Here is a 57671-nt window from a genome sequence, read left to right on the forward strand (position 1 = left end):
CACTTTTGAAGAAAAACCAACATTTTTTCAAATTTCTTGTAAAATTGTAACCTTTTTATATGTAAAGATATGCTAAAATGATACGAGCTATATGCTAAATAACGATGCGAAGGTGATAATCTATATGAAAAAAATCTTGTCTATTTTACTATTGCTTGTATTGTCAATTTCTTCCTTAGGAGTAACAACATCCCATGCGGAAGAAAAAATACATATTGAGGCGGCTGCTGCACTTTTATTTGATGCAGATACAGGAAAAATACTTCACGAGCAAAATCCAGATGAATTGCTAGCTATTGCTAGTATGTCAAAATTAATTGTTGTTTACGCTGTTTTAGAAGCAATTAAAGAAGGAAAAATCACATGGGATACGAAAGTAAATATTTCTGATTACGCTTATGAAGTCTCTCGTAATAATGAATTCTCTAATGTACCGTTCGAAAAAGGACGTCAATATACTGTAAAAGAATTATATCATTCTATTGTTATATTCTCTGCAAATGGATCTAGTATTGCTTTAGCAGAACTTCTTGCAGGAAGTGAGAAAAACTTCTTAAATCTTGCAAATGAACATGCTAAAAAGCTAGGATTAAAGAAATATAAATTTGTAAACGCTACTGGCTTAAATAACGCTGACTTAAAAGGAAAACATCCTGAGGGTACTGATCCAAATGCAGAAAACTCTATGTCAGCTCGTGATATGGGTATGCTTTCAAAAGCAATGATTACAAAGTATCCAGAAATGCTAGAGGATACAAAACAAAGATTTAGAAACTTCCCAGACAATCACCCAAAACCAATTCGTATGGAAAACTGGAATTGGATGTTACCAGGAGCTGCTTTCGCTTATGAAGGTACTGATGGTTTAAAAACCGGAAGTTCTGATACAGCTGGATACGGATTTACCATTACTGCTAAACGTGGTGATGTACGTCTTATCTCGGTTATTATTAAAACAAAATCAATGGATGAACGTTTCACGGAATCTCGTGAATTAATCGAATATGGATTTAATAACTTTGAAAAACAAAAACTAAAAGTTAATAAAAACAATACAATCTCTGTAGTAAAAGGGAAAGAAGACCAAGTAACTGTTGCACCCGAAAAAGAAATAACAGTAATTGCGAAAAAAGGTAGCAAAGAGCCTTATAAAATTGGAACTGAATTAGATAAATCTCTTTCTGAAGATGGACATTTAGTTGCACCTATTAAGAAAGATACCAAAGTAGGCTCAATTACTTTAGAATCAACTGATAAATATGGTTTCTTAGACGGTAGTAAAAGTATGAAAGTTACTGCAAAAACGACAGAGGAAGTTGAAAAAGCAAATTGGTTTGTGTTAACAATGCGCTCTATTGGTGATTTCTTCTCAAACTTATGGTCTAGAGTTTTTTAATAAAAAAGCTGGCTCACGCTAGCTTTTTTTATTTTCCACTCTCAATGTAAAACTTTGTTTGGTTGTCATATCTGAGTCCTTTTCCTCATACGTATGAACTAGTAATTGTTACACACTTCATCTAGAGATAAAGTAAAACTTTAATCAGTGGGGGAATCCCCCGCTGATTATTAGTTGAACCAATCGGGCGTTTACGGGCAGTTTGATCTCCCATCTAATTTCTTTACTTCAACCAAATTTTAGGGCAGGAGTCTTACTGCCCGTTAATGCGGGATAAACCTCTTTCCAAAAGGTATTACAAAAAGAGAGGTGACACATAATGGGCGTTATTGCTTATAACGAAGAAGATGTAAAGTTGTTGGCTAGACTGATGCGTGCTGAAGCCGAAGGAGAAGGGCAACAAGGAATGTTAATGGTCGGAAACGTTGGGGTAAATCGTGTCCGCGGAAATTGTTTAGACTTTAAAAGCATTCGTAATTTACGTCAAATGGTTTATCAAAACCCCGGCGGTTTTGAAGCAACGCAAAAAGGATATTTTTATCAACGGGCACGCGAACAAGATATTGCCCTAGCGAGACGGACCATTCAAGGGCAACGTTTTTGGCCTGCCAACTTTGCCTTATGGTTCTTTAGACCTGAAGGTCCTTGTCCACCAACTTGGTATAACCAACAAAACTCTGGTCGCTTTAAAAAGCACTGCTTCTTCCAGCCATCTGCTGGAGACTGCCCTAGCGTATATTAAGGAATAAAAATGAGGAGGGATTTTTGAATGGCACAGCAACAAAATCCATACTATGGAACAGGTTTTTATCAACCATCTGGAACTTATGTACAACCGCAACAAATGACTCAACAACAGCAGCAAGCGATGCAACAACAAACAGCTCAAGCTGCGCAAGCTCAATATGCAATTTCTCAAGGCATGTTACCTCTAGAGCAATCCTATATTGAAAATATCCTTCGTTTAAACAAAGGTAAGCAAGCTACGGTTGTAATGACCTATGAACGTGGCAGTTCCCTTGGCACACAATCTTATACAGGTATTATTGAAGCAGCTGGCCGTGACCATATCGTTATTAGTGAACCGCAATCAGGAAAACGCTATTTACTACTAATGATCTACTTAGATTACGTAGAATTTCCAGAAGAAATTACGTATTTACCTAGTCAACAAGCAACTTATACTCCAAGACCATAAAAAAAGCTGGCAAATGCCAGCTTTTGTTTTTTTATAATCCTTTTACAACTGCAGTCCCTACTAGGATCCACGCCACAATAAACGCTACACCACCAAGAGGTGTAATTGGACCAAAGAACTTAATACCTGTCGTACTTAATGCATACAAACTACCTGAGAACATAATAATTCCAGCTACCATTAGCCAACCAGCAGTAGTTAAAAGTGATGATTGAACCTTATCCATCAATAAAGCAACTACGAATAGTCCACCTGCATGAAACATTTGATATGTAACGCCTGTTTTCCACACTTCTAACATTTTTGCAGAAATTTTATTTTCTAAACCGTGTGCTCCAAAGGCCCCTAATGCAACAGATAGCCCCGCTGCAATACAACCTAGTAAAAAGAAAATTTTCATCTTAATTCCCCTTTTTTACCTTTATCATAAGCAATTTTTGCATATAAGCCAAACGATTTATCTTCTAAAAATCAAATAAAGAATTACCGTTTGCATCACTTTCTTTTATATATACTGGCTCCCCAGAAACAGGTGCAATTGGTTGCATAGTTGTTACTGGTTGTGATCCAATTACTTGCGATGGAATTTGCGGTTCTCTATATGTAGATGTTTCAACTTGTTCATCTAATAATAAGTCACATAAAGCACGCACAACTAATAAATGTTCTTTTGACTTTTGTCCTTCACTACTTTTTGCCTTCGCAATTTCATTCGCCATTTTATTTAAAATCTTGTCGCTAGATATTTGCATTCCTTCTCACCTCGTACTTTGTAATTCTTTCTCGAATTGCCCCAATTTCTCTACTGAACCAAATACTATTATCATATCACGTTCTTTCAATTTTTCCTGCCCTGCTGGATTATGTATAATATCCCCATTTCTTGAAATCGCTAATATTGTTACATCAAACTGATTCCTTACATTACTCTCTAGTAACGATTTACCAACTAATATTGAATCTTTTCCAACTAGAATTTCTTCAATGACAAATGACTGTTCTATTCCATACAACACTGTATCAATATAATGAACGGTTAATGGATTTGCAATACCTTTTGCGATATGAATACCCGCCATACTAGATGGATTAATAACCTTATTTGCACCGGCACGCCTTAATTTCTCTTCAGTTTCTGGCTTTTCAGATCTCGCCACAATTTTAATCGTATCGTTTAACCCTCTTGCTGTTAATGTAATAAATACATTTTCGGCATCATTTGCAACAATAGCAACTAAACCAGCTGCTTTTAAAATTCCGGCATTATGTAATACTTGATCTTCCGTTGCATCTCCATGTACAAATAAAAGCTTTTCCTGCTCCAATATACTTTCATCTTTATCAACAACGACAAATGGAATATTCTTTTCTTGCAATTCATGTACAACTTGAAGCCCCACTCTACCGCAACCACATACTATAATATGATTTTTCAACTGCGCTATTTGTTTATCCATCTTCTTCCTCCGTACTGCATGAAATAAATTCCCTTCAATAATCATAGCTGCCACTACCCCAATTGCATACGTAACAATACCTACGCCAACAGGAATAATAAGAAGCGCAAATACTTTCCCCGCTTGCGTTACAGGAACAGCATCTCCGTATCCAACAGTCAATACAGTAATCATTGTCATCCAAAATGCTTGAAACAAACTAATCTCTTCAATCGTCATAAATCCTATCGTTCCTAGAATTACAACAAAAGTCATACATATAACTGCTATCCATAATTGCTTACGTGCATTCATACCGTGTTTCAACTCTTTTCTCTATCTACAATCTTTGCCAGTGGAAATAAAATACGTATATACTAGATACGGAATCTATGAAAGAGGTTGATATAATGAAGACATTTCTTTCCGCCTTACAATGGGCACTATTTATTTTAGCTGGAAGCCTTATTGTACCAATTAGTGTCGCAACTAGTTATGGTCTTGATGGCGCTGAAGCCATTGCATTCGTACAAAGAACATTATTTGTTCTAGGCTTTGCTGGTCTCTTGCAAGCTATATTTGGGCATAAACTTCCTATTCAAGAAGGTCCTGCTGGCCTTTGGTGGGGAATTTTCTCCCTTTATGCGAGTTTAGGCGTCGTATTATTTGGATCAAGCAATGAGACACTTAAAGTTCTTCAATATGCTTTCTTATTAAGCGGTATTATTTGTATTATTCTTAGCGTTTTTGGACTTATTGATAAACTCGTTCGCTATTTTACACCGACAGTCATTGGAACGTATTTATTTCTTCTTGTCGCGCAGCTTAGTGGCTCCTTCTTAAAGGGAATGTTTGGCCTTGATGGAAAACATACAGAAGTACAACCTAACGTATTTATTCTTTCACTCATTGTTATTTTACTATCCTTTTTCATCATGAAGCTACCTATTATTGGACAATATTCCGTTCTTTTCAGTATCGTATGCGGCTGGATATTATTCGCATGTTTCGGATTATCTAATCCAATAACACCAGTGACAGACATAATCCGTTTTCCATCCTTATTTGTTTTCGGAATGCCTCGTGTTGAATGGAACATGGTAATTACGGTCATTTTCGTTACACTCTTACTTCTAACAAATATGTTAGCAAGTATTCGCGTTGTACAAAAGGTTGTCTCTAAATATGAAGAAAACGCTGCATCAGATCGTTTTAAACAAGCTGGCATTATAACAGGAATCAACCAATTGCTAGGCGGCCTATTTTCAGCTATTGGGCCTGTCGCTATTTCTGGATCAGCAGGTTTTATTGCAACGACTAATATTTATAAACGTCTCCCGTTTATATTAGGGTCAAGCTTTATTATTGTCGTTAGTATATTTCCAAAGATTACTTCATTCTTTGCAGCAATCCCTGTTGCAGTTGGTTATGCCGCTATTTATCCTGTATTCGCAAGCATGATTGGTCTCGCCTTTCGAGAATACGAAACTGTCCAGGATAAAGAACGATTATTTAAAGTAGCCGGTCTTTCAATCTTTACAGGAGTCGGAGTTATGTTTGTTCCAGCAGGAGCATATTCCACACTTCCACCATTTCTAGCATCGTTTTTAAGTAATGGTCTCGTTCTTGGATCTGTAATGGCAATCTTGCTAGAAATACTATTTTCTCGTTCCGCTGCAAAACAAATATCGTAAATTGGAAAACTTCCATTATTGCACTCTACCTTTAGAGTTGTTACGATAAAATCAAACTTTAATCATTGGGGTTTTATTCTTCCCCAATGATTATTAACCAATATTATGAGCAACAACTCATAATAATTTATCTACTTCTTTTCAAAGAGGTTTGATGTCTTACTATTATTCCTCAACATCTTCATGAACATGTATTTTGATTTCAATTAAAGAAAGGAATTTTCTATATGACTTATAAAATGATTGTTTTAGATTTAGATGATACTTTATTACGTGATGACCATACTATTTCACCTCGTACGAAAGAAGCGTTAATGACTGCACAAGAGCAAGGGGTAAAGGTTGTACTTGCTTCTGGACGTCCAACGTTTGGTATGCGCAATGTAGCCAAAGAACTTCGCTTAGAAGAATACGGCAGTTTCATTCTATCTTTTAATGGCGCAAAAATTATTAACTGTAAAACAAACGAAGAAATCTTTAGTAGTACACTATCTCCTGAAATCGTTCACAACCTATTTGAAATTAGTAAAACTGAAGATGTATGGATTCATACTTATATGGGCGATGATATCGTAACGGAAGAAAATAATCCTTATACTGAAATTGAGGGCGATATTACTGGTATGCCAATTGTTGTAGTAGATGACTTTAAAGCCGCAGTTAAAGAGCCTGTAGTAAAAGTATTAATGAATAAAGAAGCTGAACGCCTTGTTGAAGTTGAAAAGAAACTTCAACAACAACTAGAAGGCCAATTAAGCGTGATGCGTTCGAAACCATTCTTCTTAGAATTTACTGAAGCCGGTGTTACAAAAGGAACGAGCTTAAACAAACTGATTCAAAAGCTTGGCATTAAGCGTGAAGAAGTTATCGCAATGGGCGATAGCTATAACGACCAAGCAATGATTGAATTTGCTGGTCTTGGCGTTGCAATGGGCAATGCACCTGATGATATTAAAGAAATTGCGAACTACGTAACAGATACAAATATGAACGATGGTGTTGCAAAAGTTGTAGAGAAATTCGTTTTAAAAACGGATGTACTTGTTTAATATTTTCATTCACAAAACCTATTTGAAGTCAAATACTTCAAATAGGTTTTTATTTAAATTCTCATGCTTTTGTGACTATTTTTTGAACTTTGCACTATTCTCGTAGTGTAAACTTTCTTTTTGTATATAATGAAACAAAATAGACTATTTTATTTTGAAAAAGAATACAAATTTACTATATACAAGCATACGTTAAAGGAGGCTACTTTATGTTATCTACACCAATCGGACGATTAAGAGCAATTGGACTAGTTGAGGGTATTTCTTTCCTATTACTATTATTTGTAGCAATGCCATTGAAATATTTTGCAGGATTTGCAACAGCTGTTAAAATTACAGGCATGGCTCATGGTGTTCTATTTATTCTATTCATCTTTGCAGTAATTCAAGTAACAATCGTACACCGTAAATCAATTTTATGGGCACTTGGAGCATTCGTTTCATCAGTTATCCCATTTGGTACTTTTGTACTAGATGCAAAAGTAAAGAACGAGCAACAATGATAATAAAAAGGTAGTTAACAACTGTTAACTACCTTTTCTATTTATAAATTTGGAATTTCCCAATCAATTTCTCTTTCGCCCATATTAGCTAAAATCGTATTTATTTTAGAATATGGCTTACTACCAAAGAAACCACGTCTTGCCGATAATGGGCTTGGATGTACAGATTCGATAATATGATGATTCGGATTCGTAATTAATTTCTTCTTCGCCTGCGCATGGCGCCCCCACAATATGAAAATAACTGGCTTTTCACGTTCGTTCAACAGTTCAATTACACGATCTGTGAAGTGCTCCCATCCTTTTCCCTTATGAGAATTTGCTTCGCCTTGACGAACTGTTAATACGGTATTTAGTAATAATACTCCTTGTTCCGCCCATTTTACTAAATAACCGTTATTCGGGATTTCATAACCATATTCATCTCGAAGTTCTTTATACATATTTAACAATGACGGTGGTGTTTTAACACCAGGTTGCACAGAAAAGCTTAAACCATGCGCTTGATTCGGTCCATGATATGGATCTTGCCCTAAAATGACAACCTTTGTATTTTCATAACTTGTATACTGAAGAGCGTTAAAAATATCTTCTACCTTCGGATAAACAACATGCGTGCTGTATTCTTCTGTCAAAAAACTGGATAGAGTAAGATAATACTCTTTCTCGAATTCTGGTGCCAATAGTGGCTCCCAATCATTCTTTAAAACATTTTCCATACTGTCACTTCCTGTCTAATTAATTCACCATATCCTGTCTTGTAAATACTACGAACGAAATAACAAGAGAAATAACTGCCCAAACAGTTAAATTCATCAAAGAAAACCCCATCGATAAACCTTGTAATGCAGGTAATTTTCCTGATAAATAATCCGTTAATGATAAATTCACACTAAAAATATATTTGGCGCCTTCCCAAGATGTTGCGAACGAGCTTAAAATACCGCCTGCAATTAATGCAGCTAGCATAACGCCCATACCAGCTGGTGTATTACGAATTAAAACAGAGACCATAAATGATATAGTTCCGACAACGATAGCAACAAACCAGGCTAGTCCATACGCCATTAAGATGTATTGCCACTGCGGAATAAGATGTACAAAGTTCGTATTTAACGTTTCCTTATCAATGACGAATCCTGTTAAAACAGGTAAATTCCATCCCGAGTACCCAAATACAAGCCCTGATAATATGTAAGCAAACAAACCTACAAGAAACAGTATGAGCGAAATGAAAAATAACATCGTCACGTATTTACTAAGGAGTATTTTCCAGCGCCGAATCGGCCGCGTAAGTAACATCTTCATCGTCCCATCACTTCGTTCTCCTGAAACGATATCAATGGCGACAATCATTACGAGAAGCGGAATAAATAATGTAATTCCTTGTTCAATAAATGCTCTGACAAAAGTCGGTGCACCCGGTGCCATCGGATTAATATCATGATCTAAATAATATTGTTGTTGCTCAACTCTTACCTTTAACCAATCACGCCATTCTTCTGGCAACCTAGAATTGTTCAACCGGTTCTGAGAATCAACAATTTGCTGTTGCAATGAAACCTTCCAATCAGTTGTACCGAGTCTTTTTTGTGTCGTTTCTATTTCACGATACTGCGCATACACAAAAAGCGGGATCAAGATTGCTAAAATAAGCATGACAACAAAAATACGTTTCTTGCGGTAAATCTTTTCTGATTCATTTAAAACTAGATTCGCAAATTCACGCATGCTGCTCACCCCTTGTGAGTTCAATAAATAAATCTTCTAGCGTAAATACAAGCTCCTTAACGCTATGTACATCTATTTCATTTTCTACAAATTTTTTATTCCAACTACTTATAGATGCAATATCCATGCGGCATAGTAATCGCTCGCCTTTTACACTCACTTCTCTTATTTCCTCGGCCGCTTCTAGCATATCTTTCGCCTTAGAAATCGGTGTAACAATCCATTCTACACGATCACTTGCTGTTTTAATTAATTCTTCAACCTTGGCAACTGTTATCATCTTTCCTTTATGAATAATAGCAACGCGATCGCATATCATTTGCACTTCACTTAGCAAGTGACTTGAAATAAACACGCTCATATTTTCTTCTTTTACAAGCTTATGTATAAATTCCCTAAGTTCTCTAATCCCTGCTGGATCTAAACCATTCGTTGGCTCATCTAATATGAGCAATTTCGGATTTCCAAGGAGCGCCTGTGCAATTCCAAGGCGTTGTTTCATACCAAGTGAGTACGTTTTTACCTTGTCATGAATTCTTTCATCTAAATGAACCATTTCAGCAATTTCAATAATACGTTCATCTGATATATCACCTAACATACGAGCAAATTGCTTTAAATTTTCCCATCCTGTTAAATATGTATACAACTCTGGGTTTTCAACGATACTCCCAATTTGACGCATCGCTTCTCTGAAGTTTTCCTTAATCGAATAACCACCGATAGAAATCTTACCTTCTGTCGCCTTAATCAATCCGACTAACATTCGAATGGTAGTCGTCTTCCCAGCACCATTTGGTCCTAGGAACCCGAACACTTCTCCTTGCTTTACATCAAAGGAAATATTCTCTACAAGAGTCTTCTTTCCAATTACCTTCTTCAAGTCTCGTACGGAAAGTATCGTCGTCATTTTACCCCTCCTTGTTCTAGTTTTAATTTACTTACAACATTTTGAACTAAACGTTCTGCCATATACGTATAACCTACTTCGTTCGGATGAAAATGATCAGAGTATAATAAATCTTTCCCGCGGTTTTGGAATAAATCAAATGTCGGTGTAATATACACATTTTTATCGTTTAGCGCTAATTTCTCTAAAGATGCATTCCAGTCCACAACAATGTTTGAAGACCCTTTTAAATCTTCTACATCTTCAAAAGGATTGTATAAACCAAGCCAAAAAATCGGACTATCTGTATTTAATTTACGAATTTCTTCTATAATTTTCTTTGCTTCATTTTGAAACGTCTCTGTGTCAGGACGATACGTCTCTAAATCTATTTTCCCAAGTGATTCCCAGCCTGGGAACAAATCATTTCCACCAATCGTTAACACAATTACATCTGCTTGCTTAATTGAATATTGAGCGCCATTACTTTCAATTTGTTTTAATAAATCGGGCATTTTTGCACCACTAACTGCTAAATTTGTTAATGCAATTTTTTGCTTATAATCTTTTTGTAAATCCTCTTTCATTCGCCCAACATAGCCAATTCCTTCTTTATCACCAACGCCACGCGTTAATGAATCACCTAAACTAACGATTTGTAACGTTCCCGTTTTCTTTTTCTCTTTTGCCACTACATCGGTCTTTTTAATTAAATTTGAAGCTTTCGGATTTAATACATCATTTACACCTGAAACAAAGCCATATGCAAATAAACAGAAAGATGCAATTGTAATGAGTAGAATTACTTTTACTACTTTTGATCTCATATCAAAACCCCTTTTAGCCCTCATAGATTGTCCATAATTATACCAAACGAAATTTTGAAAAGCGATTTTCACACCTTCTCAATTATGTCGTTTCTCTATCTATTAACTCTGGTAATAACTCTATATGCTTCACATCTAATTTCTCTTCATTAATCTTTTCATATAATAATTCAAACGCTTTCACTCCAACGTTTTTACTAGAATGCGAAATCGTCGTTATACCCAATATATCTGCCACCTCTTGATCATCACACCCGATAATCGTAATATCCTCTGGAATACGAACTCCTTGTTTTTTTGCTTCTGTAACCATCCCCGCTGCAATATGGTTACAAGATACAAGGAACGCCGTCGGTTTTACTGACATATGAGCCCATTCTCTAATTACATTGCGTCCATCTTCCACTGTAAAACATCCCTCAAATTTCCAGGTCTCTAACGATGTTACGATACTCTGTTGAAGCGAATCTTCGTACGCCTTCTTTCGTCTTTGGCTATTAACGCTATTACTTCTTCCAATACAATATCCAATACGTGTATGACCGGCATCTATTAAGCTTTTCATCCCACGTGAAAATACTTTGTAGTAATCGATATGGACACTTGAAATATACTTCGAATCTATTTCTTCACACATAACAATCGGGCCGAATTTCGTATATTCTTCAAGCTTCTCCTTACTATTTGTCCGAGAACAAATAATAACCCCATCAAGCTTTTTCATTTTTAACATATTCAAAATTTCTAGTTCTCTTTCTTCACTATAATTCGTCTGGCAAAGCATCATATTATAATTATTCTTTGCTGTCTCTTTTGATATCCCCTCGATAATAGCGCTATAATATTGATCATTTACGTGTGGCAATAAAACGCCAATTACATTCGTTTTTCCTTTCACTAAATGAATTGCATTCACGTTTTGCGTGTAATTTAATTCTTCTATAATCGCTAAAATTTCTTTTCGTTTCTGTTCATTTACGTACGGATGATTATTTAGTACACGTGAAACAGTTGAAACAGATACTCCAGCAAGTTCAGCAATCTTTCTTATATTTGTCATCTCATTTTCCCCTTCTCAAAAAAATTCTTCCTTGACCTGGTAAGCTTTCCACAATATATCCTTTCCTAGCAAATACATTTAGAAAGGATATACAACTATGCTTCGATTCAAATTAGAATATATATTTTTCATTGGCGGTTTACTCATTCTTGCCATCGGTATTAATATGATGACGACAATTACTTCCTTTGGACTTAGCCCTTATGATTCCTTCTTTATTGCACTATATCAAAATTTTGGGATAAGTATTGGTTTTTGGATTTTCATGATTAACTTTGCCTTTACACTTATCGTACTCTTTTGGAATAGAAAACAAATTACAATCGGTACAATTGTAACGATGGTTCTTATTTCTCTTTTTGTTGATTGGATTGGTTCCATTACAACTATTATGGACGCTATCCGCTCTCTTCCAAAATATATAACACTTATTTGCGGAAATCTATTCGTTGGAGCTGGAATTGGTCTTTACGTCTCTACAAACCTTTGTGCAGCGCCTCAAGAAGCTTTCGTTTTAACGGTTGCCGAGAAGAAAAAATGGACGTTTAGAAGAACAGAGATTTCATTAGCCTTTTTATTTTTAACGTTAAGCTTTTTATTAGATGGACCTATCTATTTTGGAACAATCATCTTATCCTTTACAACAGGCTGGATTATCCAAGCATTTATTCAAGTTGGTACGCAGATTTTAAATAGAAAAGAGCCTATTAAGCAAGCTGCTTAATAGGCTCTTTCTGTTTTATGGTAAGAGATACTACTTAGCATCCCCTTCAATTCGATAGTTCGCTTTCAAACAATCTATTTCTTCATACCCTTGCAACGTATGTAGAATATAATCATAATCAGCAAGAGACGCACGATGCGTTACAATTACAATTTCAGCCTTTCCTTTCTCTTCAAGCGGCATTTGAATAATTTTCTCAAAGCTAACTCCGCGCTCAGAGAACAATGAAGTAATTTTTGCAAATACACCAATTTCGTCTTTTACATGCAGTCTTAAAAACTTTTTCACGACAATTTCGTCTGGCTCTTTTAATACTTTTTGATATTGTGGGACTACAGCACTATTTCCTGTTACCCCTAATCTAATATTTTGCATTACAGCAACTAAATCCGAAACAACAGCTGTAGCTGTCGGTAAACTTCCTGCGCCTGGTCCATAAAACATCGTTTCCCCAACTGCTTCACCGTACACATACACAGCGTTATATTCATTTTGTACTGCTGCAAGAGGATGTGTATTTGGAAGTAAAGTTGGTTCAACTGTAACCTCCAATTTTTCACCATCTCGTTTTGCAAGACCGATTAATTTAATTGTATAACCTAAGCTCTTACTGTATTCAATATCTTCCTCTGTAATAGAGGTAATACCTTTTACTTTCACATCTCCAAGCTCTACATTTGTAGAGAAACCGAGGGTAGCTAAAATCGTCATTTTTCTTGCTGCATCTAAACCTTCTACATCTGATGTTGGATCTGCTTCTGCAAATCCAAGTTGTTGGGCTTCTTTTAACACGTCGTTATATGCTCTCCCTTCGTCTGACATTTTCGTCAAAATAAAATTTGTTGTTCCATTTACAATTCCCATTACTTTCGTAATAAGATCTGAAGAAAGTCCTTCTACGATACTGCGTAAAATTGGAATTCCCCCTGCCACACTCGCCTCATAGAATAAATCAGCCTTATTATCTTTTGCTGTCGCTAATAATTCAGCTCCATGTAATGCCATTAAGTCTTTATTTGCAGTTACAACATGCTTTCCGCTTTTTAAAGCTTGTAAAATATATGATTTTGCATCATCAATGCCACCCATCACTTCAATAACAACATCAATATTTGGATTATCTAAAATTTCATTTGCATCTTGTGTTAATAGAGTAGAAGGTACCTCTACCTCTCTCTCTTTCTCAATGTTTTGCACTAATACTTTCGTTACCTTCACTGGACAACCTACTTGGTGTATGAGTCGTTCTTGATGATCCGTAATAATACGAACCACACCACTGCCAACTGTCCCAAGACCTAATAACCCAACTTGAATTTCTTTCATAGTACTGTCCACCCCTCAAAAATTGTGTTTAGATGAAATTATATGAGTAAAAAATCTGAAAAACAATGTATTTTGAACATTCGGAAAAATAAAGGTTAATCTTTACAAGGAAAACGTTGCCACGTGTTACACAATCTTTCTTTACAATATATAAGGGGTTTCTTGATACACGTAATAATTTAACCAATTAGAAAACAATAAATTACCATGACTCCTCCACCTAACAAGCGGCTTTTCATCTGGATTATTATGTTTAAAATAGTTTTTTGGCACATCAATATTTAATCCCTTGTCACGATCTCGTTCGTATTCTTGTTTTAACGTCTCACAACTATATTCGCTATGTCCAAGGGCAAACACTTGCCTTCCTTCTGGCCCAATAACAAGGTGAACACCTGCTTCTTCAGAGTTTGCTAACAATGTTAATTCTTTCACTCCTCTAATATCATTCTCTCGTACTTCTGTATGACGAGAATGCGGAGCAAAAAACAATTCATCAAATCCTTGTAATAATTTCACATGTTGCTCGCAAACTTCATGTTCAAATACACCGAACACTTTTTCCTTAAGGGGATACTTTGGAACACCATAATGATAGTACAAGCCAGCCTGTGCCCCCCAGCAAATATGGAGCGTAGATGTTACATTCGTTTTTGAATACTCCATAATATGTTTAAGCTCTTCCCAATAATCTACCTCTTCAAAAGCAAGGGTCTCCACTGGCGCTCCTGTAATAATGAGCCCATCAAACTTTTCATTTTCAATATCACGAAACGTTTTATAAAAGCTTGTTAAATGTTCTTGCGTTACATTACGCGATAGATGTGATTCCATATGAAGCAAATGAACATCTAATTGTAACGGCGTGTTTCCAATTAAGCGAAGTAATTGCGCCTCTGTATCTTGTTTCGTTGGCATTAAATTTAATATAGCAATTTTTAAAGCACGTATATCTTGTGTTTCTGCCCGCTCCTTCGTCATTACAAAAATATTTTCTTTTTGCAACACTTTGCGAGCCGGTAAATCTTTATCAATTATGATCGGCATGTGTTTTGCCTCCAACTAGAGCTGCTTCCAAATCTGCAATAATATCAGAAACATCTTCTATACCAACCGATAAACGAATTAAATCAGATGTAACACCCGCTAAACGCTGATCTTCAGCATTTAATTGTCTATGCGTCGTACTAGCAGGATGTATAACGCAAGTTCGTGCATCAGCTACGTGCGTTACAAGAGTTGCTAGTTTTACATTTGCGATAAATTCTTTTGCTGCTTCTAATCCGCCTTTAATACCGAAAGTTAAAACACCACTAGCACCTTTTTTCAAGTACTGTTGTGCTAACGAGTAATTTTCATTACTATCTAACCCCGGATAATTCACCCATTCAATACGTTCATGATTAGCAAGCCACTTAGCAACTGCCAGAGCATTTTCGCTATGACGCTCCATTCGTAAATGCAAAGTCTCTAAGCCAATATTGCTAATATATGCATTGAATGGGCTCATACAATTTCCATAATCTCTTAATAGTTGAACACGTGCTTTCACAATATATGCTGCTGCACCAAAGTTTTGAACGTAACTTACACCGTGATAACTTGGATCTGGTTCAACAAGCTCAGGATATTTTCCATTTGTCCAATCAAAGTTTCCACCGTCAATTACAATACCGCCTAAAGAGCTCGCATGCCCATCGATATATTTAGTCGTAGAATGAACAATAATATTTGCCCCATATTCAAACGCTTGGCATAAATAAGGAGTTGCTAATGTATTATCAACGATAAAAGGTACCTCTAATTCTTTAGCGGCAGCTGAAAATTCTTTGAAATTTAAAACATTCATCGCTGGATTTCCTAATGATTCTGCATAGATAAGTTTCGTCTTATCGTTAGCAAGTGCCGTAATTTCATCTGCCGTTAAATTTGGATTAAAGAACGTAACATCAATGCCAAGCTTACGTAAACTCACCCCAAATAAATTAAACGTTCCCCCGTAAACAGTTGAAGAGCAAAGTAAATGGTCTCCACTACTACAAATATTTAAAACTGCGAGCATAATAGCTGCTTGCCCAGAAGCCGTTGCAACAGCTCCTACACCGCCTTCTAAATCTGATAACTTCTGCTCAAATGCTGCTAAAGTAGGGTTTCCAATACGTGTATAAATATATCCTTCTGCCTCTAAGTTAAATAGAGCTGCTAAATCATCCGAAGTATCGTATTTATACGTTGTGCTTTGATAAAGTGGTAAAACACGTGGTTCACCATTCTTTGGCGTATAGCCACCTTGCACACAAATTGTTCCTTTTCCCCATGATTCTCCCATCTCTCATTCTCCTTTCTTTTATACAAAATAAAAAACTGCCCCTTTCCTGAAAACAAGAAAGGAGCAGTTTGAAAACACGCTCTAAAGGCTCTTTCTTATCTCTCAGGATTACTACCTGCAGGATTTGGCACAATTCCGTTATACGGCTGTTGCCAAGGTTTCATCGGGCCTGTCCCTCCACCTTTTCTTGATAAGACTATGCAATTACCGTTGATTTTATAGCAATAATTTCCTAATGTCAAACAGTTTTTCTGAATGTTCTAAAATAAATGTTAACAGTTTCATATAAAGCAACAAAAGAAATATATTCTAGTCTATTTCAAAAAAGACCTTTAAAAACCTCAAATCAGTCTATAAAATTAAATAAGTAATTTAACCTATAAATTCAAATTCCCCAAAAGTTAGCCTATATGTTGAATAGGCCATCTTCTCAAAAAGATACTATATATATTCAATCCATTTTTCACTAGTATATTTCACTTTTTTCCCTACTAAGATTTACATAACGGAGGTATAACATGACAAATAAAAAAGATATGCATTACATACTTGCTCTATATGGCATTCTTCTAGGATCTATAGTAGGAGCTACAGTCTGGTTATTTTTAGTCACAATAAATATTGGAATCCACTTTATTTGGGGATACTTGCCTGAAGTTCTCTCTTTTCCCTCTTATTACACCCTTTGCGTAACAATAATTGGCGGGGTCCTTGTTGGTCTATCACAAAAACATTTCGGTACATACCCACGCCTTATGCCTGAAGTAATGGCTGAATATAAAAAAACTGGTCGAATCGAATATCGCTTTGTCCATCGGGCTACTTTAACAGCGATTATTGTTTTAATTTTCGGTGCTAGTCTTGGTCCAGAAGCCGCACTAGTTGGAATTATAGGCGGACTGTGCACATGGGTAGGGGATCGCTTTAAATTTGCCTTAAAGGGTATGAATGAGCTAACCGAGATCGGAATTGGCGCTACTTTAAGTGTCATTTTTAACGCACCATTATTCGGTTATTTAGCACCAAATGAAGATGAGGGGGAAGAAATTGCTGCTTTTTCTAAAGGAAAAAAAGCGATTGTATACTTAGCTACTACTTTCGCAGGTTTTTCTGTTTATTTACTACTGAGTAAACTTGATAATCGTGGATCCTTTATTGTTGATTTCGGGGAAGGTACACTTTCTTTCAATGAATGGATTGCATTTCTTCCACTTGCTAGTATCGGTGCTATAGTTGGTTTCTTTTATTTCAAGTTAGAATTCACATTAGAAAAGTTAATTCACCCTTTTAGAGAATACAAGCTGACACTCGGAATTATCGGTGGTATTTTATTAGGAATTGCGGGAACCTTTCTTCCGTACACATTATTTTCAGGGGAACATCAATTAAAAGAATTAGTTGTTGAATGGAGCCATTTATCTTTTTGGATACTACTTCTTTCAGGGATTTTAAAGTTGTGCATTACTGCCGTTTGTTTGAACACAGGGTGGCGAGGTGGACATATCTTCCCAATTATATTTTCTGGGTCAAGTATCGGATACGCTGTAGCATCTATTCTTCCTATAGATCCAGTAGCATCTGTTGCCATCGTAACAACAGCAATTTCAAGCTATGCGTTACGAAAGCCAATAGCTATAACATTACTATTACTTATGTTTTTCCCGCTTAATTTACTATTGCCCATGCTTGGTGCAGCTGCTATCGGGAATGCCTTTCCACTCCCAAAACATAACGAAAATAAAAATTAATAAAAATAGGCAGTGGGGACGAAAGCTCCACTGCCTATTTTTTTATTACACATGCTGCTTCAATAACGCTTCTAACTCCTCAAAATTATGCACTTCATATGTCGGTATAATCCCACTATCATTTAATTTCCTTTCTGGATTAAACCAACAAGTATCAATTCTCGCTACATATCCACCTTTAATATCAGCGCTTAATGAATCACCAATAATCAGCCCTTCTTCAGGTGCAAAGTTAGGAATCCGTTCAAAAACATAATCAAAATACTCTTTCATCGGTTTTTGAAAACCTGTATCTTCCGAAACAAAGACATCTTTAAATAATGAATGTAACCCTGCATTGCGCAAACGTTTATCTTGCGTCTTAGAAACACCATTTGTCACTATATACAATTCATACTCCCCTTGAATTTGATTTATAAATTCAAATGCACCTTGCATGAGTTGATTTCCTTCTTCTAAGTAGTTACGATAATTATTTTCGAATAATATTCCATTTACTTCTTCTCCATACTCTTTAAACAACAGAGAGAATCGTGTATTTACAACTTCATTGCGTGATAGTTCACCTTTTTCAAAAGCATCCCAAAGACCTTTATTTATTTTTTTATAACGAGCCTCTATCTCGTCTGTTAAAGGGATTCCCTTCTCTTCAAAAAGTACCCGTAAAGCCACTTTTTCAGCCTTTTGGAAGTCTAGTAATGTATCATCTACATCAAATAACAATGTTTTATATTTTTTCATAAATTCATCACACTCTCTTTTCTACAAAAACAAATTTACATAAATTGTATCATTCCTTCTTGTAAAGATAATAGGAGATATCTCATACTATACATAGGGGTGAAAATATGAAAATCAGCAAAAATGAGGAAGAAATTTATCAATACATGCGAATCCATCAATTCCATACCCTATTTTCATTTCATGTCTTGCCATATGTAGAGCTGCATTCTTTTCAAACGAAAGAGATGATATGTAGTGAAGGAAATGCTCTCCCTTATCTCTATTACTTAATTTCTGGGAGAGCCAAAATATATATGAGTCATAAAAACGGGAAGGTTTCATTAATTAATTTTATTCAAGCACCATCTTTTATCGGGGAATTAGGATTAATAGGGGTAGAAAATATTACTAAGTCCGTTGAAGTACTAGAAGATTGTGTGTGTTTGGCACTTCCTCTTAAAGATTGTCAGCAACTTTTATTACAAGATGCAACGTTTTTACAGCACTTATGTAAATTTATTGGAGAAAAGACAATTACTCGCACTGAAAATTACGCAAAAAACTATAGTTATCCTTTTGAAAATCGATTAGCTGCTTTTATTTTATTAACAGAGCAAAATAATTGTTATATAGAAAAGCATACCGAGGCCTCGGAATATTTAAATGTCAGCTACCGTCATCTTTTATATGTATTAAATCAGTTTTGCCAACAAAATTATTTAAGAAAAGAAGGCCGAACATATTATATACAAGATCGAAATACATTAGAAAAACTTGCTGATGAACTAAAAATATAAAAAAACAGCATTAACATATAAACGTTAATGCTGTTTTTTCGAGTGACGAGTATAATTTTAATTAAAATTTACTTGCTACTTTAGCTGCTTCTTCAAGACCTGCAGCAATAATTTCTTCTGCTTTATCTGGGAATTGGTTATGTCCTTCAATAACTACTGTTTCCATGTTTGTTGCGCCGAAGAAGCCCATCATACTTGCTACATATTTAACAGCCATTTCTACCTCAGCTGCTGGCCCTTCTGAATATACGCCGCCTCGTGCATTTAATAATGCAATCTTCTTATCTCCGATTAGGCCAACTGGACCCTCTGGCGTATATTTGAACGTTTTACCAGCACGGTTTAAATAATCAATATATGTGTGCAATACTGCTGGAATCGTTAAGTTCCATAATGGGAAGCCGAAAACAACTTTATCAGCTTCTAGGAATTGATTTAAATACTTATCAGCAACTGCTACTGCTTTTGCTTCTTCTTCTGTTAAATCAAATCCTTTACCTACCTTGAATGTACCATTGATCATGTCTACGCCTACGTATGGTAATTCTTCTTTATATAAATCAAGTTCTACTACTGTATCATTTGGGTGTGCTTCTTTATAGTTTGCTAAAAATGCCTCATATAATTTTACACTAACTGCTTGTTCCGCTGGACGGTTATTTGCTTTAACGAATAAAACTGTTGCCATTATTTATTCCTCCTAGTACTCACTCTTATGTTGTTATATGCTTTCAAAAAAGGTATCCCTTGTAATTGTTGTTTTGTTGCTTACAAACATATTTTATCTTTATATAAAGACAATTTCGTCCTCACATAGACGTATTTTTCCATAAAAAAAGTCCACCTTCTAAAGGCGAACTTGGTCTTACGACTTTCGTCTTATACAATTCCATTTTTAACTGCATATAATGCCGCTTGCGTACGATCAGATAAATTCAACTTACTCAAAATACTACTTACATGCGCCTTAACCGTCTTTTCTGTAATAACTAAAACAGATGCAATTTCCTTATTGCTCATCCCTTTCGCTAATAGCTGCAATACTTCATTTTCTCTCGCTGTTAGCACATCCACTTGAATAGAAGATTCTTCTTCCTTTTCTTCTACAGGTAATGTTTGAGAGAGAAGAGCATTTGCTATATCCGGATGTAATTGAATATTACCTTTATATGCGCTTCGAATAGCCTCAACAAGCTGATCTGGTTCTACATCTTTTAAAATATACCCACTTGCTCCAGCCCTTAATGCAGGTAACACATGCGCCTGATCAGAAAAGCTAGTTAATACAATTACTTTCACATTTGGATACTCTTTTTTTATATATGCCGTCGCCTCAACACCATCCATTTCAGGCATATATAAATCCATTAATATAACATCGGGATTTGTTTCTCCTACTTTCACTAACGCTTCTTTCCCATTATTCGCTTCTCCAACTAACTCTAAATCTTCCTGTGTACTTAAGAAAAATGCTAATCCTTTTAAAACGACTGTATGATCATCAACTAACAATACTTTTATTTTCACAAACTTCCCTCATTTTCACATCATAATGGTACATTTACTTTTACGCTCGTTCGTTTATTACTACTTACAATTTTAATTGTTCCACCAACTAATTCTACTCTTTCACGCATCGTAGTCATACCTAGTGATTTCTTTTCTTTTATATTCTTTTCCACAAAGCCCTTTCCTTGATCAACTATTTCTAATGATACATTTTTCTCATTCACTGTAAAATAAATCGTCGCTTCTTTTACACCTGCATGCTTACTTACATTGTTCAGTGCTTCTTGGCCTATGCGCCACAAAGCTTCTTCTACTACACGAGGTAAATCACGAACACCCGTAACTTGCTCCCTAATTTTCAGTCCCAAATTTTCACCGTACTGCTTTAGAGCTGGCAATAATCCTTTTTCTAATCCTGCCGGACGAAGCTGCCAAATTAATGTCCTCATTTCTTTCAAAGCTCCTTGCGCAAGTTCACGCATCTCATGCAAAGATTGATCTACCTTTTCATTTTTACCTTTTAAAACTGCCTCGGCGCCTTTTGTCATGAAGGTTAATGAAAATAATTTTTGCGAAACAGAATCATGTAAATCTCTTGCTAACCGATTTCTTTCTTCCATTCGTACAAGTTCACGGCGCTGCTCGTTTAACCTCAAATTCTCTATTATTAACGAAACATGGTTCGATAATGCTTGAATTACGTCTATTGTATTAGCATCAAACTCTCCATTATTCAAACTAACACATAAAACACCAAATATATGGTTTTGAATATGTATTGGTGTAGCAATAACAGCTCGATTTAGATGTACATTATGTCCTATTTGATGTTTTATTAGAACTGGTTCATCTTGTTCTAACGCCTTCTTGGCCGCCTCTTTTACATCCTCTTGTAACTCTTCCTGAACGTAAGACGCTCGCAGAGATAATTCTTTTTCCTCCCTAATAAAAAGCGCTACTTGATTCCATTGAAATACTTCACCTACGTGATTTACCACCTTTTCAGGTAGTACATTAAACTTATGAATCATTTTTAAATCTTGAATGAAACGCTCTAATTTCACATAATAATGTGCTCTTCTCTTTTCATTTTCATATAATTTTGTTCGCTTTAAAGCCGTACCAATTTGGAAGGCAACCGATTGGAGTAATACTAATTCTTCTTCTGAAAAATGTGTTTTACCCGGACTTGCAACATTTAACACCCCAAATTTTTCTCCCCCAGCTTTTAAAGGAACCGTAGCATGATGAAGAATGCCCTCCGTATCCCCCCAATTATATTCAATTGCATTATTAATTCTTTTACATTCAATAATATTAACGGCTCTCTCTAATTTTCCATCTACAAAACCTCGTAAACACCAACATTCACCTTCGCACATCGGGCGTTTATTTTCATATGTAAGTGCCTCTGGTAATTGATAATCAATTAACTTCGTATACTTCCCATTTTCATCCGCAAGAAAAATCCATCCTGTCGTTAAACCTGTTACACTTAGCAATTTCTCGAGGACAGCTTGCAATACATGATATGTATCATTTGATGTATTTAATGTTTCTGCAATTTCCTTTAATATAACTAATTCATTCGTACGATTATCTCGAAACATACTCATTCTCCTGCATACAAGATTTTAAATAGCTCTTAAAATAAATCATCTACTTTTCACTTTGTACTTATTCGTAACATTGATATAATGGTGAAAACATAGTTTTCATTATATCACTCGAGGGGGCTTTCATAATGACATTAAATAAAGCACTTACTATCGCTGGTTCTGACACAAGTGGCGGTGCTGGTATACAAGCAGATTTAAAAACATTCCAAGAACTGGGCGTATACGGAATGACATCTCTTACAACAATCGTAACGATGGATCCACATAACGGTTGGGCACATAACGTATTTCCAATCCCAGCTTCTACATTAAAACCACAATTAGAAACAACAATTGAAGGTGTTGGCGTAGACGCTTTAAAAACAGGTATGCTTGGATCAGTAGAAATTATTGAAATGGTTGCAGAAACAATCGAAAAGCACAATTTCAAAAATGTAGTAGTTGACCCTGTTATGGTATGTAAAGGTGCAGATGAAGCATTACACCCTGAAACGAACGATTGCTTACGTGACGTTCTTGTGCCAAAGGCATTAGTTGTAACGCCAAACTTATTTGAAGCTTACCAATTAAGCGGTGTGAAAATTAATTCTCTTGAGGACATGAAAGAAGCAGCGAAGAAAATCCACGCTTTAGGTCCCAAATACGTACTAATTAAAGGCGGAAGTAAACTTGGTACGGAAACTGCAATCGACGTCCTATATGATGGAGAAACATTCGATCTTTTAGAATCAGAAAAAATTGATACTACAAATACACACGGCGCAGGTTGCACATATTCTGCTGCAATTACAGCAGAACTTGCAAAAGGAAAACCTGTGAAAGAAGCAGTAAAAACTGCTAAAGAATTCATCACAGCTGCTATTCGTTACTCATTCAAAATTAACGAATACGTAGGTCCAACTCACCATGGTGCATATCGTAAATTCGTTGTATCAAAAGAACTTGTCTAATATATAAATAAAAACACTCACAAGGTTCATACATTGCCTCTGTGAGTGTTTTTTATAAGCTTTATGTCTTCCGGTCATCTTATCTTTAAGATGCAGAGCTGACCTTATTTCTACCATTTCGTTTCGAGTAGTATAACGCATCATCCGCCGCTTGAATAAATTGCTCTGATGCCCCTTCATACTCTGAAACCCCTACCGAAACTGTAATTTTTATTTTTGTTCCATCTAACAATTCAAATGAATGTTTTTCAACAGCTATACGAGTTTGTTCCCCAACATGAATTCCATAAACCATTCCTTTCCTTGGTATCAAAAGCGCAAACTCCTCTCCACCCTTTCGAAAAACCAAATCCGGAAATGCTGACATTTCTCGCAAAATATGCCCTACTTGTTTTAACACTTCGTCTCCCGCTGGGTGCCCATACGTATCATTTACATGCTTAAAATGGTCAATATCTATAAGTAGTAAACAAAGTGAATCGTTTTTCAAGTGTTTATTACTAATATGACGATTCATCTCTAAATCAAACTGTCTTACGTTTCCTAGACCTGTCAATGCATCTATCGTTGCGTATTGCTTCATCGTTTGAAATAGCTCATTGGATTGTAAAACATAATTTGCACTTATGAATGTTATGTAACCTGTAATAATACTAGAAATTAAATATAATCCCACTATGTGGATCTCTTTAATTAACCATATATATAACGCTGGGATTAGAATAGATAAAATATATGCGTGTAACCATACCCACTTTTCCCCTAAAGAAAGCTTCATACGCGAAATAAAGATACTCCCTATTCCTATCGCAATGATTGTATAAAAGGCCACTTGAGAAGCTAATGAATAATCCATAAACAACAGTCTAGTTACTAAAATCATAATAATTGTTATGGTACTCGCTATCGGCCCTCCAATAATAACAGCTAGAATAACAGCTAAGTAGCGTAAATCCAATAGGATGGTACCAACACGAACACCGAAATACATTAGTAATATACCTAGTATCCCAGTAAAAATGCCTACTACACATTTCTGCCCAAAAGAGAATCCTTCTTTTAACGGCTTATCTCTTAAAAGCTGACCTCCAACAAAAATAAAGGAAAGAATAATTGTTGTATTTACAAATAAGTCCCTTAACATAAAATGATCTCCTTACTTTTCTATCTATCCCTTTCCTTACTTTATTGTATACGAAATCCCTATAATTCCCAAAGTTTTTATTTATTTTTTGCTGTTCCACGTGAAACAGCAAAAAATAAAAAGGGCGAAAACTCGCCCTTTTTCATTAACAACAGCGTGATATTTTTCCACCCTTTGCGTTAAATCTTGCTTCTTGTGCCTCAGCAAAAAATTGCTTTTGACATAAAACCTCTTCTTCAGGATGATGCTTTTTCATATGCTCCACATATACTTCATAACTTGGTACCCCAACGAGCAAACTAATAAAGCGCTTCCTTCCCCCCCATACTTGCCACAGCTTTTTAAGCATAGTTCCTCGACTCACTTTCATCTCTAGGAATATATGGTGCCTCTTTTAACGGCATTGGCTTATTTCTTAATACTTGTATCCAAATTCGAAGTGCTGAAATTAACACAGCGATTACAACTATCATAAAAATCCCACAAAGCGCTGCATCGATATAATCATTAAAAATAATTTGCTTCATTTGAGTAACATTTTTAGCTGGTGCTAACACTTTCCCTTCATCTAACGCTCCCTGAAACACCTTCGCGTGAGATAGAAATCCGATTTTAGGATTTTCATGAAATAGCTTTTGATAACCAGCTGTCATTGTTACAATAAGCAATCCCACAGTTGGAATAAGTGTTACCCAAACGTACGCCTTTTTCCCCATTTTGAACAAAATTGTCGTTCCAAGTAATAATGCAATACCTGCTAGCATTTGATTTGCAATACCGAAAAGTGGCCATAATGTATTAATTCCACCGAGCGGATCTATTACCCCTTGGTATAAGAAATATCCCCACCCTAATACACATAATGTTGTAGCGATTACATTCGCTAATGTAGAATCCGTTTTCCCAAATGGCTTATATACATGCCCTAAAATATCTTGAATCATAAATCGGCCGACACGCGTTCCGGCATCAATCGTTGTTAAAATAAATAGGGCTTCAAAGAGAATCGCAAAATGATACCAAAATGCCATCATGGCCGTTCCACCTATTACTTGTGAGAAAATATATGCCATACCTATCGCTAATGTTGGCGCACCACCTGTACGTGATAAAATAGTTTGCTCTCCAACATTTACAGCAAGATCTTTTAATTCATTTGGTGTAATAGCAAATCCCCATGAGGAAATAACTTGAGCTGCCTGCGAGACATCTGTACCGATAAGTGCTGCGGGACTATTAATTGCAAAATACGTTCCCGGTGTTAATACACAAGCTGCAATCATCGCCATCGCTGCTACAAACGACTCCATTAACATTGCTCCATAACCGATTGGCTGTGCGTGTCCCTCTTGCTCAATCATCTTCGGCGTCGTACCTGATGAAACAAGAGCATGGAATCCAGACACTGCACCACAAGCAATAGTAATAAATAAGAATGGGAATAAGTTTCCAGAGAACACAGGACCAGTTCCATCAATAAATTTCGAAACTGCTGGCATTTGTAAATCTGGTGCTACAATTAAGATACCGATTGCTAACCCTACAATTGTTCCAACTTTTAAAAATGTACTTAAATAATCACGTGGTGCTAAAAGCATCCAAACTGGTAATGCAGATGCAATAAATCCATATACAATAAGCATAATAGCAATTGTTTCACCACTAAATGTGAACATACTTGCAAGTGTTGGATTTTCTGCTACATACTGTCCTCCAACAAGAGATAAAATAAGTAGGATAATACCGATTACTGATCCTTCTCCAACACGACCAGGCCTAATATAGCGCATATAAACTCCCATTAAAATAGCGATAGGAATCGTTGCTGCTATCGTAAACATTCCCCAAGGACTTCCGATTAGTGCCTTTACTACGACCAACGCTAATACCGCTAATAAAATAATCATAATTCCTAAAATACCTATCATTGCAATTAGTCCTGTAACAGGTCCAATCTCATCTTTAATCATTTCTCCTAACGATTTACCATTACGTCTCATTGAAGCAAATAAAATAACAAAATCTTGGACAGCCCCCGCAACAACTACCCCAACAATAATCCAAATGGTCCCTGGTAAATACCCCATTTGTGCCGCTAAAATCGGTCCTACTAAAGGTCCCGCTCCAGCAATCGCTGCAAAGTGATGTCCAAACAATACCCACTTATTTGTTGGAACATAGTCTTTCCCATCATTTAATGTATGGGCTGGTGTTTGCCGATTATCATCTAAATTAAAAACCTTTCTCGCTATAAATCTACTATAAAAGCGATAAGCAACTGCATATACACATACGGCAGCTACTAAGAGCCATACAGCATTAATGGTTTCACCTTGTGATAAAGCTATTACCCCAAAAGCACCTGCTCCTACTGCTGTAATAACGCCCCAAAGTAAGATCGATTTCAATGTCTTCACATACAATTCCCCCAATACTATTTCTTAGTGGAGATTGTACTAAATTTTCTGAATATTTAACTTGAATCCTCCCTATCATGAAGGATTTTCAGTTTATCATGTTAAAATACTCTCATTATCTACTATAATTCAATGTTATTTCGAAGGCGTTTTACATAATTACGACTGACTGGAATCGGTTGCTCATCATACCTATCTAAATACAAATTATACGTGCCATTATAATAAGGTTTCAGTTCTTTTACATATGACATATTAATTAAATAGCTTTTATGTACACGTAAAAAATCATATGCATTTAGCTTATTTTCTAATTCCTGAAGTGTATATGTTGAAATATACTGATTATTCGTTGTGTAAATTGAAACAGTTTTATTTTCTTTATTTTTACTTACATATACGATATCTTCTGGAAGAATATATCGTATGCCCTCTTGACTTTCTATCGGTAGTTTTCGCAAATAACTCTTTGCTTTCTCGCCTTGTTCTTTACCTATTTTATATAAAAGAAATTGTAAATCTTCTTCACGAAATGGTCGCAATAAATAATAAAATGCTTGGAAACGAAAAGCTGTAATAGATTCTTCTATGTTTTCACCTACAAAAATAAATTTTGTATAGCAATTTATTTCTCGTAATAAACTTGCATATTCAAAACCAGTACCATCTAGTAATTTGGAACTTAAAAAAACAAAGTCTGGTATATGTTTTTTCATCATAAATAAAGATTCTGTTCCTGTCTTTGCTTCAAAACATTCTACATTTCTCATATTTTCAGTGAAATTTTCAGCTAACTCTCTTCTCTCTTCTGCCTCTTCCATAATCAGTAAAATTTTCATTTCTTCAACCACCTAATTCTTTGTCCATATGTCCTGTTGTATACATTCGCTTTTATAAGAAATAATCCCTTTTTCTTACTATACCATTATTTATCTAAAAAAACAGAAAAAAGGAAACCCCTTCGGTTTCCTCTCCCCCTTTATCCTACATTAACTGCCTAGAAAGAGCCGAGTAGTGTAGGGTAATAAACGATCAGGCATACATTTAAAATTTCACTTTATACTAATTCTCGTTGCTTCGTTTCTTGTCCAAGTATTACTACAGCGAATACACCAATTAAGATTGATCCGCAGAAAATCGTAAATATTAATGATAGTGAAGCTTCTGAGGCAACTAAATACCCCACTAATAATGGTCCAAGAATACCACCAATACGCCCAAACGCTGCTGCCATTCCTGCACCTGTACCACGAATAACGGTTGGATACTGCTCAGGTGTATAGGCGTATAATGCTCCCCAAGCACCTAAGTTAAAGAAGGATAGTAACATACCTGCCACGATTAATACTGTTAATGAATCCGCAACCCCAAACAAATAGGCACTGCAAGCTGTCCCAATTAAATACGTAACCAAAACAAATTTACGACCGAGACGTTCAATAAACCAAGCAGCGGTGAAATACCCTGGAAGTTGAGCTAACGTCATAATAAGTACGTATTGGAAACTTTTTATTAAACTAAACCCTTTTAGCACCATTACACTCGGTAACCAAAGGAACATTCCATAATAGGAAAAGACAACACAAAACCATAGAATCCATAGCATAATTGTTGCTTTACGATATTCCCCAGACCAAACTGATTTTATATTTTCAATAACAGATGGTCTTTTTTTCACTTTTTGGAACCTTGGGGAATCCGGTAAATTCCATCTTAAATATAAAGCATATAGTGCTGGAACTGCACTCAATACCATCGCAACTTCCCAACCATATTTCGGAATAACAAAATACGAGATAAGAGCTGCAATTAGCCATCCACCTGCCCAAAAACTTTCTAATAACACAACAATTTTCCCACGCTCATGTGCTTCAACACTCTCTGATACTAGTGTAGAGGCAACCGGAAGCTCTCCGCCAAGCCCCATACCAATTACAAAGCGTAAAACGAGAAACATCGCAAGTGTCGTCGTTAACGCAGTTAAACCACTACCGATAGAAAATAATAATAATGTAATAATAAAGACTGATTTTCGCCCTATTTTATCTGATAGTACCCCAAAAATAAGCGCTCCTACTGCCATACCGATTGAGTTAATACTACCTATCCAGCCCATTTCTTGCGTACTTAATCCCCAATCCTTTTGCAAGGCTACCATTACAAATGAAAGCATTCCAACATCCATTGCATCAAATAGCCATCCAAGCCCAGCTATACCAAGTAGTTTGCGCTTCGAAATTTCTTTTACCTTGCCCACTAGAAGTCCTCCTCACACAGGTGTCTTTACACATAATTTTACATGTGTGAATTGTATAAGTAAAATACTTTTGTGTAAAAAATTTCTCCTTCATCATTCCCAAAAAGTAAAACGTCTATCCCGATTGGTGAGGGCTAATAATCAGTAGGGATGCCTCACTGATTAAAGTTTCAATTTATTAAAAATGAACAAATAAAAAAAGCAGCGATATTTCGCTACTTTTTCGAACGCATTACTTCTTTTAAAAATTCCGCTAATACTAACTGACGACGCCAGCGTGTTGGATTACTGCATAATCTATAAAACCACTCTAAATGAATCGCTTGAATCCATTTTGGTGCACGTTTTACCTCTCCAGCCCATACGTCTAAACTTCCACCCACTCCAACAGCCATTTTCGTTTCTAAACGATGCTTATTGTTTTGGATAAAGTTCTCTTGTTTCGGGAAACCAAGTGCAACAAGTAATAAATCTGGTTTTGCTTCTTGAATGCGAGAAATAATATTCTCTTCGTCTTCTTGTTTAAAATAACCATCTTGTATACCGGCGATGGATACAGCTGAATATGTCTTTGTTAAATGATCTGCTGCAGCTTGTACAACATGCGGCTTTGCACCTAATAAGAAAACAGATACCGGCTTACTATCTTCAGATAACTTCGCAAGTAAATTACACATTAAATCAAAACCTGCTACACGTTCTTTTAAAGGTGTACCAAGCATCCCGCTTGCCTTTACAACCCCAATACCATCAGGTGTAATTAAATCTGTATTCAATAATGTTTGATAGAACTTTTCATCCTTTTTTGCGCACATAACAATTTCAGGGTTTGCTGTTACTACCTGAAACGTATGAGTTCGCTCCGCTTCTAGTTGTTCTTTTAAATATTGGACCGTTTCATCCATTGTCATTGTAGAAAAAGGAACGCCTAGAATATCAACTGTTTGTACTGCCATAGTTAACTATCCTCTCTATCATTACAAGTTTTTCGCTATTAATTGCTTATATGTTTCCTTTGTATCTTCATATAGTTTTTGAAGTGAGAAGTTCATAGTAGCATGCTCATAAATATGTTTACCCATTGCTGCTAACTCTCCAGTTTTCCACTTATCATACGCTTCTTCTAAAGCTAATGCTAATGCCTTTCCATCACCTGTTGGCACAATCCATCCGTAAGTTTCATCTACGATTAATGGTTCAATTTCTCCAGCCCTAGTCACAATTGATGGTACGCGTTGATTTGCCGCTTCTAATAAAACTAGTGGGAACCCTTCACTATGGGAAGTTAATAAATTTACATGTGACGACGCAAATAATTGTTTTACATCTTGACGATGTCCTAAAAACTCTACTTTATCGTTAATCCCTTTTTCAGTAGCTAATGACTTTAGATTTTCTTCTAATGGGCCATCGCCAACTAATAATACTTTAATTTTCTCTAATTTTGTTTGTTGTAACGCATCGAATAAAACTTCATGTCCTTTGACAGGATGTAATCGTGCTACTTGGATTGCCGTAAATACATCTTCATCAATATTGAACATTTCTTTTTTATTATAGCCTTCTGCTTTTTCCTTATCGTATTCAATTCCATTATAAATAACATGCATCTTTTCATTTGAAATACCTAATGCTGCCAGGCTTTTTTTCAATCTATTTGTTACAACGAAAAATAAGTCTATATTTTTTAAGGCTTTCAAATTTAATTTCGTAAAAATCCAACCTTTCAAGCCCTGTTTAGTAAAGTCTTGAAATGGATCACTATGAATAGTCGTTACCCATTTTGCCTTTATTCTCTTTTTCATTAAAGAAACATAGAAATTAGCCCTAGGGCCATGTGTATGAACTACATCAAATTTTTCTTTATTAATAAATTCACTTATATTCTTTAAAATGGATAAATCATAGCGCGATTTTTGTGAAAACACATGGACTTTTATCCCTAACTCCCTTGCTTCCTTCGCAACAATTCCATCTTCAAATACTGCTAATTCTACTTCACCAGTTGGAAACTGATCGAGAAGTGAAATAATATGTGTTTTCCCTCCCCCATCTTCTGCTCCTGCATTCATATGCAATATTCTCATATTTTTTCCTCCTTTAAATCCTCGCTACGTTTCCATCTATTTTTATTTTACTGTACTAAAAAATAAAAGCTAACAAAAGTTAGCTTTTATTTTTATCATTCAATTTCTAGGTCTACTATTAGATAAGCTAACACCACTACAAAGTAAATCCCAACTCCTGGTGCTGTTAAAATATGTCCTGCAATATAAGCAATACCTAACGCTAACAATAAGCTTGCTGAAATCATTCCATATTTTATATTGAATATGTCCTTAAATCTCGTAGCAAATGCTAGTAAAATTCTTAGCCCGTAATAAATAAATGGAATCATTAGTAATACAAAGCCAATAATCCCGAAATCATAAAACCAATCATGGAAGTCCATTTCAATTAGTTTTGGATCTGGCTGCTTTTGTTCATTGTATTTAAAGTTACCTGCATAACCCATTCCTAATAACTTTTGTGACATTGGCGCTTCTTTAAAGAACTGCTTATGTCTTTCTTCATATACTTGACGTCCACTGAAAATAAGATTTTCTTGATTTTCTTTCTTTTGCTCTTTCTCAAGCTCTTTCTTAACTTCCTCTTCTATCTTCGCCTTTTCTTCTGGCTTTTCAACTTTATGATGATTTTCTTCTTTTGCTTTAAGTTCTTGCTCTTTTTTCAGCTTCTCTTTAATTTCTTTTTCTTTTTGACCTTGCTGTGCCACATTTTGCTCTGATAAATAATTATTGTGAATACCCATATTTTGTGCTAATGGTGTTTGTTTAAACGTCCAAACTACACCAGCTAATAGCACCATAGCAATTACTGCATTAAGCGCAAGGGATTTTTTGTTCGGATTTTTTCTATCAAATAATAATTGTAGTACAATGATTCCGATTGCTGCCCCTAACGTAGCACCAATTGAGCCCATTCCAACTTTTGTACCGACTTGAATTAGCGAATAAATCATTAAAAGTGATGGAATCCAATATAAAATGTGTTTCCAGCTCTTTGTTTTTTGAATAGAATATAGTACCACAATAGGGAAAATAATAGCTAAGATTGAACCTAGTTCATTCCCTGCATAGAACCAACCTCGAGAACCAACCTTCATCCATTCATAACTACCAAAGTCAGTAGATGTTGAAATAGAAATAACCATAATTGCGTTAATGATTAATGTAGAATATACAATACTATTTCGAACCTTATCACTAATATTAACTGTCTTTTTCAATGATTTTAAAGCTAAAATGTATGATCCCAGCATGATATATATATATAATGCTTTCGCAACGAATTTAACCTCTTCACCAAGTACAATAGGATTTTTAACTAGTTTGTTATTAATAAACCCTATCCCTAAAACTCCGGCTAATAATATAAGATAAATTAAAAACTTTCTATTTTCCTTCTCTTTTGCCTGAATTAAAATGTAAATACCACCAACAGCCATAATAAGGAATCTTACTAAAATTCCAACGGTAGCATTTGACTTTAATAAAGTGATGCTAAGAGACGTTAATAAATCTAAAACAGGCTGTAAAATAATAAAAAAGAGCAAAAAATGCTCAAATCTAACCCTAGCTTGATTTGCTAACATTCCAAGACCTCCATACAAAATCTTAACATTATCTTTTAATCATAATTTTTTATCATTCAAACACACCTAGCAATTATAACATAACTCATATTCAAATCGAGAACTATTTTTCCAGCTAAAACTAGCCAGGACAAGTATTAATAAGTAATAAAAATCATCGTCCTTTAGCTATACTCCCCTATTTTTACAAAATCTATCTAACAACCATCCCCTTATTTTTGTCAGTATATACATATTTTTTTATCATTTTATACAAATATAAATATCTCACCTCTAATTGTAATATTTCACCAAATTAACAACATCAAAAAATGTAAAATTAATCTTTTCATATCTTTTTCAGATTACTTTATGGTTATTTTCCAAACATTTTCAAACGCTTTCTTTATGAATTTTATCCGTTTTTCTACATGTAGCGAAAAGTAATTGTTATTTCCAATACTTTAGTGTATATTTTTTCTCTGGAACATCTTTAAGAGGAAGGGATTAAGGCCATGTTATTAATCGATATATTTACGTTTCTTGGCATTATCGCCGCTGCCATTTCTGGTACATTAGTTGGTTTAAAAAAAGATTTAGATTTATTTGGTGTCCTTTGTTTAGCTGTAGCCACTGCGCTCGGCGGCGGTATTATTCGTGATATCATGATTGGTAACCTGCCCCCTGTCGCATTTGTAAAACCCATTTACTTTTTCGTAAGTGTATTATCAGCATTATTTACTTGTATGTTTTTTGAGCGTATCAATAAACTTCAAGTCGTTATTATGCTTTCTGATGCTGTTGGCTTAGGCGTTTTTACAGCTATTGGTGCAAATGCGGCAATGTCACATCATGTTGACGCCTCATTTCTAGTTGTTTCAATGGGAGTCATTACAGGTATTGGAGGCGGTATTTTGCGTGACATTTGTGCTCAAGATATCCCTTACGTATTCCGAAAAGAGATTTACGCAATCGCTTCTATCTTAGGAGCAATTAGCTTCCTAATTACACACGCTATGGGGGCGCACGTATTAGCTTTCTATGTTTGTTTATTAGTAACATTCGTTATTCGTGTCGTCACTGTAATATATAATGTGCATTTCCCTGTTTTCTTTAAAACACATGCTAAAATTAATAAAGGCCATTAAGAGAATTCTAGATAGAATTCTCTTAATTTATATACTATTCAACGAACTAATATAGAGTAATTATATATAAGCATATATAATTACTCTATATTAGTTTTAAAATTGAAAACGTTTTATATACAGGGGGAAGAATGATGCTTGAGGTTTTCAAAAAAAATATTAATAAAACAAATGCCAGTATAATCGAATTAAGTAAGAACCAACAAATAACTTTTAATGTACCTACTAATTCTGAATTAAAAATTCAAATGGATATGCTACATATTTCAAAAGAAGATTTACAAGTTGTAAAAGTACTACAGCCTTTTATTTATGCAGAAATTGATTGGATTACTGAAAAATTCTATGCCAACATTACAAAACAACCTAATTTAATTACTATTATTGAGCGTTACAGCTCTATTCCAAAACTAAAACAAACTTTAAAAACACATATTAAAGAATTATTCAGCGGCAATATGCATGAAGATTTTATTGAACAGCGTGTTAGGATTGCCAAAAGGCATGTACAAATTGGTTTACATCGAAAATGGTATACTGCTGCTTATCAAGAATTATTCCGCTCTATCATGAAGATTTTGCAAACAAAAATAACGACAATCGATGATTTTTCATATTCTATAAATGTTATAAATAAATTATTCACTCTTGAACAAGAACTTGTTCTTGCAGCTTATGAATCTGAATATGAAAGAATGCAAAAAGAGCATGAGAAAGAAAAAGAATTAACTGCTATGACAATTACGCATATCGCAACAGAACTAGCTGCTGTATCTGAAAAAACAAGCTCTTCTATTCAAAAACTAACCGCCAAATCTGAAACTATTGTAGAGATTGCTAAAACAGGTACATCATTAGCTACAACATCTGAAGAAAAAGCGAATAAAGGGAAAGAACAATTAAACCAGCAAAACAAACGAATGGGATCTATTCAAATGAATATGGAAACGATTATTACAGATACTCATGAACTTCTCAATATTTCTAACAAAATTAATGAAATCATAGATATTGTTAAATCGATTGCGGAGCAAACAAATTTACTCGCACTAAATGCTGCTATTGAGTCGGCACGTGCTGGAGAATTTGGGAAAGGGTTTTCTGTTGTTGCTGGCGAAATCCGAAAATTATCAGAGCAAACGAAAGAATCTATATTTAACGTTACAAAGCTCGTCGAAAAAACAAATGAACAAATTACTCGTGTCTCGTCTTCTGTGAAACAAATTAGCTCTCTCGTATCGGAAGGAACAGATAGTATGTCGGCAACAGATCGATACTTCCAAGAAATCGTAAAAGATATGTCTAACTCAAAAGAACAGAATAAGAAAATTGAACACGAACTACAAGCTATTTCACAAGTAATGAAAGGAATTCAAGATGATTCCTCACAAATGGCTCTAACAGCCGATAATTTGCAACTAGAACTAAATCGATAAGATGAAATTTAGTAGTCAAGCATACTTTTCATCTGTACTAACTACTAAATTTCATCTTCCATCAAAAAAAAGAATCCAGAATGGATTCTTTTTATTTTCTGAAAAATATTTTTTGACAATACACATAACTCATATAAACACCAAAGCTCTGCAAAATAAACAATGCTGGCATAATTACATTGTAATATGCCATATCTACTTGGAAGAGCTTTAACAATACGTATCCACTAATTAAAAATAAGAACAACATATATCCCTCATTTTGTTGTTTCTTAATAAGGAAGTGTAATAGAGCTATAGTCATAAACAATGTTACGGCTATATATATCAGTTTTTCATATTTGAAAAGAATAGAATTTATCCCCTCATCTGAAAACTGATTTATCATCGGTTCTAAAAGTTTAAATCTTTCTCCCTCAATCTCTTTTAACTTTTGATCAATATGCTCTGTTACACTTTGATTTTTCGATATTTTTTCTTCATGTTGCGTTTTTCCAATTAAAACAGATTGAACATACGTCTCATTCGCAATCGTATATTGTGACATTCCCATTGTCTTAATTCCATAGTTCACACCAAAATGGGCACTATAAAATAGAATAAGTATCCCTATCATCTTTAGTAACACCTTTTGTTTCGTTGCTGATTGAAATACTTCGATTAATAATACATATACCGTGATAAAAATAGGAAGAAATAATCCCATTGGGAAAATCATATTACTAAATGCAAATAAAATCGCTGAAAATACCCACATATAAGGATGATCTAATCCTTTATATAAAAGTATGTAACAAGCAAAATAAAATAAAAATATTGCAAGTGACTCAGGAGTTAATACGGAACTCATGAATATATTTGGAATATACAGAGCATAAAAGATAGAAGCAATACGACCGCATTCTTCTCCAAAAACCATTGCTGCAATACGATAAATAAAAAATGCGGTTCCTGCGCAAAATAACACATTAAATAGTTGTAAAGCGAATAATGTATCACCAAATATACGAATAATTACTGACTCATATATAATAAAAGGCAAATGAGTTACAGTCTCTATATTATTACCAATTGCAATCTGCTTTGCAGACTCATACATCACTTTCAGATCACCAATTATTGGAGCGTCTACAAATAACAGCATACTAAGTCTCACAACTATAGATATACTTATAAGAAAAATAAGAAATTGTTTATCTGTAAAACGATATTGTAGAATTGATGCCACTAACAAAATGAGTATGATAAAAATTGCTAATATGATTGTTACACTTGTTGTACTTCCTCCAAAAAATTGCTTACTTTTCTCAAATGCTGCCCAACAACTATAAACAAAAAATGCGAGCATCGCACCGATTGTAATTTTATTAAAGAAAGATGAAAAATTTGTTTGTATATGATTCATATGTCCATTGCACCTCTATTTCCATTCATAACAAAACGATTCTATCATGAATGAGTACACGGCTGATAGAGAATTTCTATGACAAATACATAGTCATTACTTTTTACTTGCAATGTAAGCGAATCCTCTTTTACACTACATTTTAGATAAAATAAATTTTCTTTCAGTTACATGAATACAAATACAGAAGTTTAAATAATCCTCTTTTGGAATACACTTTACTTCATTAAATATCTAATATGAGTAATCCGCTTACACATATTATTCTGATTGAAAACAGACTATAGGGGCTGAATATATGGAAAAGAAATTCATGCGAGAATCTAAAGCAATTAAGACAACACGTGTTTTTCCTAACGATTTAAATAATCACCAAACACTTTTTGGAGGGAAATTATTAGCAGAAATTGATAGTATTGCTTCGATTGCGGCTGCAAGACATAGTCGTAAACATTGCGTAACAGCATCTATTGATTCAGTTGATTTTTTAACTCCAATTCACCAGGCTGATTCTGTTTGTTATGAAGCATTTGTATGTTATACAGGGAAATCTTCAATGGAAGTTTTCGTAAAAGTAATCGCAGAAAATTTATTAGCAGGCGAGCGTAGAATTGCTGCTACTTGCTTCATTACATTTGTAGCAATAAAAGATGGAAAACCTTCGTCGGTACCACAAGTACTACCTGAAACTGAGGAAGAACATTGGTTATACACAACCGGTTCAGAACGTGCGGAAAATAGAAAAAAAGGACGTTTAAAAAGCAAAGAAATGGCTGAGGTTTTAACTTTAAATAAACCTTGGAATATTTAATACAATACTCTTCCATATACATGCACAGATTTTTTCTTCCTTGCATGTATTTTTTTATACAAAATATCACCTCTTACCATTTTATTCTCAATCTGTTCTCCTAAATCATGCACCAGCTTTTCCTTTATTTTGTTATACTGTTAATGGTATATTAAATAAAGTTCGTTTAAAAATAACCATAATATGATTAAGTATATAAGGGATGGTGCGGTAATGACTATTGAAGTACCAATTTCAATACCAAAAACGTTAATTATTATTCCAGCGTATAACGAGGAAGAAGCAATTGCAGATACATTAACAAGATTATTAAAACTAAAACAGCATTTTACAGGATTAAGCATTTGTGTTATTAATGATGGATCACACGATAAAACAGCTCAAATCGTACAAGATTTTCCTGTTCACCTTGTGAATTTACCATATAACCTAGGTATTGGCTCAGCTGTACAAACTGGATATAAATACGCATATGAGAACGGATATGATATTGCGATTCAGTTCGATGCTGATGGACAACATAATCCAGATGATTTATATAAAATTATAAAGCCAATCGCTGAAGATGAATGCGATATGGTGCTAGGGTCACGTTTTACAGAAAAAACAGCATATAAAGGTAGTATTTCCAGAAGGATCGGTATTTTTTATTTTACTGCCCTATTGAAAGTACTAACAAAACAAACATTTATGGATCCAACTTCTGGATATCGTGCTATCAATCGAGAAGTAATTAAAATTTTTGCACACAACTATCCAAAAGATTATCCAGAACCAGAAGTTCTTATTCATTTAAAAAAGAAAAAACTTCGCATTAATGAAATATCTGTAAATATGCAAGAGCGACAAGGTGGACAATCTTCTATCACACCTTTTAAATCTGCATATTACATGATTAAAGTAAGTCTTGCTATATTGATGCAAAAAATCGTGAAAGGTTGATAATAAATGCCTATAATTACCTTTTCATTCATCTTTATTTTATTATTATTATTATTAATTATTAATTCCATTCGCCGTGGAACTTTAGAAACGAAATATGCTGTTTTATGGATTTTTGTTTGTATTGCAATGGCTATTTTAAGTTCTACCGATAAAATTATAAACTGGATTGGAAAACTATTAAAAGTAGAATATCCCCCTTCCATTTTATTCTTATTTGGACTATTATTCTGTTTCATCTTAATTTTTGACCTAACAAGAAAAATTTCTAAACAACATCATCAACTTGTAACATTAACGCAAGATTATGCGTTACTAAAGCAAAAATTAAATGCAACTGAGCCAGACAAAGACTAACCTAATATTTCATAGCTAATATAAAAAACCTCTTAATTTATTGCAAAAATTAAGAGGTTTTTTATTCTTAATAATAATTTATTCGCCTTCACAATCGTTAAGATAGATACATCCTACTTAACTAATAAGTTAAAATGACATGAATAAGAAGTTATATGCAATAGACATGATAAAGCTGTTTGAAATACGAGAATTAACCATAAGAATCTAACTTCCCGCCACCTTTTTAATAGAAAGTTGATTTACAAAGTTTATATGCGTTAAACTTATACAGATGTTCTTGTAATCTTCTTCCTTTCAAAAGGCTTGTATATATGATGCAAGACATAAAAAACTTGAGGAGATAAAAATTCTATGATGGAACAAAAGCAACTTGTTTCTGTTGTCATACCCCTGTATAACACGGAAAAATATATTGAAGAAACGATGCAGTCAATACTAGATCAAACATATAAAAATATCGAAATTGTAATTGTAGATGATGGAAGTAAAGATCAATCACCTTCTATTGTGAAAAACCTTGCTGAAAAATATCCAGGGCAAGTAAAATACGTTCATCAAAAAAACCAAGGTGTTTCAGTAGCTCGTAATACGGGTATTGAAAATGCTAGTGGAGAATATGTCGCTTTTCTTGATAGCGATGACTTATGGCATCCAACTAAAATTGAGAAGCAAGTCGAAAGTATGCATAAAAACAACATGGACGCTTGCTATTGTGGTTATATGAATTTCTACGAAGAAACAGGTGAGAAGGTTGAACATACAACAAACTTTATTAAAGGTGATATGGCAAAAGCATTCCTAACGCATCAAGTTGTTGCTCAAACAAGTACTTGGATTTTCAAACGATCCATCGTAATGGATCATAACATTCGTTTTACACCAGAATGTAGTTGGGGCGAAGATTTAGAGTTTTTATTTAAACTTATGAGTGTGACAAATGTATGTTATGTCCATGAATACTTAACTTATTATAGAATCTTATCAGAAGGAAATCTTTCTTCTAAGTATAAAGATTATGAATTAAAAACGACAAAAGAGCTGGAAGTATTCAATCGTATGAAGGAATGGGTACATAATAAATCTCAAGATTTCATTACAAAAGATTCTCAGTTACTTATTGAAATTCTTGAGACTTATTTATTCCCTTATACAGTCATCAATAACGCTTGTATATATATTAAAGAAAACTCTCAATTAGATAAATCACAAGTTCAATTAATCAAAAAAGATATAAAGAAATATTGCCGTAAAATCTATTCAAAGAATGGAAAACGTAGTAAAAAACTATATGCAATGCTTTGGTTTGTACGAATTAAATTTCTGTTTTCTTAAACTGAAAATATAACGATACTCTCTCTTTCTGTGAACAAATCAAATTTACAAATAGGACAAGCTAACCGGGTCCTAAAGAATAGAAAGGTCTTTTCTCATGAAAACAAATAAAATTCTAAAAAACGCATCCTACCTGTTTGTAGGAAACATTACTGTCCGTTTTGTACTGGCTATTGCAACAATTTTCTTTGCAAGGTATGTTTCTCCAAGTGATTACGGTATGTTTACAACTGCGTTAGCAGTTTCAGCTGTTATTTGTTACTTTACAGATGCAGGTTTAACACATACGTTTATGCGTGAAGGAACGAGAAGCGATGCTAATATTAGCGTGCTAATAAGTAGTTACTTACGTATTCGTTTAATATTAGCTATCGTAATTTCTGTACTTTTCGCTATTTTTGCCCAGTTCTTCTATCCCGATGCTTACTTACGCGCGATGGTATATTGGGTTGTTCTACCAACAATGTTCGGAGCAACCTTACAAGGTGTTGGAATGGCTTACTTCCAAGTAACAGAACGCATGCAATTTACAGCTATTATTTCTGTACTACAAGGTGTAACTGCTGCTGCTGCCCTATTACTAGGGATGTCTTTCCAATGGTCACTTATGATGGTTGCTGCCATGTACGGGGTATCTAGTCTTGTAACAGGTGTTATCGCCTTTATAATGACAATACGTTATACGAAGGTCCATAAGGGTTGGGATAAAGGCATTTTAGATCAACTACTTATTTTTACAATCAATGGCATCATCATTATGCTCTTACCACAATTGGGCCCTATTATATTAGAAAAGGTTTCAACGTATAATCAAGTTGGATTCTTTGGTGCTGCATCTAAAATACCTGCTGTACTATATCAAATACCTGGGGTAATTGCAGCGGCCTTTTATCCAAGGCTTTTTGCTTTTGGTAATGAGAAAAATATTGAAGAACATAGAAAATTATCAAGTTTTGAATTAAAACTTATGTCTTTTTTAGGAATGGGAATTTCTATCCCCTTTATTGCGGATCCAAGTTTCTGGATTGTTAGTTTATTAGGAGAAGAATACGCTCCCGCCGGTGACGCTCTTGCTATTCTAGCGTTTATGGTTATTTTACAATCAATTAACTATCCACTAGCCGATAATTTAACAACGATTGGCCAGCAATGGAAACGTGCAACAACAATGACTATTGGATTAGTTGTTGCCATCATAGGTTATATTGTATTAGGTAGTAAATATGGAATGATGGGAGCAGCTGCCGCAGCTATCCTTACCGAAATTACACTATTAATCGGATTTACCCTCTTTATTCGTAAAGGCATGCAATTATTAGTTAAAGGAGTTATATTTAATTCCTTAGCCTTTATTATTAGTTACGGTATATACCGAATTGCATTAATCAACTTACCGCCACTAATTGCTTTAACTCTTACTGGTATACTATACGGTATAATTGGAATTGGAATTGATCCTCAAATACGTGGATTTGTTTTAGGGTTTATAAAACAAAAGCTCATTCGCAAACATGCTTAAAAGCAAAAAGCTTTTCCTATTTAAAAATGGAAAAGCTTTTTGCTTTTTTTATATACCATCATTTTTCTTCAGTAAAAAAATGCTATATATTCCAGCTCAAATTGACTTACTTTCTGAAAATGCCTTATACTAAATTACATGTAAACTATGAACTTCAACGCTTGTAAAAATATATATGCTTCAACAAAAATATATATTTTCTCATGTTAAAACTAAAGAACACACCTTTAAAAATTGGTGTGTTTTTATATGCTACCTAAAAACTAGTTGTTACATGTAACGACTTTCAAAGGAGGATTATCAATTTTTATGAGCATAAAGCCGAATAATAAATTCTTTTCCAAGAAAACAATGATAATTATGCCAATATTATTATTGTGCGCTTTTGCTTTTCATTATTTCTTTTTAACATCTAATCAAGCCTTTTCTGGTACAGGGGATGCGTTACGTCAATTTGGCTTTTTTACGTTTCTTCTACAACATGCCTTTAAAGATGGCAACCTTTTTTGGTCTTTTGATTATGGATTAGGTGGAGATTTATTTGGAGAGTTTAGTTATTATTACAGCACATCACCGTTTTTCTGGATTACACTGTTACTACCTAAACTAAGTCTTGAGCAAGTATATGACGTGAAATTATACATGAGTATTTTAAAAAACTTTTTAGCTATGGTATTCATGTATGGTTCTTTACGTTACCATAATAAAACAGCATTCTCATCTTTTGTTGCTGCTATTATATATGGTGGCTGTATTACTTTCATCCGCCACTCTTTACTATGGGATTTCATGGCTGATGCCATTGTATTTTTACCATTAGTAATATGGGGACTTGATAAATATATTATTGAAAAGAAGCACGGCCTTTTCCTAATCGCTGCTACTTTAATGTTAGCATCAAACTTTTATTTTGCTTTTATCACAAGTATTTTCATATTTATTTATGCATTATTCCAATACTTTGCGACACAACAAAATAAAACGATTGTCTCTTTTCTAACTTATTATATTAGAATCGGTTTATTGTACGGATTATCACTCGGTTTAGCCGCCGTTTGCTTCCTCCCATCAGTTAATGCCGTATTTAGCGCTGATCGACTATCAAAAAAGTTTGAGATACCATTATTATTTGAAGATAAATTTTATAAAGATTTAATGGAAAATATTTTCTTCATGTATAATGCTGAAAATCATCAATTAGCTTTACCAGCTTTAATTTTATTCTTAATCGTATTTGGAATGTTTATACGTGATAAACTCGTTAAGAATAAAGTATTCTTTACGTTATTCATGTTCATTCTGTTTATGCTTCCATATACATATTCTATGTTTAATGGTTTTTCAGCAATGCAATCTAGATGGTTTTATTTATTTGTATTTGTAATTGCCCAAACAATTGCATACATTCTAGATTGGATGATTATTCATAAGAAAGACTACAAATTACCTTATTTAATAAGTTTATTAGTGTCTATTGGATTATTCATTTATGCATTTTATAGAAAGGCAAATATAAATGTAACTGATAAACCTTTACAAGACGTTGATAACATTTTACTCGGAACTGTCGTTCTTTCTGTTATTACAGTATGTTTATGGCGTTATATTTCTAAACCTTTCATACAATTTTTAGTTGTATTGAACGTACTCGTTAGCACAATTTCTATGAATTATATGTATGCGAATAATATACTTAGCACAGTTTACGGACAGAGCCAGATTTCAACTGAAAAGTTACACGAACCAGGCTATGATAATCAAGAAGAAATTGCTGCAATTCGCTACATACAAGAAAATGATAAAGACTTTTATCGTATTCTTAATCCATATAGCGAATATAACACACCAATGCTACAAGGATATCATGGCGTAAGTACGTATCAAAGCTTGGTTAATTATTATGTCCATGACTTTATGAAAAATAAATATGGCGTATTCCAAATGTACGATACACCTTCAATGTTTTATCAAGCTGATAGTCGACTACTACTCGAAAATATGCTAGGTATAAAATATCGCGTATTAAGTGCTGATACAGATTCAAAGAATGTACCTTATGGATATAAACTATTACAGCAAGTAGGACCATATAATATTTACAAAAATGACTATGCTTTACCGTTAGGATATGTATATGATTCGGCTATAAGTGAAGAAGAATTTTCTAAATTAAACTTTGCTCAGCGTGATCAATTATTATTACATGCTGTTGTCGTTAATAATACAAAAGAATTTTCATTAAACCATTTTAATAAACAAGACCTTAAATCAAAGGCAGTATCTATTAAAACGGAAAAAGCAAAATTCGAAAACATGGAAAAACAAGAAAATAAACTAATTGTTCATGGCTTTGGAAATATGATTGTACCTATCAATTATCCTGATACACCTGGTGATCTACTGATAGAATTAAAATTAAAAAATGCAGGCACATTCAATGCAACTGTTAATGGAAAAACGATAGGAAAAGGGGACGATGCTGGTGCATACTCTTATCCGTTAGAAAGGTTTGTTTACAATTTGGGCAATGAGCGTCCAGAAAACCTAACTATCTCTATTGATATGGCAGGTGAGTATGAATTAGGTGACTTGCAAGCAAATATTGTAAACTATGAAAGTATACAAAAAGAAACAAAAAAACTAACTGAAAATAGACTTGAAAATATTTATTATAAGAACAATTATTTAAAAGGGGATATCAAATCAAATAAAGACGGGCTCTTATATCTATCTGTCCCATATAGTAAAGGCTGGACTATAAAAATTGATGGGAAAGAAACAGAATTTACGAAAGCGAATTCTGCCTTTATCGGTGTTCCAATTACAAAAGGTTCACATGTAATCGAAATGACTTACGTTACACCTTACTTCAAATTAGGTATGACTATATCAATCATCTCACTAATTATCTGTATAGCTTTACTAATTTTCAAAAATCCAAAAGCACGACGAAAATTTTCTTTTAAAAAGCAATAATGAGCACTTAATGAATCATGAAGCTATCTATTTAGATAGCTTCCTAAAATAATATCTAAATATTATTTTAATCCACTACAAACAAGGAGTGTCAAACATGACCCTTTCAATAGTTGTACCATGCTACAATGAAGAAAAGGTGCTTCGAGCCTTTTATTCAGAGACTTCCCTTGAAATTCATAAATTAACTACCGATTATGAATTTGTTTTTGTTAATGATGGTAGTAAAGATGCTACATTAAATATTTTACGTGATTTAGCTAGTGTAGATTCATCGGTACACTACATATCATTTAGTCGAAACTTCGGAAAAGAAGCTGCAATGTTAGCTGGTTTAAAATATGCTACAGGCGATGCAATTGTTATTATGGATGCTGACTTACAACACCCTCCTACGTTAATAAAAGAACTGTTAGAAGGATATAACGACGGCTACGACCAAGTCATTGCAAAAAGAACAAGAACTGGTGATTCACCCGTTCGCTCTTTCGTCTCTCGTCTTTACTATAAAGTGATGAATAAATTTGTAGATATTGAATTAGTAGACGGTATTGGTGACTTTAGACTTTTAAGTCGAAGAGCAGTAGATTCTTTATTATCTTTAAGTGAATACAACCGATTTTCAAAGGGCTTATTTTCTTGGATCGGTTATAACGAATTAATCATTGAATATGAAAATGTATTACGTTCTGATGGAGAAAGTAAATGGACCTTCTCGAAATTATTAAATTATGGAATTGATGGTGTAATTTCATTCAATAATAAACCGTTACGTCTATCTATATATCTTGGATTACTAACAACCATTTTAGGACTTTTATACGTAATCACTACGTTCGTTCAAATCATCCTCGGTGGTGTGGAAGTTCCTGGTTACTTTACTCTCATTTCCGCTATACTATTTATTGGCGGTATTCAACTCATATTCCTAGGTGTTATTGGTGAATATATCGGTCGTATTTATTATGAAACAAAACGTAGACCGCATTTTATTGTAGCTGAAAAGAAAGTTAGTGAAGTTAAACAAAAGGCATAACCAAAAAGTTACTTCTGTAGGAGAAGTAACTTTTTTATATACTAACATTTACAAACACTTCTTTTGAAAAAATATACATTTTGAAATGATAGCATTATATGAAAGAATTTAGTATCATGATTCAAGGTACTATTTCAAGTTGGACGGAGGATACTATGAGCTTATTAACAGTTGAAAAATTAGGACATACATTTGGCGATCGTACATTATTTAAAGATGTATCTATGCGATTATTAGCAGGTGAGCACGTTGGATTAGTTGGTGCAAACGGTGTTGGTAAATCAACATTCATGAATATCATTACTGGTCAGCTTATTCATGACCAAGGTCGCGTAGAATGGACACCGGGCACACATTACGGCTACTTAGATCAGCATACTGTTTTAACACCTGGGCGTACAATCCGTGACGTACTAGCGGATGCATTTTTACCGTTATTCGAAAAGGAAAAAGCTTTAAATGAAGTTACAGAAAAAATGGGAACTGCTACACCAGAAGAACTAGAAGAACTTCTTGAGCAAATGGCAGAAATACAAGATGCACTTGAAGCAGGTGGTTTCTACTTACTAGATATGAAAATTGAAGAGGCTGCACGTGGTCTTGGAATTGATGCAATTGGTTTAGATCGTGATGTTTCAGCATTAAGTGGTGGACAACGTACAAAGGTATTGCTTGCAAAGCTATTACTTGAACAGCCAGAAGTGTTATTGCTTGATGAACCTACTAACTATTTAGACGTTGAACATATTCATTGGTTAACAAATTATTTGAAAGAATATCCACATGCATTCTTATTAATTTCTCATGATACGGAATTTATGAACAAATGTGTTGATGTTATTTTCCATCTAGAATTCACAAAAATGACACGCTATACAGCGACATATGAAAAATTCCTAGAACTAGCAGAAATCAATAAAAATCAACATATAAACGCTTATGAAAAACAGCGCGAGTTTATCAAAAAGCAAGAAGACTTCATTGCAAAGAATAAAGCTCGTTATTCAACGACAGGTCGTGCAAAGAGTCGTCAAAAACAACTTGATCGCATGGAGCTTATTGATCGTCCGGAAACAGCAATTAAACCGGAATTCTCATTTAAAGAAAGTCGTGCAAGTAGTCGCTTCGTCTTTGAAGGTGAAAATGTAGAAATCGGATATACACATCCGCTACTACCAAAGCTATCAATGACGATTGAACGTGGTGAAAAAATTGCTATTGTTGGATGTAATGGTGTTGGTAAATCAACGTTGCTAAAAACAATCTTAGGTAAAATTAAACCTTTAAGCGGTAAAACAAGTCTTGGTGACTTCTTAGAGCCTGCATACTTTGAACAAGAAGTTAAAGCTGATAATATAACACCAATTGATGATGTATGGAATACATTCCCTGGCCTAGACCAGCATCAAATTCGTGCGATGTTAGCAAAATGCGGATTAAAAAATGAACATATTTCTCGCCCATTAAGTCAATTAAGTGGTGGAGAACAAGCAAAAGTTCGTTTATGTAAGCTAATGGGTGAGGAAAGTAACTGGCTATTATTTGATGAGCCGACAAACCATCTTGATGTTACAGCAAAAGCGGAACTTAAGAAGGCTATGAAAGCATATAAAGGAACAATTCTCCTTGTATGTCACGAACCGGACTTCTATGAAGATTGGATCACAAAAGTTTGGGATGTTGAAGAATGGTCTCAAAATAGTAAGTAGTCTTTAAGAAAAAACTCCTTGTGTAGACAAGGAGTTTTTTACTTATTTTTATTAAGAATTTTTTATATTGTAGTATCCTATAAGGCGTAATCGAAATTCTTTTAATTCCGGATACGCCTCTAAATTTGCTAACATACCTCTAATTACCGGAATTCTTGGATTAAGCAATCGTATTTCCGCCTCTAAAACATCTAATGTAACCAACAGCTCATCATCCTCTAATTGATCAGCTAAAGTGCGCTTAAATACAATAATCTCTTTTAAAAAATGTTCTTTAACTTGTTCCTTAATAAGCTCTGATTTACAAAGGAATTCTCCAAGCTTTTCTTCATGTAAAATAGGTTCTTCCGAAGATTCTACTAAGCCATCTACTAAATTATCTACTCTTTTTAAAATAAAAGCAGCTACATACGATAAATCAATTTCTGGTGCTTGTAAAATAATTAATTCTAAATACCCACGGCATATGCCTTCTACCATAATTACTAAATCCAATAAATATGGCATAACCTTTTCACCATAAATGGACAATAAACTATCCCGATAAAATGCATGAGACTCTAACTTCATCCGCATCATAAATTCTTCTACTTCTTTATTAAACGGAATCGCATTTTCTCTCGCATGCATAATAATAAATTCTTTATGCTTTTGTATATCATTAAACTGACAATGTAATTGTTTTGCAAATTTTTCACGTGGTAATAAAGACTCTTGTTCAATATCCAGCATTTTTTTTTGGATTTTGTCATAATAATATCGAAGTGTCGCTAATAAAAGCTCATCTTTCGATTTAAAATATAAGTAAAAAGCTCCCTTAGATATACCACTAGCTGTCACAATTTCCTGCACTGATGTCGCATTTACACCCTTAGTAGCAAATAACTTCATAGCCGATTCTATAATTAAACGCTCTTTTTCTTTCATATCTTCTCTCCTAAATTTAATCTCGCATCTTATTATAAATGTATTATACCATCTCTTTTTATTGACGATTGACCGAACGGTCAGTTATATTATGTATTAGACTGACCAGTTGGTCAATATAATAAAAAGGGAGCGCAAACATGAACAAAATCATCAATTTCTCGTTAAAAAATAAGTTCGCAGTTTGGCTACTAACCATTATTGTTACTATTGCGGGGATCTACTCTGGACTCAATATGAAGCTGGAAACAATCCCTGATATTACAACACCGATTGTGACAGTAACTACGGTCTATCCTGGTGCTACACCAGAAGAAGTAGCTGATAAAGTTTCAAAGCCGATGGAAGAACAACTACAAAATTTAAGCGGTGTTAACGTTGTGAGTTCATCATCTTTTCAAAACGCATCTTCTATCCAAGTAGAATACGATTTTGATAAAAATATGGAAAAAGCAGAAACAGAAATTAAAGAAGCTCTCACAAATGTAAAACTCCCAGAAGGTGTTAAAGATCCTAAAGTTTCACGAGTAAACTTCAATGCTTTCCCAGTTATTTCGTTAAGCGTAGCAAGCAAGAATGAATCTTTAGCTACCTTAACTGAAAATGTAGAAAAAAATGTTGTACCAGGATTAAAAGGACTTGATGGTGTTGCATCTGTCCAAATTGCTGGCCAACAAGTAGATGAAGTACAGCTTGTCTTCAAGAAAGATAAAATGAAAGAATTAGGACTAAGTGAAGATACTGTAAAAAATGTGATTAAGGGATCGGATGTATCTTTACCACTTGGCTTATACACATTTAAAGACACGGAAAAATCAGTTGTTGTAGATGGCAATATTACAACGATTAAAGCATTAAAAGAACTTAAAATTCCAGCTATACCTTCCTCACCTAACGGTCAAGGTAGTCAAAATGCTGGCGCTGGTGCACAAACGCCGCAAATGAATCCAGCTGCTATGAACGGGATTCCAACAGTTACATTAGACGAAATTGCTGACATTAAAGAAATTGGGAAAGCAGAATCCATTTCTCGAACAAATGGAAAAGAAGCAATTGGAATTCAAATTGTGAAGGCCTCTGATGCAAATACAGTTGATGTTGTAAATGCAGTAAAAGATAAAGTAAAAGATCTTGAGAAAAAATATAAAGATTTAGAGATCATTTCAACATTCGACCAAGGTGCACCTATTGAAAAATCAGTTGAAACAATGCTAAGCAAAGCAATTTTCGGTGCTATCTTTGCGATTGTTATTATTATGCTGTTCCTACGAAATATTCGAACAACGTTAATTTCTGTCGTTTCAATACCACTTTCTTTATTAATTGCTGTTTTAGTCATAAAGCAAATGGATATTACGCTTAACATTATGACACTTGGAGCAATGACCGTTGCTATAGGCCGCGTTGTCGATGACTCAATTGTTGTTATTGAAAATATTTACCGACGTATGTCGTTATCAGAAGAGAAATTACGTGGAAAAGATTTAATTCGTGAAGCTACGAAAGAAATGTTTATCCCGATTATGTCTTCCACCATTGTAACAATTGCTGTATTTTTACCGCTTGGACTAGTAAAAGGTATGATTGGTGAAATGTTCTTACCATTCGCCTTAACTATCGTCTTTGCTTTATTAGCATCATTACTAGTAGCAGTTACAATCGTACCGATGCTAGCTCATTCCTTATTTAAGAAAGAGAGCATGAGGGAAAAAGAAGTACATCATGAAGAAAAACCAAGTAAATTAGCAAATGGATATAAACGCATACTTGCATGGGCTTTAAATCACAAAATTATTACATCAAGTATCGCTGTCCTTCTATTAGTTGGTAGCCTTGCACTTGTACCAGTTATCGGTGTAAGTTTCTTACCTTCTGAAGAAGAAAAAATGATTATTGCAACATATAATCCTGAACCAGGTCAAACGTTAGAAGACGTTGAAAAAATTGCAACAAAAGCTGAGAAGCACTTCCAAGATAATAAAGACGTCAAAACAATTCAGTTCTCATTAGGTGGAGAGAATCCAATGAGTCCTGGTCAATCAAACCAAGCAATGTTCTTCGTGCAATATGATAACGACACGAAAAACTTCGAAAAAGAGAAAGAACAAGTCGTTAAAGATTTACAGAAGATGTCTGGCAAAGGCGAATGGAAAAACCAAGACTTCGGAGCAAGTGGCGGTAGTAATGAAATTAAACTATACGTTTACGGAGATAGCTCAGAAGACATTAAGCCTGTCGTAAAAGATATTCAAAATATCATGAAGAAAAATAAAGACTTAAAAGATATAGATTCTAGTATTGCAAAAACATATGCAGAGTACACTTTAGTCGCAGATCAAGAAAAGCTGAGTAAAATGGGCTTAACGGCTGCTCAAATTGGAATGGGACTTTCTAATCAACATGATCGCCCTGTTCTGACAACAATTAAAAAAGACGGTAAAGATATCAATGTATATGTAGAAGCTGAAAAACAAAATTATGAAACAATCGATGACTTAACAAATCGCAAAATTACAACACCACTTGGTAATGAAGTAGCTGTGAAAGATGTTATGACTGTAAAAGAAGGTGAAACATCGAATACAGTAACACACCGAGATGGACGTGTTTATGCAGAGGTTAGTGCAAAACTAACATCTGATGACGTTTCAAAAGCATCTGCCGCAGTCCAAAAAGAAGTAGATAAAATGGATCTTCCTTCTGGTGTAGATGTTTCTATGGGCGGTGTTACTAAAGATATTCAAGAATCATTCAAGCAACTTGGCCTAGCGATGTTAGCTGCGATTGCCATTGTATACTTCGTTCTTGTCGTTACATTTGGTGGTGCCCTAGCACCATTCGCAATTTTATTCTCGCTACCATTTACAATTATTGGGGCTCTTGTTGCCTTATTAATCTCTGGTGAAACATTAAGTGTATCTGCAATGATTGGTGCGCTTATGTTAATCGGTATCGTTGTAACAAACGCAATCGTGCTTATCGACCGCGTTATTCATAAGGAAAATGAAGGACTATCAACACGTGAAGCTTTATTAGAAGCTGGTGCAACACGCCTTCGTCCAATTTTAATGACTGCAATTGCAACAATCGGTGCTCTTATTCCGCTTGCATTAGGATTTGAAGGTAGTGGCTTAATTTCTAAAGGACTTGGCGTAACGGTAATTGGTGGATTAACAAGTTCAACGTTATTAACACTTCTTATTGTTCCAATCGTTTATGAAGTATTAAGCAAATTTAAAAAGAAAAAAACAAAATAACAAAAAAATAACCTCGCTAACTGCGAGGTTATTTTTTATTTCCAAACAAGATTAGGAAATCGCCATAGCCTTCTTTCTCTAATTCCTCTTTTGAAATAAATCGAAGAGCTGCGGAATTAATACAGTAACGAAGGCCATTTGGTCCTGGACCATCTGGAAATACGTGCCCAAGATGTGAATCTCCTTCTTTACTTCTCACTTCTGTACGTGTCATATTATGACTCACATCCATCTTTTCTTTCACACTTGCTGACATCACTGGTTTTGTAAAACTAGGCCATCCACATCCACTATCAAATTTATCTAGAGAAGTAAACAACGGCTCACCTGAAACGATGTCGACATAAAGACCTTCCTCTTTATGGTTCCAATACTCATTTCGAAATGGTGGTTCTGTACCATTTTCCTGTGTTACATAATACTGCATCTCATTGAGTTTTTCTTTTAAATGAGCATTATCCTTTGGCCAATGTTGCTTAATAAAAGCATCTCGTCCTGAGCCTTTACGATATAACTCATAGCGGAATGTATTTTTCTTATGGTATCCTTGGTGATATTCTTCAGCTGGATAAAATGTAGCTGCTGGTAGTATTTTTGTCGCAATTGGTTTTGAAAAGCGTCCACTCTGCTCCAGCTCTTCTTTTGAGGCCTCTGCTTTTTTATGTTGTTCTTCATTATGATAAAAAATCACCGTTTCATAAGACTGTCCGCGGTCGTGGAATTGTCCACCAATATCGGTCGGATCAATTTGTCTCCAATATATATTTAACAATTCCTCATACGGCATTTTATTTGCATCAAATGTAATTTGTACTGCCTCATAATGTCCCGTCGTTTCTGAACATACTTCTTTATACGTTGGATTCTCTTTATGACCACCTGTGTAGCCAGAAACAACCTTTATAATCCCTTCCATCTCTTCAAATGGTGAAACCATACACCAGAAGCACCCTCCAGCAAATGTAGCCAATTCTACCTTTTCATTTACAGCCATTACTTCACCCCTATTCTATGTTCTGCTTACAGTATGGCATAAGAAACATCATATTATAAAAGAAAAAGCACCGAACATCGATGCTTTTTCTTTACTTCACTTTATTTTTTCCAACATCCTTCTCCATTTCATCACTTGTCACATCTAAAACATCTAATAAGAAGATGAAGATTGGAATACCGATAATTAATCCCCATACACCTAAGAAGTGTTCTGAGAAGATTAATACCATAAATGTATAAAAAATCGGTAAATTTGTTTTTTGCGACATAAACTTCGGGTTTAATACGTAACTTTCAAGCGCATGAATCACTGTTACGATAACCAAAATATAAACAACGTACATGATACCGCCAATATTGTAAGCAATCATACAAAGTGGGAATAACGAAATGATAACCCCCGCTACTGGAATTAAGCCAAGCAAGAAAATCATTAACGCTAAACCTAATAATTGCGGGAATCCTAATATCCATAATGCGATAACTGAAAGAACGCAGTTAACAACAGCAATTAAAAATTGCGCCTCGATTACCTTTCCAAATGAACGTGCAAATTTCTTTCCGAAGTACTCAATTTCAGTATAGAAAATTGCAAGCCTGCTTTCTTTAAACTTTGCAGTAAAACCGACAATACGAGATTTTTCTAATAAGAAAAACAAACTCAAAATTAAAGAAAGTAAAACTTGAAGGCCAAATTTACCAACATTCGTAATCGATTTATACAAAATGTCTACGCCTTGTCCTACATATTTAGAAAGCTCCATATGATTGACAGCATTAACTGCATACTTAATTAGTTCACTATCTGGTGGGTTTCTTAAAAATACATTGAATTGGTAAATCAGTTGTGAAATTTGTATCGTCAATACTGGTAAATATTTAAATAGCGTAATAGCAATTCCACCAATTAACATTACATATAGAAACGCTATAATAATTTTTCGATTAATAGGCATGAAATGATCTAATTTGCGTGAAATAAACTTTTGGAATCGATCCATTAAATACGTGAGAATAAACGTAATTAATATTAAATTCAACATACTTTGCAGCCCGTATAACACGAGAGCAAGTATTACTAATACGAGTAACCTCTGGAATCCTTTGCTTTGAAACAGGTTTTTTATTTGCATAATCGACGAATACTCTCTCCTGTCCTATAAACTAAAACGTTAATAAGTAGATTTCTCTCTCTTTTCTACTTTTAATTATTCATTCATATTAAGATTTTTATAAACTCATTATATGCCTACCTTACCAGGTATATAGTAGCCTACTTCTTATTTTACAATACAATGACCTAATTCAAAACGTATTCTACATAGTATTAATGAAGATTTAAGGAAACTTACATTTTTTAATAGGTCTTACCACTACTGTAACATAAAAAGCAAGCTATCAGTAGAAATCTGTCCTACAAATAGCTTGCTTTTCTTATTTTTTAAGTAAGTTTTACTATCCAATGAATGGCATGAACATTGGGATGACAACTACTGTTACAACCCCAACTACCGTTACAGCAATACTTGCCATCGCTGCCTCTACCTCACCCATTTCAATTCCTACTGCAACTCCTAATGCATGACCCGCTGTTCCAAGTGCTAAACCTTTTGCAATCGGATGTTTCACTCTAAATGTTTTTAAGAATAATGCTCCTAATGCGTATACGATAACTGCGTTGAAAATAACTGCAAACGATGTAATTGCTGGAATACCACCAATACTTTCTGAAATTGGTAACGCAATTGCTGTTGTTGCTGCTTGTGGTAGCATTGAATTCATTACTGCTGTATCTAAACCGATTGCTTTTGCAACAATGAACACGACAATTACTGAGCAAATAGATCCAACCACGATAGCTGATAAAATTTGCCACCAATATTTTTTCAACTTATCAACTTGTTTATATAGTGGGATAGCGAATGCAATTGTTGCTGGCTCTAAGAAGAAACTAATCATTTTTCCGCCAGTATTATATTCTTCAAAAGTAAAGTTACCTACCTTTAGAAATACAATCCCTAATACCATCGCCACGAATAATGGTGTAAATAGGAAGAACCCTTTTGAATGCTTGAATAATAATGTTCCGATTCCGTATGCGATTAATGAAACGACGATTCCGAAATATGGAGTCATTGTGCTTGCCATGTTCATTACCTCCCAACAATATATAAATACAATGGTTACGCAACCTTTCCGTGCTTGCGTCCTTTATTTACTACTTTCAATTCTTTTGTATCTTCTGTTTCTTTTTCATCTTTTCCTAAAATAAATTGTGCAAATAATCCTGTTACAGCGAGTAAAATAACTGTTGCTACAACAATTACAGTTAAAATTTGTACAAAGTATTGTCCCATTACACCAAGAGAATTAATAACTGAAATACCTGATGGGACGAATAAGAATCCAATAATACCTGTTAAAGCTGTTCCGAGTGATTCAACTTGCTCCAATTTAATAACTTTTAAACATAATAGACTAAATAAAATAACTAACCCGATTACCGATGAAGGCATTGGAATTGGTAAATGTGTTGCAATAATATTAGAAATTAACATAATAGCTGAGAATATGAATGCTTGTGATAAGAAACTATATACTTTTTTCGTACTCATTTTGGCCACCTCTTTCGATTTGGTACCTTTATTGTATAGGATATAACCGCCTAAGTAAGCGTTTACATAACGGAATGTCAAATATACAGAATCAGTTACAAATATAAAAGGATGAAATACAAAAGCTGCTTCTTAAATACGAAGCAGCTTCTTGAGTTCTTTTGCATATGTACGACTAACAGGTACTTTTGATCCTTCTTTCATAATTAAATTATAAGTAGAGTTAAACCATGGCTGAATTTCAGTAATATGATTAATATTTGCAATAAAGCTACGATGAACACGCATGAAACTTACTTGCGGCAACTTCTTTTCCAAAATCACAAGTGTATCGTGTGTTACATATGTTTCCCTCATTGTTTTTACTGTCACTTTTCCGTCCACAAGTCCTACATATACAATATCTTCAATATTAACAAGTACGATTGATTCTTCAATTGGTAATGCTAATTTATGCATCTCTACTGTTACATCTGTCCCCTTTATTTCGTGCTTCGTTTCTATTTGCGATTGTTTTTGTTTTTTATACTTCTTTAATGTCTGCACAATACGCTCTTCATCAAATGGTTTTAAAATGTAGTCTAACGCATCTACTTCAAATGCTTGCAGTGCATATTGATCATAGGCAGTAGCAAATACAATTGCAGGTGGATTTTTCATCTTCTTTAATATATTGGCGATTTCAAATCCGTTATCATCGGATAATTGAATATCTAAAAACACAATATCTGGTCTACTTTGCATTAGTTCTTCTAATGCGTCTTCCACACAATCAGCCTCACCAATTATCTCAACTTCTTTCGTTCTCTCTAATAAATACTTTAGTTCATCACGTGCTAACATTTCATCGTCAACTACTAATACTTTTAACAATCTGCTCTTCCTCCCCTACTTTTTTTGGAATAACAAAAGTAATCTCTGTCCCCTCATTTAATTCACTTTCGATATGAAGCATCGTTTCTTTTCCAAATAATCCAATAAGACGTTCATTAATATTATATAAAGCTGTTCCAGTCCCTTTCTTTGACGAAACTACCATCTTTCCTAATTGTTCTAAACGTTCTTCCTCAATTCCCTGCCCATTATCTTTTACTTCAAAATGAACCATACCCTCTTTTTCAAAAACATGCACTTCTACTTCACATACTGGTTGCTTCTTCGGAAAAGCGTGTCGCAATGCATTTTCAACCAATAGTTGAAGAACAAATGGTGGTACTAAAGTTGTCTTTAGCTCGTCCTCAATATACATCTTTACCTCATACTTATTTGGGAACCTTGCTTGTTCTAAGGATAAATATGCCTGTACATGGTTTAATTCTTGTTCTAGTGGAATCAATAACTGACGTGCCCCTTGCAAATTACATCGGAAATATACGCTAAGCTGTAATAATAACTTCCTTGCTTTTTCTACATCTGTTCGGCATAAAGCTGATACTGTATTAATCGCATTAAATAAAAAATGCGGGTTAATTTGTGCTTGTAATGCCTTTATTTCCGCATCTTGCAATAATTTACTTTGCAACTCAGCTTCACCTAATTCAAGTTGTGTAGAGAATATTTTTGCTAATCCTTCTGCTAATTCCTCTTCCACACGACTTAACTGGTTAGGATTTTTGAAATACAGTTTTAATGTCCCTATTGTATTTCCATGTGAAGTTAGTGGAATAACAATCGCCGCTTGCAAAGGGCAGCCTTCATGTTGACAATTAATAACCTCACGTGATTTTGCTTTCATTATTTTCCCTGTGTGTAACACTTCTTTCGACAAACCAGTTATTAAACTATGTGACGGAATATGGTGATCTGATGCTAATCCAACATGAGCTAATATTTTCTCTGTATCTGTTAAGGATACCGCATCTGTTCCTGTAAAGCGGTGAATAATTTGTGCCACATGCTTACACGATTCTTCTGTTAAGCCTTGGCGAAAATATGGTAACGTTTTATCTGCAATACGTAATACCTTATGAGTCTGAAGTGCCTTTGCGTTCTCTTCCTGACGCAAAATAGCTTGTATCATAGAAAGTAAAATAAAACTTCCAAAACTATTTACAAGGATCATTGGTATCGCAATTGTTTTCACAATGCTCATTCCATCCTCTACAATTAATAGGATCATAATCATTTCTAAAGAAACGATAAAAACACTTAAAATCGCTGAAAACTTAGGGGTAATTGTACGGTTATATTTTTTAAAAATGTATCCGATATAACCAGTTATAACGCCTGCTAAAATTGAAGA

General features: G+C 34.5%; 52 protein-coding genes, 1 pseudogene and 1 riboswitch (1 of these 54 running past the window's edge). Of the genes and pseudogenes, 22 read left to right on the forward strand and 31 right to left on the reverse strand.

The annotated features are described in order from the left end of the window. Window positions 1-124 precede the first annotated feature (124 nt). The 3 genes from MHH55_RS27675 to gerQ all read left to right on the forward strand — a co-directional run bounded on the left by MHH55_RS27675 (window position 125) and on the right by gerQ (window position 2594). Entirely contained in the window at window positions 125-1396 is a 1272-nt protein-coding gene (locus tag MHH55_RS27675; protein WP_000722871.1) for a serine hydrolase, read from the forward strand. Between the two features lie 319 nt (window positions 1397-1715). Continuing rightward, window positions 1716-2138 (forward strand): cell wall hydrolase CwlJ, encoded by a 423-nt coding sequence (gene cwlJ / locus MHH55_RS27680; protein WP_000538168.1) that lies wholly within the window; start codon window positions 1716-1718, stop codon window positions 2136-2138. A 27-nt stretch (window positions 2139-2165) separates the two neighbouring features. Then, window positions 2166-2594 (forward strand): spore coat protein GerQ, encoded by a 429-nt coding sequence (gene gerQ / locus MHH55_RS27685; protein WP_000068652.1) that lies wholly within the window; start codon window positions 2166-2168, stop codon window positions 2592-2594. 31 nt (window positions 2595-2625) lie between these two features. Here the strand turns inward: gerQ and MHH55_RS27690 are convergent, their stop codons facing one another. The 3 genes from MHH55_RS27690 to MHH55_RS27700 form a co-directional block, all read right to left on the reverse strand. After that, the gene (locus MHH55_RS27690; RefSeq protein ID WP_000688315.1) at window positions 2626-2994 is read right to left on the reverse strand and encodes a DUF423 domain-containing protein; all 369 of its coding nucleotides are present in this window, start codon (window positions 2992-2994) and stop codon (window positions 2626-2628) included. A gap of 64 nt (window positions 2995-3058) precedes the next feature. After that, window positions 3059-3346, reverse strand: coding sequence for a YwdI family protein (locus MHH55_RS27695; protein ID WP_001167352.1), 288 nt, complete (start codon window positions 3344-3346; stop codon window positions 3059-3061). 6 nt (window positions 3347-3352) lie between these two features. After that, window positions 3353-4345, reverse strand: coding sequence for a potassium channel family protein (locus tag MHH55_RS27700; protein ID WP_000993980.1), 993 nt, complete (start codon window positions 4343-4345; stop codon window positions 3353-3355). 95 nt (window positions 4346-4440) lie between these two features. Between MHH55_RS27700 and MHH55_RS27705 the strand changes: the two genes are divergently transcribed. The 3 genes from MHH55_RS27705 to MHH55_RS27715 all read left to right on the forward strand — a co-directional run bounded on the left by MHH55_RS27705 (window position 4441) and on the right by MHH55_RS27715 (window position 7276). Further along, window positions 4441-5724 (forward strand): purine/pyrimidine permease, encoded by a 1284-nt coding sequence (locus MHH55_RS27705; RefSeq protein ID WP_000847034.1) that lies wholly within the window; start codon window positions 4441-4443, stop codon window positions 5722-5724. 227 nt (window positions 5725-5951) lie between these two features. Then, complete coding sequence (locus tag MHH55_RS27710; RefSeq protein ID WP_000221387.1) at window positions 5952-6773, forward strand: Cof-type HAD-IIB family hydrolase; 822 nt, start codon at window positions 5952-5954, stop codon at window positions 6771-6773. 209 nt (window positions 6774-6982) lie between these two features. Beyond that, the gene (locus tag MHH55_RS27715; RefSeq protein ID WP_078186310.1) at window positions 6983-7276 is read left to right on the forward strand and encodes a DUF3817 domain-containing protein; all 294 of its coding nucleotides are present in this window, start codon (window positions 6983-6985) and stop codon (window positions 7274-7276) included. Window positions 7277-7317: 41 nt separating this feature from the next. Here the strand turns inward: MHH55_RS27715 and MHH55_RS27720 are convergent, their stop codons facing one another. Genes MHH55_RS27720 through MHH55_RS27740 form a run of 5 tightly spaced genes read right to left on the reverse strand, consistent with a single transcriptional unit; the run spans window position 7318 to window position 11783 of the window. Beyond that, window positions 7318-7995, reverse strand: a complete 678-nt coding sequence (locus MHH55_RS27720; protein WP_000432519.1) for a uracil-DNA glycosylase — start codon at window positions 7993-7995, stop codon at window positions 7318-7320. Between the two features lie 19 nt (window positions 7996-8014). Beyond that, on the reverse strand, window positions 8015-9007 hold the full coding sequence (locus MHH55_RS27725) for an ABC transporter permease subunit (protein ID WP_001206474.1): 993 nt from the start codon (window positions 9005-9007) through the stop codon (window positions 8015-8017). Next, entirely contained in the window at window positions 9000-9917 is a 918-nt protein-coding gene (locus MHH55_RS27730) for an ABC transporter ATP-binding protein (protein ID WP_000207708.1), read from the reverse strand. Before MHH55_RS27730 ends, MHH55_RS27725 begins: the two co-directional genes overlap by 8 nt. Beyond that, window positions 9914-10795: an SGNH/GDSL hydrolase family protein gene (locus MHH55_RS27735; RefSeq protein ID WP_002022849.1), complete on the reverse strand. Its 882-nt coding sequence runs from the start codon at window positions 10793-10795 to the stop codon at window positions 9914-9916. Before MHH55_RS27735 ends, MHH55_RS27730 begins: the two co-directional genes overlap by 4 nt. A gap of 10 nt (window positions 10796-10805) precedes the next feature. Further along, window positions 10806-11783 carry a LacI family DNA-binding transcriptional regulator gene (locus MHH55_RS27740; RefSeq protein ID WP_000181978.1) on the reverse strand — a complete coding sequence of 326 codons (978 nt, stop codon included), beginning with the start codon at window positions 11781-11783 and terminating at the stop codon, window positions 10806-10808. A gap of 97 nt (window positions 11784-11880) precedes the next feature. On the opposite strand from MHH55_RS27740, the gene MHH55_RS27745 reads away from it, so the two are divergent. Then, on the forward strand, window positions 11881-12507 hold the full coding sequence (locus MHH55_RS27745) for a YczE/YyaS/YitT family protein (protein ID WP_000943416.1): 627 nt from the start codon (window positions 11881-11883) through the stop codon (window positions 12505-12507). 30 nt (window positions 12508-12537) lie between these two features. On the opposite strand, the gene MHH55_RS27750 is transcribed toward MHH55_RS27745, so the two are convergent. The 3 genes from MHH55_RS27750 to MHH55_RS27760 all read right to left on the reverse strand — a co-directional run bounded on the left by MHH55_RS27750 (window position 12538) and on the right by MHH55_RS27760 (window position 16162). Next, the gene (locus tag MHH55_RS27750; RefSeq protein WP_000659109.1) at window positions 12538-13833 is read right to left on the reverse strand and encodes a homoserine dehydrogenase; all 1296 of its coding nucleotides are present in this window, start codon (window positions 13831-13833) and stop codon (window positions 12538-12540) included. Window positions 13834-13974: 141 nt separating this feature from the next. Next, the gene (gene metA, locus MHH55_RS27755; RefSeq protein ID WP_001121540.1) at window positions 13975-14880 is read right to left on the reverse strand and encodes a homoserine O-acetyltransferase MetA; all 906 of its coding nucleotides are present in this window, start codon (window positions 14878-14880) and stop codon (window positions 13975-13977) included. Next, window positions 14864-16162 (reverse strand): bifunctional O-acetylhomoserine aminocarboxypropyltransferase/cysteine synthase, encoded by a 1299-nt coding sequence (locus MHH55_RS27760; RefSeq protein ID WP_000504787.1) that lies wholly within the window; start codon window positions 16160-16162, stop codon window positions 14864-14866. Before MHH55_RS27760 ends, metA begins: the two co-directional genes overlap by 17 nt. 92 nt (window positions 16163-16254) lie before the next feature. Next, a riboswitch (SAM riboswitch) is annotated at window positions 16255-16359 on the reverse strand. Window positions 16360-16680: 321 nt separating this feature from the next. Between MHH55_RS27760 and MHH55_RS27765 the strand changes: the two genes are divergently transcribed. Then, entirely contained in the window at window positions 16681-17910 is a 1230-nt protein-coding gene (locus MHH55_RS27765) for a chloride channel protein (protein ID WP_074554302.1), read from the forward strand. Between the two features lie 45 nt (window positions 17911-17955). Here the strand turns inward: MHH55_RS27765 and MHH55_RS27770 are convergent, their stop codons facing one another. Beyond that, window positions 17956-18651 carry a YjjG family noncanonical pyrimidine nucleotidase gene (locus MHH55_RS27770; RefSeq protein ID WP_074554300.1) on the reverse strand — a complete coding sequence of 232 codons (696 nt, stop codon included), beginning with the start codon at window positions 18649-18651 and terminating at the stop codon, window positions 17956-17958. 107 nt (window positions 18652-18758) lie between these two features. Here MHH55_RS27770 and MHH55_RS27775 point away from each other — a divergent pair, with 107 nt between their 5' ends. Continuing rightward, a complete protein-coding gene (locus MHH55_RS27775; protein ID WP_000703327.1) occupies window positions 18759-19430 on the forward strand; it encodes a transcriptional regulator YeiL in 672 nt (223 codons plus the stop codon). 61 nt (window positions 19431-19491) lie between these two features. Here MHH55_RS27775 and MHH55_RS27780 read toward each other — a convergent pair whose 3' ends face one another. From MHH55_RS27780 to MHH55_RS27790, 3 genes are all read right to left on the reverse strand, one after another. Beyond that, on the reverse strand, window positions 19492-20118 hold the full coding sequence (locus tag MHH55_RS27780) for an FMN-dependent NADH-azoreductase (protein WP_000246735.1): 627 nt from the start codon (window positions 20116-20118) through the stop codon (window positions 19492-19494). 191 nt (window positions 20119-20309) lie between these two features. After that, window positions 20310-20957, reverse strand: a complete 648-nt coding sequence (locus MHH55_RS27785; protein WP_000695801.1) for a response regulator — start codon at window positions 20955-20957, stop codon at window positions 20310-20312. 20 nt (window positions 20958-20977) lie between these two features. After that, on the reverse strand, window positions 20978-22549 hold the full coding sequence (locus MHH55_RS27790; protein ID WP_000488138.1) for a GAF domain-containing sensor histidine kinase: 1572 nt from the start codon (window positions 22547-22549) through the stop codon (window positions 20978-20980). Between the two features lie 134 nt (window positions 22550-22683). Here MHH55_RS27790 and pdxK point away from each other — a divergent pair, with 134 nt between their 5' ends. Then, window positions 22684-23508: a pyridoxine/pyridoxal/pyridoxamine kinase gene (pdxK, locus tag MHH55_RS27795; protein WP_017657621.1), complete on the forward strand. Its 825-nt coding sequence runs from the start codon at window positions 22684-22686 to the stop codon at window positions 23506-23508. Between the two features lie 85 nt (window positions 23509-23593). Here the strand turns inward: pdxK and MHH55_RS27800 are convergent, their stop codons facing one another. The 8 genes from MHH55_RS27800 to MHH55_RS27835 form a co-directional block, all read right to left on the reverse strand. After that, entirely contained in the window at window positions 23594-24652 is a 1059-nt protein-coding gene (locus MHH55_RS27800) for a GGDEF domain-containing protein (RefSeq protein WP_017657620.1), read from the reverse strand. A gap of 145 nt (window positions 24653-24797) precedes the next feature. Further along, on the reverse strand, window positions 24798-25001 hold the full coding sequence (locus tag MHH55_RS27805) for a YbdD/YjiX family protein (RefSeq protein WP_074554298.1): 204 nt from the start codon (window positions 24999-25001) through the stop codon (window positions 24798-24800). Continuing rightward, window positions 24994-27069 carry a carbon starvation protein CstA gene (cstA, locus tag MHH55_RS27810; RefSeq protein WP_000854312.1) on the reverse strand — a complete coding sequence of 692 codons (2076 nt, stop codon included), beginning with the start codon at window positions 27067-27069 and terminating at the stop codon, window positions 24994-24996. Before cstA ends, MHH55_RS27805 begins: the two co-directional genes overlap by 8 nt. 122 nt (window positions 27070-27191) lie before the next feature. Beyond that, the gene (locus MHH55_RS27815) at window positions 27192-27908 is read right to left on the reverse strand and encodes a LytR/AlgR family response regulator transcription factor (RefSeq protein ID WP_000698256.1); all 717 of its coding nucleotides are present in this window, start codon (window positions 27906-27908) and stop codon (window positions 27192-27194) included. 218 nt (window positions 27909-28126) lie between these two features. Next, window positions 28127-29326: an MFS transporter gene (locus MHH55_RS27820; RefSeq protein WP_078186309.1), complete on the reverse strand. Its 1200-nt coding sequence runs from the start codon at window positions 29324-29326 to the stop codon at window positions 28127-28129. Between the two features lie 215 nt (window positions 29327-29541). Next, a complete protein-coding gene (locus tag MHH55_RS27825) occupies window positions 29542-30282 on the reverse strand; it encodes a WecB/TagA/CpsF family glycosyltransferase (protein ID WP_000290747.1) in 741 nt (246 codons plus the stop codon). A 21-nt stretch (window positions 30283-30303) separates the two neighbouring features. Beyond that, a complete protein-coding gene (locus tag MHH55_RS27830; protein WP_001221227.1) occupies window positions 30304-31413 on the reverse strand; it encodes a glycosyltransferase family 4 protein in 1110 nt (369 codons plus the stop codon). A 95-nt stretch (window positions 31414-31508) separates the two neighbouring features. After that, a complete protein-coding gene (locus MHH55_RS27835; RefSeq protein ID WP_078186308.1) occupies window positions 31509-32981 on the reverse strand; it encodes an O-antigen ligase family protein in 1473 nt (490 codons plus the stop codon). A gap of 494 nt (window positions 32982-33475) precedes the next feature. Between MHH55_RS27835 and MHH55_RS27840 the strand changes: the two genes are divergently transcribed. The 3 genes and pseudogenes from MHH55_RS27840 (at window position 33476) to MHH55_RS36510 (ending at window position 35544) form a co-directional block, all read left to right on the forward strand. Continuing rightward, window positions 33476-34108, forward strand: a complete 633-nt coding sequence (locus tag MHH55_RS27840) for a trimeric intracellular cation channel family protein (protein ID WP_000924371.1) — start codon at window positions 33476-33478, stop codon at window positions 34106-34108. Window positions 34109-34242: 134 nt separating this feature from the next. Continuing rightward, a pseudogene (locus MHH55_RS36505) lies at window positions 34243-34788 on the forward strand (protoglobin family protein); the annotation flags it as partial. Window positions 34789-34842: 54 nt separating this feature from the next. Further along, window positions 34843-35544, forward strand: a complete 702-nt coding sequence (locus MHH55_RS36510; RefSeq protein WP_370658441.1) for a methyl-accepting chemotaxis protein — start codon at window positions 34843-34845, stop codon at window positions 35542-35544. Between the two features lie 91 nt (window positions 35545-35635). Here the strand turns inward: MHH55_RS36510 and MHH55_RS27850 are convergent, their stop codons facing one another. After that, window positions 35636-36949, reverse strand: a complete 1314-nt coding sequence (locus MHH55_RS27850; RefSeq protein ID WP_001015630.1) for an ArnT family glycosyltransferase — start codon at window positions 36947-36949, stop codon at window positions 35636-35638. A 298-nt stretch (window positions 36950-37247) separates the two neighbouring features. On the opposite strand from MHH55_RS27850, the gene MHH55_RS27855 reads away from it, so the two are divergent. The 8 genes from MHH55_RS27855 (at window position 37248) to MHH55_RS27890 (ending at window position 47634) form a co-directional block, all read left to right on the forward strand. Further along, window positions 37248-37760 carry an acyl-CoA thioesterase gene (locus tag MHH55_RS27855; protein ID WP_000412123.1) on the forward strand — a complete coding sequence of 171 codons (513 nt, stop codon included), beginning with the start codon at window positions 37248-37250 and terminating at the stop codon, window positions 37758-37760. Window positions 37761-37973: 213 nt separating this feature from the next. Continuing rightward, window positions 37974-38702, forward strand: a complete 729-nt coding sequence (locus tag MHH55_RS27860; RefSeq protein ID WP_000151539.1) for a glycosyltransferase family 2 protein — start codon at window positions 37974-37976, stop codon at window positions 38700-38702. 6 nt (window positions 38703-38708) lie between these two features. After that, the gene (locus MHH55_RS27865; RefSeq protein WP_001121774.1) at window positions 38709-39059 is read left to right on the forward strand and encodes a DUF2304 domain-containing protein; all 351 of its coding nucleotides are present in this window, start codon (window positions 38709-38711) and stop codon (window positions 39057-39059) included. A gap of 354 nt (window positions 39060-39413) precedes the next feature. Then, window positions 39414-40394, forward strand: a complete 981-nt coding sequence (locus tag MHH55_RS27870; RefSeq protein ID WP_000970530.1) for a glycosyltransferase family 2 protein — start codon at window positions 39414-39416, stop codon at window positions 40392-40394. Window positions 40395-40491: 97 nt separating this feature from the next. After that, window positions 40492-41913: an oligosaccharide flippase family protein gene (locus MHH55_RS27875; RefSeq protein ID WP_046393130.1), complete on the forward strand. Its 1422-nt coding sequence runs from the start codon at window positions 40492-40494 to the stop codon at window positions 41911-41913. A 309-nt stretch (window positions 41914-42222) separates the two neighbouring features. Beyond that, window positions 42223-44889 carry a YfhO family protein gene (locus tag MHH55_RS27880; protein ID WP_000023708.1) on the forward strand — a complete coding sequence of 889 codons (2667 nt, stop codon included), beginning with the start codon at window positions 42223-42225 and terminating at the stop codon, window positions 44887-44889. A 97-nt stretch (window positions 44890-44986) separates the two neighbouring features. After that, window positions 44987-45925, forward strand: coding sequence for a glycosyltransferase family 2 protein (locus tag MHH55_RS27885; protein WP_063219912.1), 939 nt, complete (start codon window positions 44987-44989; stop codon window positions 45923-45925). Between the two features lie 155 nt (window positions 45926-46080). Then, entirely contained in the window at window positions 46081-47634 is a 1554-nt protein-coding gene (locus MHH55_RS27890) for an ABC-F family ATP-binding cassette domain-containing protein (RefSeq protein ID WP_000055410.1), read from the forward strand. A gap of 51 nt (window positions 47635-47685) precedes the next feature. On the opposite strand, the gene MHH55_RS27895 is transcribed toward MHH55_RS27890, so the two are convergent. Continuing rightward, window positions 47686-48561: a TetR/AcrR family transcriptional regulator gene (locus MHH55_RS27895; RefSeq protein WP_074555719.1), complete on the reverse strand. Its 876-nt coding sequence runs from the start codon at window positions 48559-48561 to the stop codon at window positions 47686-47688. A gap of 140 nt (window positions 48562-48701) precedes the next feature. On the opposite strand from MHH55_RS27895, the gene MHH55_RS27900 reads away from it, so the two are divergent. Continuing rightward, on the forward strand, window positions 48702-51818 hold the full coding sequence (locus MHH55_RS27900; RefSeq protein ID WP_340881832.1) for an efflux RND transporter permease subunit: 3117 nt from the start codon (window positions 48702-48704) through the stop codon (window positions 51816-51818). A 28-nt stretch (window positions 51819-51846) separates the two neighbouring features. Here MHH55_RS27900 and msrB read toward each other — a convergent pair whose 3' ends face one another. From msrB to lytS, 6 genes are all read right to left on the reverse strand, one after another. Further along, window positions 51847-52812 carry a peptide-methionine (R)-S-oxide reductase MsrB gene (gene msrB / locus MHH55_RS27905; RefSeq protein WP_033696055.1) on the reverse strand — a complete coding sequence of 322 codons (966 nt, stop codon included), beginning with the start codon at window positions 52810-52812 and terminating at the stop codon, window positions 51847-51849. Between the two features lie 91 nt (window positions 52813-52903). Continuing rightward, window positions 52904-53947: an AI-2E family transporter gene (locus tag MHH55_RS27910; RefSeq protein ID WP_001166010.1), complete on the reverse strand. Its 1044-nt coding sequence runs from the start codon at window positions 53945-53947 to the stop codon at window positions 52904-52906. Window positions 53948-54269: 322 nt separating this feature from the next. Then, window positions 54270-54962 carry an antiholin-like protein LrgB gene (lrgB, locus tag MHH55_RS27915; RefSeq protein WP_000168869.1) on the reverse strand — a complete coding sequence of 231 codons (693 nt, stop codon included), beginning with the start codon at window positions 54960-54962 and terminating at the stop codon, window positions 54270-54272. A gap of 35 nt (window positions 54963-54997) precedes the next feature. Further along, window positions 54998-55429, reverse strand: a complete 432-nt coding sequence (gene lrgA, locus MHH55_RS27920) for an antiholin-like murein hydrolase modulator LrgA (protein ID WP_000104901.1) — start codon at window positions 55427-55429, stop codon at window positions 54998-55000. Between the two features lie 132 nt (window positions 55430-55561). Further along, window positions 55562-56302 (reverse strand): LytR/AlgR family response regulator transcription factor, encoded by a 741-nt coding sequence (locus tag MHH55_RS27925; RefSeq protein ID WP_000921843.1) that lies wholly within the window; start codon window positions 56300-56302, stop codon window positions 55562-55564. Beyond that, window positions 56280-57671 carry the 3' portion of a two-component system sensor histidine kinase LytS gene (gene lytS, locus MHH55_RS27930; protein ID WP_078187557.1) on the reverse strand. 378 nt of this gene lie beyond the right edge of the window, so the window shows 1392 of its 1770 coding nt (coding positions 379-1770); its start codon lies beyond the right edge, outside the window — the gene reads right to left on this strand; it ends in the stop codon at window positions 56280-56282. The genes MHH55_RS27925 and lytS overlap by 23 nt, the downstream gene beginning before the upstream one ends.

It is taken from the genome of Bacillus sp. FSL K6-2944 (assembly GCF_038005385.1).
GTDB classification, from domain to species: domain Bacteria; phylum Bacillota; class Bacilli; order Bacillales; family Bacillaceae_G; genus Bacillus_A; species Bacillus_A cereus.

Excerpts from the sequence above, each read along its gene's own strand:
- metA (WP_001121540.1), bottom strand. The coding sequence starts at position 14,880 with ATGCCGATCATAATTGATAAAGATTTACCGGCTCGCAAAGTGTTGCAA.
- MHH55_RS27750 (WP_000659109.1), bottom strand. The coding sequence starts at position 13,833 with ATGAAAGAAATTCAAGTTGGGTTATTAGGTCTTGGGACAGTTGGCAGT.
- MHH55_RS27860 (WP_000151539.1), top strand. The coding sequence starts at position 37,974 with ATGACTATTGAAGTACCAATTTCAATACCAAAAACGTTAATTATTATT.
- MHH55_RS27675 (WP_000722871.1), top strand. The coding sequence starts at position 125 with ATGAAAAAAATCTTGTCTATTTTACTATTGCTTGTATTGTCAATTTCT.
- MHH55_RS27725 (WP_001206474.1), bottom strand. The coding sequence starts at position 9,007 with ATGCGTGAATTTGCGAATCTAGTTTTAAATGAATCAGAAAAGATTTAC.
- MHH55_RS27765 (WP_074554302.1), top strand. The coding sequence starts at position 16,681 with ATGACAAATAAAAAAGATATGCATTACATACTTGCTCTATATGGCATT.
- MHH55_RS27900 (WP_340881832.1), top strand. The coding sequence starts at position 48,702 with ATGAACAAAATCATCAATTTCTCGTTAAAAAATAAGTTCGCAGTTTGG.
- MHH55_RS36510 (WP_370658441.1), top strand. The coding sequence starts at position 34,843 with ATGACAATTACGCATATCGCAACAGAACTAGCTGCTGTATCTGAAAAA.
- MHH55_RS27700 (WP_000993980.1), bottom strand. The coding sequence starts at position 4,345 with ATGAATGCACGTAAGCAATTATGGATAGCAGTTATATGTATGACTTTT.
- MHH55_RS27690 (WP_000688315.1), bottom strand. The coding sequence starts at position 2,994 with ATGAAAATTTTCTTTTTACTAGGTTGTATTGCAGCGGGGCTATCTGTT.
- MHH55_RS27825 (WP_000290747.1), bottom strand. The coding sequence starts at position 30,282 with ATGGCAGTACAAACAGTTGATATTCTAGGCGTTCCTTTTTCTACAATG.
- lrgB (WP_000168869.1), bottom strand. The coding sequence starts at position 54,962 with ATGGCAAGCACAATGACTCCATATTTCGGAATCGTCGTTTCATTAATC.
- MHH55_RS27790 (WP_000488138.1), bottom strand. The coding sequence starts at position 22,549 with ATGTTTCGAGATAATCGTACGAATGAATTAGTTATATTAAAGGAAATT.
- MHH55_RS27890 (WP_000055410.1), top strand. The coding sequence starts at position 46,081 with ATGAGCTTATTAACAGTTGAAAAATTAGGACATACATTTGGCGATCGT.
- MHH55_RS27815 (WP_000698256.1), bottom strand. The coding sequence starts at position 27,908 with ATGAAAATTTTACTGATTATGGAAGAGGCAGAAGAGAGAAGAGAGTTA.
- MHH55_RS27775 (WP_000703327.1), top strand. The coding sequence starts at position 18,759 with ATGAAAATCAGCAAAAATGAGGAAGAAATTTATCAATACATGCGAATC.
- MHH55_RS27730 (WP_000207708.1), bottom strand. The coding sequence starts at position 9,917 with ATGACGACGATACTTTCCGTACGAGACTTGAAGAAGGTAATTGGAAAG.
- msrB (WP_033696055.1), bottom strand. The coding sequence starts at position 52,812 with ATGGCTGTAAATGAAAAGGTAGAATTGGCTACATTTGCTGGAGGGTGC.
- MHH55_RS27830 (WP_001221227.1), bottom strand. The coding sequence starts at position 31,413 with ATGAGAATATTGCATATGAATGCAGGAGCAGAAGATGGGGGAGGGAAA.
- MHH55_RS27885 (WP_063219912.1), top strand. The coding sequence starts at position 44,987 with ATGACCCTTTCAATAGTTGTACCATGCTACAATGAAGAAAAGGTGCTT.
- lrgA (WP_000104901.1), bottom strand. The coding sequence starts at position 55,429 with ATGAGTACGAAAAAAGTATATAGTTTCTTATCACAAGCATTCATATTC.
- MHH55_RS27805 (WP_074554298.1), bottom strand. The coding sequence starts at position 25,001 with ATGCTTAAAAAGCTGTGGCAAGTATGGGGGGGAAGGAAGCGCTTTATT.
- MHH55_RS27740 (WP_000181978.1), bottom strand. The coding sequence starts at position 11,783 with ATGACAAATATAAGAAAGATTGCTGAACTTGCTGGAGTATCTGTTTCA.
- MHH55_RS27745 (WP_000943416.1), top strand. The coding sequence starts at position 11,881 with ATGCTTCGATTCAAATTAGAATATATATTTTTCATTGGCGGTTTACTC.
- cwlJ (WP_000538168.1), top strand. The coding sequence starts at position 1,716 with ATGGGCGTTATTGCTTATAACGAAGAAGATGTAAAGTTGTTGGCTAGA.
- gerQ (WP_000068652.1), top strand. The coding sequence starts at position 2,166 with ATGGCACAGCAACAAAATCCATACTATGGAACAGGTTTTTATCAACCA.
- MHH55_RS27910 (WP_001166010.1), bottom strand. The coding sequence starts at position 53,947 with ATGCAAATAAAAAACCTGTTTCAAAGCAAAGGATTCCAGAGGTTACTC.
- MHH55_RS27865 (WP_001121774.1), top strand. The coding sequence starts at position 38,709 with ATGCCTATAATTACCTTTTCATTCATCTTTATTTTATTATTATTATTA.
- MHH55_RS27695 (WP_001167352.1), bottom strand. The coding sequence starts at position 3,346 with ATGCAAATATCTAGCGACAAGATTTTAAATAAAATGGCGAATGAAATT.
- MHH55_RS27705 (WP_000847034.1), top strand. The coding sequence starts at position 4,441 with ATGAAGACATTTCTTTCCGCCTTACAATGGGCACTATTTATTTTAGCT.
- MHH55_RS27715 (WP_078186310.1), top strand. The coding sequence starts at position 6,983 with ATGTTATCTACACCAATCGGACGATTAAGAGCAATTGGACTAGTTGAG.
- MHH55_RS27880 (WP_000023708.1), top strand. The coding sequence starts at position 42,223 with ATGAGCATAAAGCCGAATAATAAATTCTTTTCCAAGAAAACAATGATA.
- MHH55_RS27870 (WP_000970530.1), top strand. The coding sequence starts at position 39,414 with ATGATGGAACAAAAGCAACTTGTTTCTGTTGTCATACCCCTGTATAAC.
- MHH55_RS27835 (WP_078186308.1), bottom strand. The coding sequence starts at position 32,981 with ATGTTAGCAAATCAAGCTAGGGTTAGATTTGAGCATTTTTTGCTCTTT.
- MHH55_RS27800 (WP_017657620.1), bottom strand. The coding sequence starts at position 24,652 with ATGTTAAGGGACTTATTTGTAAATACAACAATTATTCTTTCCTTTATT.
- MHH55_RS27895 (WP_074555719.1), bottom strand. The coding sequence starts at position 48,561 with ATGAAAGAAAAAGAGCGTTTAATTATAGAATCGGCTATGAAGTTATTT.
- MHH55_RS27850 (WP_001015630.1), bottom strand. The coding sequence starts at position 36,949 with ATGAATCATATACAAACAAATTTTTCATCTTTCTTTAATAAAATTACA.
- MHH55_RS27780 (WP_000246735.1), bottom strand. The coding sequence starts at position 20,118 with ATGGCAACAGTTTTATTCGTTAAAGCAAATAACCGTCCAGCGGAACAA.
- MHH55_RS27720 (WP_000432519.1), bottom strand. The coding sequence starts at position 7,995 with ATGGAAAATGTTTTAAAGAATGATTGGGAGCCACTATTGGCACCAGAA.
- MHH55_RS27760 (WP_000504787.1), bottom strand. The coding sequence starts at position 16,162 with ATGGGAGAATCATGGGGAAAAGGAACAATTTGTGTGCAAGGTGGCTAT.
- MHH55_RS27710 (WP_000221387.1), top strand. The coding sequence starts at position 5,952 with ATGACTTATAAAATGATTGTTTTAGATTTAGATGATACTTTATTACGT.
- pdxK (WP_017657621.1), top strand. The coding sequence starts at position 22,684 with ATGACATTAAATAAAGCACTTACTATCGCTGGTTCTGACACAAGTGGC.
- MHH55_RS27875 (WP_046393130.1), top strand. The coding sequence starts at position 40,492 with ATGAAAACAAATAAAATTCTAAAAAACGCATCCTACCTGTTTGTAGGA.
- MHH55_RS27770 (WP_074554300.1), bottom strand. The coding sequence starts at position 18,651 with ATGAAAAAATATAAAACATTGTTATTTGATGTAGATGATACATTACTA.
- MHH55_RS27855 (WP_000412123.1), top strand. The coding sequence starts at position 37,248 with ATGGAAAAGAAATTCATGCGAGAATCTAAAGCAATTAAGACAACACGT.
- MHH55_RS27840 (WP_000924371.1), top strand. The coding sequence starts at position 33,476 with ATGTTATTAATCGATATATTTACGTTTCTTGGCATTATCGCCGCTGCC.